Annotated in this window: 41 protein-coding genes (2 of these 41 running past the window's edge); 20 read left to right on the top strand and 21 right to left on the bottom strand. The window is 72.2% G+C overall.

The window, feature by feature from the left end; genetic code table 11:
• A protein-coding gene (locus tag AB5J87_RS11215) for a sensor histidine kinase (protein ID WP_369376262.1) crosses the window boundary here: on the bottom strand, positions 1-999 show its 5' portion. Its footprint begins 378 nt before the window's first position; the window shows 999 of its 1,377 coding nt (coding positions 1-999); its start codon is at positions 997-999; its stop codon lies beyond the left edge, outside the window.
• Entirely contained in the window at positions 996-1,703 is a 708-nt protein-coding gene (locus AB5J87_RS11210; protein WP_369376261.1) for a response regulator transcription factor, read from the bottom strand. The genes AB5J87_RS11215 and AB5J87_RS11210 overlap by 4 nt, the downstream gene beginning before the upstream one ends.
• 63 nt (positions 1,704-1,766) lie before the next feature.
• On the opposite strand from AB5J87_RS11210, the gene AB5J87_RS11205 reads away from it, so the two are divergent.
• Positions 1,767-2,924, top strand: coding sequence for a glycosyltransferase (locus tag AB5J87_RS11205; RefSeq protein WP_369376260.1), 1,158 nt, complete (start codon positions 1,767-1,769; stop codon positions 2,922-2,924).
• Complete coding sequence (locus AB5J87_RS11200; protein WP_369376259.1) at positions 2,921-3,907, top strand: GDP-mannose 4,6-dehydratase; 987 nt, start codon at positions 2,921-2,923, stop codon at positions 3,905-3,907. The genes AB5J87_RS11205 and AB5J87_RS11200 overlap by 4 nt, the downstream gene beginning before the upstream one ends.
• 46 nt (positions 3,908-3,953) lie before the next feature.
• Here the strand turns inward: AB5J87_RS11200 and AB5J87_RS11195 are convergent, their stop codons facing one another.
• Positions 3,954-4,580 (bottom strand): TetR/AcrR family transcriptional regulator, encoded by a 627-nt coding sequence (locus AB5J87_RS11195; RefSeq protein WP_369376258.1) that lies wholly within the window; start codon positions 4,578-4,580, stop codon positions 3,954-3,956.
• A gap of 296 nt (positions 4,581-4,876) precedes the next feature.
• On the opposite strand from AB5J87_RS11195, the gene AB5J87_RS11190 reads away from it, so the two are divergent.
• The 4 genes from AB5J87_RS11190 (at position 4,877) to AB5J87_RS11175 (ending at position 9,096) form a co-directional block, all read left to right on the top strand.
• Positions 4,877-5,845, top strand: a complete 969-nt coding sequence (locus tag AB5J87_RS11190; RefSeq protein ID WP_369376256.1) for a tetratricopeptide repeat protein — start codon at positions 4,877-4,879, stop codon at positions 5,843-5,845.
• A 573-nt stretch (positions 5,846-6,418) separates the two neighbouring features.
• Entirely contained in the window at positions 6,419-7,096 is a 678-nt protein-coding gene (locus AB5J87_RS11185; RefSeq protein ID WP_369376254.1) for a DUF6230 family protein, read from the top strand.
• A 97-nt stretch (positions 7,097-7,193) separates the two neighbouring features.
• The gene (locus tag AB5J87_RS11180; protein ID WP_369376253.1) at positions 7,194-7,748 is read left to right on the top strand and encodes a DUF6114 domain-containing protein; all 555 of its coding nucleotides are present in this window, start codon (positions 7,194-7,196) and stop codon (positions 7,746-7,748) included.
• Entirely contained in the window at positions 7,738-9,096 is a 1,359-nt protein-coding gene (locus AB5J87_RS11175; RefSeq protein WP_369383473.1) for a hypothetical protein, read from the top strand. Before AB5J87_RS11180 ends, AB5J87_RS11175 begins: the two co-directional genes overlap by 11 nt.
• 107 nt (positions 9,097-9,203) lie before the next feature.
• On the opposite strand, the gene AB5J87_RS11170 is transcribed toward AB5J87_RS11175, so the two are convergent.
• From AB5J87_RS11170 to pta, 4 genes are all read right to left on the bottom strand, one after another.
• Positions 9,204-10,427: a D-alanyl-D-alanine carboxypeptidase family protein gene (locus AB5J87_RS11170; protein ID WP_369376252.1), complete on the bottom strand. Its 1,224-nt coding sequence runs from the start codon at positions 10,425-10,427 to the stop codon at positions 9,204-9,206.
• A gap of 183 nt (positions 10,428-10,610) precedes the next feature.
• Positions 10,611-12,041 carry a pyruvate kinase gene (gene pyk / locus AB5J87_RS11165; protein ID WP_369376251.1) on the bottom strand — a complete coding sequence of 477 codons (1,431 nt, stop codon included), beginning with the start codon at positions 12,039-12,041 and terminating at the stop codon, positions 10,611-10,613.
• 101 nt (positions 12,042-12,142) lie between these two features.
• Positions 12,143-13,393 carry an acetate kinase gene (locus AB5J87_RS11160; RefSeq protein ID WP_369376250.1) on the bottom strand — a complete coding sequence of 417 codons (1,251 nt, stop codon included), beginning with the start codon at positions 13,391-13,393 and terminating at the stop codon, positions 12,143-12,145.
• The gene (gene pta, locus AB5J87_RS11155; protein WP_369376249.1) at positions 13,390-15,483 is read right to left on the bottom strand and encodes a phosphate acetyltransferase; all 2,094 of its coding nucleotides are present in this window, start codon (positions 15,481-15,483) and stop codon (positions 13,390-13,392) included. Before pta ends, AB5J87_RS11160 begins: the two co-directional genes overlap by 4 nt.
• Positions 15,484-15,834: 351 nt before the next feature.
• On the opposite strand from pta, the gene AB5J87_RS11150 reads away from it, so the two are divergent.
• Positions 15,835-16,860 (top strand): ATP-dependent 6-phosphofructokinase, encoded by a 1,026-nt coding sequence (locus AB5J87_RS11150; RefSeq protein ID WP_369376247.1) that lies wholly within the window; start codon positions 15,835-15,837, stop codon positions 16,858-16,860.
• Positions 16,861-16,990: 130 nt separating this feature from the next.
• Here the strand turns inward: AB5J87_RS11150 and AB5J87_RS11145 are convergent, their stop codons facing one another.
• The 6 genes from AB5J87_RS11145 to AB5J87_RS11120 form a co-directional block, all read right to left on the bottom strand.
• Positions 16,991-17,638: a helix-turn-helix domain-containing protein gene (locus AB5J87_RS11145; protein ID WP_369383472.1), complete on the bottom strand. Its 648-nt coding sequence runs from the start codon at positions 17,636-17,638 to the stop codon at positions 16,991-16,993.
• 209 nt (positions 17,639-17,847) lie between these two features.
• Positions 17,848-18,693: a carbohydrate ABC transporter permease gene (locus AB5J87_RS11140; protein WP_369376245.1), complete on the bottom strand. Its 846-nt coding sequence runs from the start codon at positions 18,691-18,693 to the stop codon at positions 17,848-17,850.
• Positions 18,690-19,547, bottom strand: coding sequence for a carbohydrate ABC transporter permease (locus AB5J87_RS11135; RefSeq protein WP_369376244.1), 858 nt, complete (start codon positions 19,545-19,547; stop codon positions 18,690-18,692). Before AB5J87_RS11135 ends, AB5J87_RS11140 begins: the two co-directional genes overlap by 4 nt.
• Complete coding sequence (locus AB5J87_RS11130) at positions 19,544-20,902, bottom strand: extracellular solute-binding protein (protein WP_369376243.1); 1,359 nt, start codon at positions 20,900-20,902, stop codon at positions 19,544-19,546. Before AB5J87_RS11130 ends, AB5J87_RS11135 begins: the two co-directional genes overlap by 4 nt.
• Positions 20,903-21,017: 115 nt before the next feature.
• Complete coding sequence (locus AB5J87_RS11125) at positions 21,018-21,710, bottom strand: response regulator (protein WP_369376241.1); 693 nt, start codon at positions 21,708-21,710, stop codon at positions 21,018-21,020.
• A complete protein-coding gene (locus AB5J87_RS11120) occupies positions 21,707-23,299 on the bottom strand; it encodes an ATP-binding protein (RefSeq protein WP_369376240.1) in 1,593 nt (530 codons plus the stop codon). The genes AB5J87_RS11125 and AB5J87_RS11120 overlap by 4 nt, the downstream gene beginning before the upstream one ends.
• A 163-nt stretch (positions 23,300-23,462) precedes the next feature.
• Between AB5J87_RS11120 and AB5J87_RS11115 the strand changes: the two genes are divergently transcribed.
• From AB5J87_RS11115 to AB5J87_RS11105, 3 genes are all read left to right on the top strand, one after another.
• The gene (locus tag AB5J87_RS11115) at positions 23,463-24,863 is read left to right on the top strand and encodes a cation:dicarboxylase symporter family transporter (RefSeq protein WP_369376239.1); all 1,401 of its coding nucleotides are present in this window, start codon (positions 23,463-23,465) and stop codon (positions 24,861-24,863) included.
• A gap of 73 nt (positions 24,864-24,936) precedes the next feature.
• Complete coding sequence (locus tag AB5J87_RS11110; RefSeq protein WP_369376238.1) at positions 24,937-25,710, top strand: DUF2127 domain-containing protein; 774 nt, start codon at positions 24,937-24,939, stop codon at positions 25,708-25,710.
• A 14-nt stretch (positions 25,711-25,724) separates the two neighbouring features.
• On the top strand, positions 25,725-26,060 hold the full coding sequence (locus AB5J87_RS11105; RefSeq protein ID WP_369376237.1) for a hypothetical protein: 336 nt from the start codon (positions 25,725-25,727) through the stop codon (positions 26,058-26,060).
• A 12-nt stretch (positions 26,061-26,072) separates the two neighbouring features.
• Here the strand turns inward: AB5J87_RS11105 and AB5J87_RS11100 are convergent, their stop codons facing one another.
• Together AB5J87_RS11100 and AB5J87_RS11095 are read right to left on the bottom strand one after the other, a co-directional pair.
• Positions 26,073-26,954, bottom strand: coding sequence for an aldo/keto reductase (locus AB5J87_RS11100; protein ID WP_369376236.1), 882 nt, complete (start codon positions 26,952-26,954; stop codon positions 26,073-26,075).
• A 1-nt stretch (position 26,955) separates the two neighbouring features.
• Complete coding sequence (locus AB5J87_RS11095; protein ID WP_369376235.1) at positions 26,956-27,879, bottom strand: NAD-dependent epimerase/dehydratase family protein; 924 nt, start codon at positions 27,877-27,879, stop codon at positions 26,956-26,958.
• A gap of 44 nt (positions 27,880-27,923) precedes the next feature.
• On the opposite strand from AB5J87_RS11095, the gene AB5J87_RS11090 reads away from it, so the two are divergent.
• The 5 genes from AB5J87_RS11090 (at position 27,924) to AB5J87_RS11070 (ending at position 32,752) form a co-directional block, all read left to right on the top strand.
• Positions 27,924-28,439, top strand: a complete 516-nt coding sequence (locus AB5J87_RS11090; RefSeq protein WP_369376234.1) for an Lrp/AsnC family transcriptional regulator — start codon at positions 27,924-27,926, stop codon at positions 28,437-28,439.
• A gap of 184 nt (positions 28,440-28,623) precedes the next feature.
• Complete coding sequence (locus tag AB5J87_RS11085; RefSeq protein WP_369376232.1) at positions 28,624-29,487, top strand: NAD(P)-dependent oxidoreductase; 864 nt, start codon at positions 28,624-28,626, stop codon at positions 29,485-29,487.
• Positions 29,488-29,544: 57 nt separating this feature from the next.
• The gene (locus AB5J87_RS11080; protein ID WP_369376231.1) at positions 29,545-29,976 is read left to right on the top strand and encodes a MerR family transcriptional regulator; all 432 of its coding nucleotides are present in this window, start codon (positions 29,545-29,547) and stop codon (positions 29,974-29,976) included.
• Positions 29,973-30,308, top strand: a complete 336-nt coding sequence (trxA, locus tag AB5J87_RS11075; RefSeq protein ID WP_369376230.1) for a thioredoxin — start codon at positions 29,973-29,975, stop codon at positions 30,306-30,308. Before AB5J87_RS11080 ends, trxA begins: the two co-directional genes overlap by 4 nt.
• A gap of 140 nt (positions 30,309-30,448) precedes the next feature.
• Positions 30,449-32,752: a helicase gene (locus tag AB5J87_RS11070; protein ID WP_369376229.1), complete on the top strand. Its 2,304-nt coding sequence runs from the start codon at positions 30,449-30,451 to the stop codon at positions 32,750-32,752.
• Here AB5J87_RS11070 and glgB read toward each other — a convergent pair.
• From glgB to AB5J87_RS11045, 5 genes are all read right to left on the bottom strand, one after another.
• A complete protein-coding gene (glgB, locus tag AB5J87_RS11065) occupies positions 32,709-34,859 on the bottom strand; it encodes a 1,4-alpha-glucan branching enzyme (RefSeq protein WP_369383471.1) in 2,151 nt (716 codons plus the stop codon). The two genes, AB5J87_RS11070 and glgB, sit on opposite strands and share 44 nt — an antisense overlap.
• Before the next feature lie 180 nt (positions 34,860-35,039).
• Entirely contained in the window at positions 35,040-36,377 is a 1,338-nt protein-coding gene (locus AB5J87_RS11060; protein ID WP_369376228.1) for a maltokinase, read from the bottom strand.
• Between the two features lie 212 nt (positions 36,378-36,589).
• Positions 36,590-38,299 carry a maltose alpha-D-glucosyltransferase gene (gene treS, locus AB5J87_RS11055; protein ID WP_369376227.1) on the bottom strand — a complete coding sequence of 570 codons (1,710 nt, stop codon included), beginning with the start codon at positions 38,297-38,299 and terminating at the stop codon, positions 36,590-36,592.
• Positions 38,296-40,293, bottom strand: a complete 1,998-nt coding sequence (locus tag AB5J87_RS11050) for an alpha-1,4-glucan--maltose-1-phosphate maltosyltransferase (protein ID WP_369376226.1) — start codon at positions 40,291-40,293, stop codon at positions 38,296-38,298. The genes treS and AB5J87_RS11050 overlap by 4 nt, the downstream gene beginning before the upstream one ends.
• A gap of 286 nt (positions 40,294-40,579) precedes the next feature.
• A complete protein-coding gene (locus tag AB5J87_RS11045) occupies positions 40,580-41,818 on the bottom strand; it encodes a S8 family peptidase (RefSeq protein ID WP_369376224.1) in 1,239 nt (412 codons plus the stop codon).
• Positions 41,819-42,073: 255 nt separating this feature from the next.
• On the opposite strand from AB5J87_RS11045, the gene glgP reads away from it, so the two are divergent.
• From glgP to AB5J87_RS11020, 5 genes are all read left to right on the top strand, one after another.
• Positions 42,074-44,701 (top strand): alpha-glucan family phosphorylase, encoded by a 2,628-nt coding sequence (gene glgP, locus AB5J87_RS11040; protein WP_369376223.1) that lies wholly within the window; start codon positions 42,074-42,076, stop codon positions 44,699-44,701.
• Positions 44,702-44,831: 130 nt separating this feature from the next.
• On the top strand, positions 44,832-45,125 hold the full coding sequence (locus AB5J87_RS11035; protein ID WP_369376222.1) for a hypothetical protein: 294 nt from the start codon (positions 44,832-44,834) through the stop codon (positions 45,123-45,125).
• A complete protein-coding gene (locus AB5J87_RS11030; protein WP_369376220.1) occupies positions 45,122-45,754 on the top strand; it encodes a BMP family ABC transporter substrate-binding protein in 633 nt (210 codons plus the stop codon). Before AB5J87_RS11035 ends, AB5J87_RS11030 begins: the two co-directional genes overlap by 4 nt.
• 251 nt (positions 45,755-46,005) lie before the next feature.
• Entirely contained in the window at positions 46,006-56,628 is a 10,623-nt protein-coding gene (locus AB5J87_RS11025) for a LamG-like jellyroll fold domain-containing protein (RefSeq protein WP_369376219.1), read from the top strand.
• Positions 56,628-56,987, top strand: coding sequence for a hypothetical protein (locus AB5J87_RS11020; protein ID WP_369376218.1), 360 nt, complete (start codon positions 56,628-56,630; stop codon positions 56,985-56,987). The genes AB5J87_RS11025 and AB5J87_RS11020 overlap by 1 nt, the downstream gene beginning before the upstream one ends.
• Positions 56,988-57,080: 93 nt before the next feature.
• Here AB5J87_RS11020 and AB5J87_RS11015 read toward each other — a convergent pair whose 3' ends face one another.
• Positions 57,081-57,671 carry the 3' end of a M4 family metallopeptidase gene (locus AB5J87_RS11015; RefSeq protein ID WP_369376217.1) on the bottom strand. It continues 1,452 nt past the right edge of the window, so only the last 591 of its 2,043 coding nucleotides appear in the window; its start codon lies off the right edge, out of view; it ends in the stop codon at positions 57,081-57,083.

Here is a 57,671-nt window from a genome sequence, read left to right as displayed (position 1 = left end):
CCGGGCCGTGTCCACCGTGTGCGCCACCAGCGGCGCGAGCCGGACCTCCTCCAGGAGCGGGGTCGGCTCCTCGTCCCTGGCCAGGTCGATCAGGTCGTTCACCATCACCGTGACCTCCCGGATCTGCCGGCCGAGCGCCGAGGACGCGCGGATGCGCTGCGCCTCGGTCAGCCGGTCGCCGCGCGCCAGGAGTTCGGCGTTGGTGCGCAGCGCGGTGAGCGGGGTGCGCAGCTCGTGGGAGGCGTCCGCGACCAGGCGGCGCTGGGCGGTCACCGACTGCTCCAGCTCGCCCAGCATGGTGTTGAAGGACGCGGCGAGCCGGGTCACCTCGTCCTCGCGGCCGGGCGGGCCCGACGGCAGCTCGATGCGGTGGCCGGGGTCGCGGGTGGCCGCGATGTGCTCGGCGGTCGCGGTGAGCCGGGCGACGGGGGCGAGCCCGGTGCGCGAGACCCAGTAGCCGAGCCCGGCCGCGAGCAGCACCCCGGCCGCGCCCACGCCGACGAGCAGCCGGGCCGCCTGGCGCACGCCCTCCTCCACCGTGTCGGCGCGCAGCGCGACCTGGAGCGCCTCGCCGCGCGTCAGCGTGGTGGTGAGCATCCGGGCCGGGTGGCCGGAGAGCGTGATGTTGGTGAAGTAGGGGCGGCGCTGTCCGGCCGCGACCTCCCGGGCCTGCGGCGGGACGGGCAGCAGATACGGCTTGGCCGGGTCGTCCGCCGGGTTCCTGGGCACGATCTGGGCGCAGGCCGGGGCGGAGAGGAAGCGGCACTCGCCGTTGAGGACGCCGGGCGCCTCGCCCCGGCCCTGCTGGGCGGCGAGCGTGGCCGACTGGGTGAGGTTCAGGTCCAGCTGGTGGAACAGCTCGTAGCGGATCACGAAGAACGCGGCCGTGCAGACGCCGAGCGCGACCAGCGCCACCGCGGCCGAGGCGGCCACGGCCAGCCGGGTGCGCAGCGGGCGGTGCCGCCGCCAGCGCGCCCCCAGCCGGTGGCGCGCGCTCATGCCGCGTCCAGCCGGTAGCCGACCCCGTGCACGGTGTGGACGAGCCGGGACTCGCCGCCCGCCTCCAGCTTGCGTCGCAGATAACCCACGTACACCGCGAGGGAGTTGGAGTCGGGCCCGAAGTCGCGGCCCCACACCAGTTCGAGGATCATCTCGCGCGGCAGTACCTGGCGCGGGTGGCGCATCAGCAGCTCCAGCAGGGCGAACTCGGTACGGCTGAACTCCAGCGGCCGCCCGCCCCGGTGGCCGGTCCGGGTCGCCGGGTCGAGGGCCAGGTCCGCGAAGACGAGCTGCTCCGGCTCCGGCTGCTCGGGCGCGGCCCGCCGCAGCAACGCCCGTACGCGTGCGATCAGTTCGTCGAGCGCGAACGGCTTGACGAGATAGTCGTCGGCGCCCGCCTCCAGACCGTCGACGCGCTCGCTCACCGAGTCGAGAGCGGTCAGTACCAGGACCGGGGTGCGGTCGCCGACGGCCCGCAGCTGACGGCAGACCGCCAGCCCGTCCATGACCGGCATCATCACGTCGAGCACCACCGCGTCCGGCTGCCAGGAGGCGAGCTCGGCCAGCGCCGCGAGCCCGTCGGCGGCGCCGCGCACCTCGTATCCCTCGACGGTCAGACCGTCCTCGACCGCCGCCCTGACCTCGGGTTCGTCGTCGACCACGAGGATCCGGGCCGGGGGGCGCGCGTGCGTGCTGCTGCTCATGGGCAAAGAGTGCCAAACCCCGCTCTTAGAAGCCTCTTAAGCCACCCCGCGAGCCTGTGGGGCATGCGCACACCACTGTCTGTCGTGATCGGTGCGGGTGGCACCGGTGGCCACATCTATCCCGGGCTCGCGCTCGCCGAGGCACTGCGCCGGGCCGTCCCGGACGCCGTGATCTCCTTCGTCGGTACGGAACGGGGCCTGGAGGGCGAGCTGATACCCGCCGCCGGGTACCGGCTGCACACCGTCGACATGATCCCCTTCGACCCGGCGCTCGGCGCCCGCCGCTATCTGCTCCCCGCGGCCCTGCTGAAGTCCGGCGCGCAGTGCCGGGCGATCCTGCGCGAGCAGGGCGCCCAGGTCGCCGTCGGGATGGGCGGCTATCCCAGCGCCCCCGTCATCGTCGGCGCCAGGCTCGCCGGGCTGCCCAGCCTGATCCACGAGTCCAACGCGGTGCCGGGGCGGGCCAACCAGTTCGCGGCCCGGCTCACCCGGAACATCGCGGTCGCCTTCGACCGCAGCCGGGCCCATCTGGCGGGCGGCGCCGACGCCGTCACCACCGGGATGCCCATCTCCGCCGCGCTGGCCCGGCTCGACCGGACCACGCTGCGGGCCGAGGCCCGGCGGGCCCTGGACGTGCCGCCCGGGGCGCGCCTGGTGCTGGTCAACGGCGGCAGCCTGGGCGCGGCCCGGCTCACCGAGGCATCGGTCGGACTGGCCCGGCGCTGGCACGGGCGCGCGGACGTCCATCTGCTGATCAAGACCGGTCCCGCCGCCCTGGCGGAGACCCGGCGGCGGCTGGCCGGGCTGTGGGGGGCGCGGGCGGTGCCCTACCTCGACCGGATGGACCTGGCGTACGCGGCGGCCGACCTGGTGGTGTGCCGGGCCGGTTCGGCGACCGTCGCCGAGCTCGCCACCACCGGGGTGCCCGCGGTGCTCGTGCCGTATCCGCACGCGCCCGGCGACCACCAGACCCACAACGCCCGGGTCCTCTCCGACGCCGGGGCCGGGCTGCTGCTGCCGGACGGCGAGACCACCGCCGAGCGGCTCGCGGAGCTGGTCGAGCCGCTGCTGGCCGCCCCGGCCCGGCTGGCCGCGATGGCGGGCGCGGCCGACCCCGGCCCGCACGCCCGGGCCGCCGAACTGCTCGCCGCCAGGGTCCTGGAGCTGGCCGCGCACCCCGTCCCGCACTCCCTCTCGTACCACAAGGAGCACACAGCATGAACTGGCAGAACCGGACCGTCCTGGTGACCGGGGCCGAGGGCTTCATCGGCTCGACCCTGGTGGACCTGCTCCTCGAACGGGGCGCGCGGGTGCGGGCGTTCGTGCACTACAAGCCGTACGCCGAGAAGGGGCACCTGGCCCGGCTCATGGGCCATCCGGCGGTCGAGATGATCGCGGGCGACGTCCGCGACGCCGGGCGGGTCTCGGACGCGGTCGCCGGCTGCGACACCGTCTTCCACCTGGCGGCGCTGATCGGCATCCCGTACAGCTACGACTCTCCGGGCGCCTACGTCCAGACGAACGTGGTCGGCACCGAGAACATCGCCGAGGCGTGCCGCAGGCACGCGGTGCGGCGGCTGGTGCACACCTCCACCAGCGAGGTCTACGGAACCGCGCGGACCGCGCCGATCGGCGAGGACCACCCGCTCCAGCCGCAGTCGCCCTACTCGGCGTCGAAGATCGGCGCGGACATGATGGCGCTCTCGCACTGGCACGCCTTCGAGCTGCCGGTGACGGTGGTGCGGCCGTTCAACACCTATGGGCCGCGCCAGTCCGCGCGGGCGGTCATCCCCACCATCCTCGCCCAGCTGCACTCCGGCTCCCGCGAGATCCGGCTGGGTTCGCTCACCCCGACCCGCGACTTCACCTATGTCACCGACACCGCGCGCGGCTTCCTGGCGGTCGCGGAGTGCGACCGGGCGCTGGGCGAGGTCGTCAACCTCGGCTCCGGGCGCGAGATCTCCATCGGCGACCTGGCGCACGCGCTCATCGAGGCGTCCGGCCGCGAGGCCCGCGTCGTCGTCGACCCGGCCCGGCTGCGGCCCTCGGGCAGCGAGGTGGAACGGCTGCTTTCGGACAACTCCCGGGCCCGCGAGTGGGCGCACTGGCAGCCGGAGGTGCCGCTGGCGGAGGGCCTGAAGCGGACGTCCGAGTGGGTGGCGGAGAACCTGGCGCTGTTCGCGCCCGGGCGGTACGCCGTCTGAGCCGGCGCCCCGGGGGCCGACGGGGCCGGGGCGCCCGGGGAAACGTTCAGGCCGTCGCCGTCAACCCGGTGCAGATCAGGAGGGTGAAGTCGCGGGCCCATTCCCGGTCCACGGGCTCCGCGCTCACCAGCGCCCGGTGCACCACCGCCCCGGCCACCACGTCGAAGATCAGGTCGGCGTGGCGGGCGGAGGCGGCGGGGTCCTCCTCGAAGGGGAGTTCGCCGCGCACCTGGGCGCGCTCGCGGCCGATCAGTACGAGCCGTTTCTGGCGGTCGACGATCGCCGACCGGATCCGGTCGCGCAGCGCCTCGTCCCGGGTGGACTCGGCGACCACGGCCATCAGCGCCGTCTTGGTCTCGGGGCGCTGGAGGATCGAGGCGAACTGGAGCACCACGCCCTCCACGTCCGCCGCCAGGCTGCCGAGGTCGGGCAGCTCCAGCTCGTCGAAGAGGACCGCCACCGCGTCCACGACCAGTTCGTTCTTGCCCGCCCAGCGCCGGTACAGGGTCGTCTTGGCGACCCCCGCGCGGGTTGCCACGTCCCCCATCGTCAGCTTCGACCAGCCCAGCTCGACCAGCGCCTGCCTGGTCGCCAGCAGGATCGCCGCGTCGGCCGCCGTGCTGCGGGGGCGGCCGGGGCGCGCGGCTCTGCCGGGGCTGGATTCGGAACACATGACGTACGACCATACCGGCCGGTAGCCAAACCGCTGTGGGGGAGATCACGGCCCCCTCGTGAACGTCCCGGGCCCGCTCCAGTTACGCTACGACTCGTAGCGAAAGACTTGAGCGGTCTTGGAGCGACAACCACGAGCACGACCACAGGCGCCGGGTGGGGACCCGGCTGCCGACCCCGGACCGGAGCCCTTCCGGGCCGCCGCACGACCCCGCACACCGGCGGGGGGTCATGGGGTGGGCCCGGATCCTGCCACCGGTTCACCACACCCGCGCGCGGAAGGGGGAGGATGTACGCATGCAGCCTAGGAACATGTCCATGAGCGGCGTCGTCGACCTCGCCGCGGTGAAGGCGGCCGGTGAGGCCAAGGCCAAGGCGGAGCAGGCCCGCGCCGAGGCCGCCCGCCAGGGCGGGGGCACGGCGGTGCCGCCGTCGGCCCTCGTGATCGATGTCGACGAGGCCGGATTCGAGCGCGACATCATCCAGCGCTCCGCCGAGGTGCCCGTCGTCATCGACTTCTGGGCCGAGTGGTGCGAGCCGTGCAAGCAGCTCGGCCCGCTCCTGGAGCGGCTGGCCGTCGAGTACGACGGCCGCTTCCTGCTGGCCAAGATCGATGTCGACGCCAACCAGATGCTGATGCAGCAGTTCGGGATCCAGGGGATCCCGGCGGTCTTCGCGGTGGTCGCGGGCCAGGCGCTGCCCCTCTTCCAGGGCGCGGCCCCCGAGGCGCAGATCCGCGAGACCCTCGACCAGCTGATCCAGGTCGCCGAGGAGCGTTTCGGCCTCACCGGGATCGCGGTGGACGCGGACGCGGCCCCGGCGGCGGCCTCCGCCGCGGCGCCGGTCGGCCCCTATGACGCCCTGCTCGAAGCGGCCGTGCTCGCCCTGGACTCCGGCGATCTGGCCGGCGCGGTCCAGGCGTACAAGAACGTACTGGCCGACGACCCCGGCCACCCCGAGGCCAAGCTCGGCCTCGCGCAGGCCGAACTCCTGCGCCGCGTCCAGGACATGGACCCGGCCCGGGTCCGCCAGGAGGCCGCCGAGGACCCGAAGGACGTCGAGGCGCAGATCGCCGCGGCGGACCTGGACCTGGTGGGCGGTCATGTCGAGGACGCCTTCGCCCGGCTGGTCGACACCGCCCGGGTCACCGCCGGGGAGGACCGCAACGCGGTCCGGGTGCGCCTGCTCGAACTCTTCGAAGTGGTCGGCGCGGACGACCCGCGGGTGACCAAGGCGCGCGGCGCCCTGGCCCGGGTTCTTTACTGACGATTTGGCGACACGTTGACAGTGGGCGGCCGCGTTTTACCAAAACTTGGTAAACGCGGCCGCTGTTACTGCCAGTAAATTGAACTGCTTCTTACGTCCGTATTGAGACGTCTATTTCCCCTTCTGTCCCGTGACTTGGGGGCACGAAGTGTGGCGGCGCGATGCCGGGCTGTCGTGCCACGGTTATCCGTCCGTTACTGGCAAGTAACGAACCCCCTTGCGCCCCTCCTCCGAATGGACCACGATCGGCCACGCTCGGTCCATCAGCGCACCAGCCCGACAGCCACTCGGCGCAGGGCGTTTCCTGGGTCCCCACCGAGCCGGCCGGCGGCCCAGTGACGCCGACCGTGGACAGGGGGGTCTCTGCCGTACGGCGGGGCCTGTCCAGCAGGTTGTGCGTGATGCGTCAGGCGCGACCAGTGGTTGTCGCTCGGGGGTGATCGCCGGTGATTCGGACGCGGTACGCGCCTGAGACTCGGGCGCTCTCCTTCCCGAGGACGTAGCACTTCTCCCATCCCTGGACATCCTGCGAGGGTCCGTCCCGGAGATGTACGTCCGAGAAGGAGGAAAGTCATGGAGTCCCAAGTTCGTGGCGGGACCAGATGGAAGCGGTTCGCTCTGGTCATGGTGCCGAGCGTGGCCGCCACGGCGGCGATAGGCATCGGCCTCGCCCAGGGCGCACTCGCTGCGTCGTTCAGTGTTTCCGGGGTCGACTTCAAGGTGACGGCGGACCAGCTGGTCGGCCACAACATGCTGCAGTACGGCTCCATCGCCAGCGGCGCCGGCCAGAACCACCCGGTGGTCGTCTCGGGCTTCAACCACGCCGAGATCACCAACATGTGCCAGTCCGTGGTGACGCCGCTGCCGTTCGACATCCCGGGCATCGGCAAGGCCGTCACGATGAAGATCGAGGCGGGCACCCAGGCGGGCAAGCCGGTCGTGGCGGACAACATCTACCTCGATGTGTCCCAGCTCGACACCGACGCGACGTTCAAGAACATCGACATCGGTGTCGCGGCGGGCGAGGGCAAGGCCGACGCCGACGGCTCCAACGGGGTCAAGATCCAGCCCGGCAAGGCCGGTTCGCCGGGTGCCAACCCCAGCCCGTACGGCTTCGCGCAGCGCGCTGACGACGTCATTCTCGACAAGGTCGAGCAGCGTGCGTGGGCGACCACGGCGGCCAGCTTCAAGCTCAACGGCCTGAAGCTGCGGCTGTCCACCGGCGCCAACGAGTGCGAGCTGAAGAAGTAGCCCAGCGGGTGCTTCACCCGGTGGCCGGCGGGGATCCGTCGGCCACCGGGGAACTCTTTCTTTTCACAGCAACAGCGGTACCAGGGAGCTGTTTTCCATGAGCGCCGAGACCACAGGTTCCCGAGGGTTCTCCTACTGGCGGCTGCGTTACCGGGCCTGGCGGGGCAGCAGGCCGTTCTGGGCGGGGCTGTTCACCATCGCCGGCGGCGTGCCCATCATGTACTTCCCGTACGCCAACATGCACCTGGGCAACATCACCCTGGCCATGTCGACGACCGCGGGTGCGGGCTCACTGATCATCGGCGTCCTTCTGGTCACGCTCGGCCTGACCATGTGGTTCCACCACGTCGTACGGGTGTTCGCCGGTGTCGCGGCCATCCTGCTCGCCCTGATCTCGCTGCCGGTCGCCAACTTCGGCGGCTTCCTCATCGGCTTCCTGTTCGCCCTGTTCGGCGGGGCGCTCGCGGTGGCCTGGGTGCCCGCGAAGCCGAAGCGGCGCGGGCGGCAGGGCAAGGCCGCCGAGCCCTCGGGGGACGAGCCGGACGCGCTGCCGGAGGACGGCGGCGTCCCCGGCCCGCGTGAGGAGGAGCATGGAGCGGCCGTCACGGAAACGACAGTCGACGCCAATGGCGGGAGGAACAGTGCGGGGTGACGAGACGCAGCTGGACTCGACCGGAGGCGGCGACTCCCGTGAGAGAAGGGGGCCGCGCCACGCGGCCCCGAGGAAGTCGCTGCTGACGAAGCTGCACATGCCCGCGGGCAAGGCGATGGCGCTGGCGGCGATGCCGACGGCCATGTTCGTCGGGATGAGCCTCACGCCCAAGCTCGCGATGGCGGACGACAAGACGGACATCCCGTTCGCGCCCGGCCCCTGTGTGACGCGCTCCGACCAGCCGAGCGAGTCGGCGAGCCCGTCCAAGTCGCCGAGCCCGTCGGCCAGTAAGACGGACGCGCCCACGCCGGACCCGTCCTCCTCTTCCTCGGGCAAGGCCGGTTCCCCGGACAAGGCCGACGACAAGTCGGGCGACAAGGCCGGGCAGCCGGCGCCCACCACCACGCCCTCGGCCGACAAGGCCCAGCAGAAGCCGTCCGCCCCGGCGAACGCGCCGACCACCAAGCCCGCGCCCACCAAGTCCACCAACCCGCTTGACCCGCTGGGCCTCGGGGACGTACTGGGCGACATCCTCGGCATCCACCCGAGCAAGTCGGCGTCGCCGACGGCCCCGAAGCCGTCGACGAGCACCACCGCCAAGCCGTCGACGCCGACGCCTTCGACGACCTCGAAGACGACGCCGGGGCAGCAGGCCACCAAGCCGAAGGCCCCGGAGAAGAAGTCGGCGGACCAGGCGGGCAGGGCGGCGGCGGACAAGACCGCCGACGCCATCCGCGACGCCGCCGCGCGGGCGGGCCAGAAGGTCGAGGACCTGGCGGACAGCGCCAAGGGCCTGGACGCCAAGAAGGACACCGACATCCCCGCGGGTGCCAAGCAGCCCTTCCCGTGCCCGACCCCGGACCCCAAGGCGCTGGCCAACGCCAAGCTCGCCGCGGGCGTCCCGCTGCTGCCGGACCAGCCGTGGATCCTCAAGACCTCGATGCTGGCCCTGGGCGGTCTGGACTACCAGGGCATCGTCGAGGTGAAGACGGGCAGCGGGAAGACCAAGAAGGTCCTGAAGTTCACGGCGGACACGGTGGACATCGACAACCTGCACCAGCTGGTCTACGGCCCGGAGCTCAACGGCAAGCCGACCACCGCTCATGTGAAGGCGCGCGCGGGCTCCAAGTCGAAGATCCGCAACGGCACGGTGACGATGTACACGGAGGAGCTGAAGGGCAACCTCTTCGGCCTCATCCCGATCACGTTCAGCCCGCAGACCCCGCCCCCGCTGAACATCCCGTACGTCTTCTTCACCGACGCGACGGTCCATCAGGCGGGCCAGTTCGGCGGCACGCTGACGATCCCGGGCCTGCAGAACTACATCACGGAGGGCAGCCCCGAATAGCCCGTTCCGCACCAGGCCCTCGGGGCAGCGACGACAGCGTGGCCCGCACCGGATCCGGTGCGGGCCACGCTGTCGCCGTGCTCGGGCGGGCGGGGAAGCCCCCGCCCCTACACCCGGCGCCGCTTCTCCGGCCGCCGCTTCAGCACCGCGTACGCCACCCCCGCGGCCACCGCCGCGCCCGCTCCCAGGCCCGTCCAGCCCAGGATTCCCAGGCCCGAGGAGTCCGTGGTGGTCGCCGCCGAGGTCTTCGCGTGGGGGGCGGGGGAGGGCTTCGGCTGGTCCAGGGTGCCGATCGGCTGGGCCCTGCCGACCGCCGCGAAGCCCCAGTCGAGCAGGGCGGCCGTCTCGGTGTAGACCTTGTCGTGCTTGTTCTCCTGGGGGTTCATCACCGTCACCAGGATCGTGTGGCCGTCGCGGGTGGCGGCCTCCGCCAGGGTGTTGCCCGCGTGGGTCGTGTAGCCGTTCTTGCCGCCGATCAAGCCGGGGTACTTGGAGACCCCGCCGATGCCGGAGAGCATGCGGTTGGTGTTGGAGATGCCGAACGGCTTGCCCTTGGTGTTGGGCCCGCCGGGGAACTTGGCGTCCGCCGTCGCGCAGTACTCCTTGAAGTCCTTGTTGCGCAGGCCCGAGCGCAGGAACAGGGTCAGGTCGTACGCCGAGGAGACCTGGCCCTCCGCGTCGTAGCCGTCGGGGCTGCGGACGTGCGTGTCCTTGGCGCCCAGCGACTCCGCCTTGGCCTGCATGTCCGTCACGGTCTTGGGGACGCCGCCGTTCATCGAGGCGAGCACGTGCACCGCGTCGTTGCCCGAGCGCAGGAACACCCCGCGCCACAGGTCGGCGCCCTGGTAGGTCTGGCCCGGGACGATGCCGACCGCGCTGCTGCCGTCGCCCATGCCGGTCAGCTCCGCCGCCTCCACCTTGTGGCTCGCGGTACCGGGCACCACGGGCAGCACGGTGTCCGCGAAGAGCATCTTCAGGGTGGAGGCCGGCGGCAGCGGCCAGTGGGCGTTGCTGGCGGCGAGCACCTGGCCGGTGTCGGCGTCGGAGACCATCCAGGACAGCGCCGAGAGGTCCCTGGGCAGCGCGGGGGCGCCCGCACCCGTCTGGGGGCCCGGGCGGCCCAACTGCTCGCCGCCCACGGCCGACATGGACGCGGGGGGCTGCTTGGGGGAGCCGGCCCGCGGCACGCCCGGCGACGGCTTCCCGGGCGTGGGCGTGCCCGGCTTCACCGGATGGGCGGCCGCGGGGGCGACACCACAGGCCACCGCCGTCACGGTGAGGGCCACTGCCGCCAGTGGTCGGCTGAACTGCACAGTTATCGGGGCACGCATGAACGCGAACGTACCCCACTGAATATGTAGATCCTGTTGCGGGCACTCCGCGACTGGGCAACGGAACCGCTCGTGCCCCCCCGCGCGGGTGTGCGCGAGGGCGGCGCCCCGGATCCGCTCCGGTGCACCGCCCTCGTCGCGCGAAGGTCCTCCGTACGGGAACTCCCGTACGGAGCAGCCGCGTCAGCCCTGCTGGTCGCCGCCCAGGTGGTGGACCCGGACCATGTTGGTGGTGCCGGGGACGCCGGGGGGCGAGCCGGCGGTGATGACCATCGTGTCGCCCTCGTGGTACCGCTTGAGCTTCAGCAGCTCGGCGTCCACGAGGTCGACCATCGCGTCGGTGTTGTCCACGTGCGGCACGACGAACGACTCGACGCCCCAGCTCAGCGCCAGCTGGTTGCGGGTGCCGGCGTCCGTGGTGAAGGCCAGGATCGGCTGGGCGGTGCGGTAGCGGCACAGCCGGCGGGCGGTGTCACCCGACTTGGTGAACGCCACCAGCGCCTTGCCGTCCAGGAAGTCCGCGATCTCGCAGGCGGCGCGGGCCACCGAACCGCCCTGGGTGCGCGGCTTCTTGCCGGGCACCAGCGGCTGGAGGCCCTTGGAGAGGAGCTCCTCCTCGGCGGCTTCCACGATGCGGGACATCGTCTTGACCGTCTCGATCGGGTAGGCGCCGACCGAGGACTCGGCGGAGAGCATGACCGCGTCGGCGCCGTCCAGGATGGCGTTGGCCACGTCGGACGCCTCGGCGCGGGTCGGGCGCGAGTTGGTGATCATCGACTCCATCATCTGGGTCGCCACGATCACCGGCTTGGCGTTGCGGCGGCACAGCTCGATGAGCCGCTTCTGCACCATCGGTACCCGCTCCAGGGGGTACTCGACGGCGAGGTCGCCACGGGCCACCATCACACCGTCGAACGCCATGACGACGCCCTCCATGTGCTCGACGGCCTGCGGCTTCTCCACCTTGGCGATGACCGGCACCCGGCGGCCGACCTCGTCCATCACCTTGTGGACGTCCTTGACGTCGTCGGCGTCCCGGACGAAGGAGAGCGCGACCAGGTCGCAGCCCATCCTCAGAGCGAACCGCAGGTCCTCGACGTCCTTCTCGGAGAGGGCCGGGACGTTCACGGCGGCGCCGGGCAGGTTGATGCCCTTGTGGTCGGAGACCACACCGCCCTCGATGACGATGGTCCTGACCCGGGGGCCCTCGACCGAGGTCACCTTGAGCTCGACGTTGCCGTCGTTGATCAGGATCGGGTCGCCCTTGGAGACGTCGCCCGGCAGGCCCTTGTAGGTGGTGCCGCAGATCGACTTGTCGCCGGGGACGTCCTCGGTGGTGATGGTGAACTCGTCACCGCGCACCAGCTCGACCGGTCCCTCGGCGAACTTCTCCAGGCGGATCTTGGGTCCCTGGAGGTCGGCGAGCACGCCCACCGCGCGGCCGGTGTCGGCGGCGGCCCTGCGGACACGGTCGTACCGTTCCTGGTGCTCTGCCTGGGTTCCGTGGCTGAAGTTGAAGCGGGCCACGTTCATACCGGCCTCGATCAGAGCAGTCAGCTGCTCGTAGGAGTCGACGGCGGGGCCCAGTGTGCAGACGATTTTGGAACGGCGCATGAGGCGTATCCTATCGGTTTGTTTCGCTCCGGAATATTCCGTCTGGTGGAATGTACAAATGGGCGGAGGCCCGCTCAGGCGTGGCCCGCCGGACCGCTCCGTCAGGCGTCCGCACCGCCCGGCACGGCGCCCTCGGACCGGACCAGCGCGTACGCCTGGCGCGCGATCTCCAGCTCCTCGTCCGTGGGTACCACTGCCACGGCCACCCGTGCGTATTCCGGCGAGATCAGCCGCGGCGCGTCGGACCGTACGGCGTTGAGCTCGCCGTCGACCGCCAGGCCCAGCTCCTCCAGACCGCGCACCGCCGCCTCGCGCACCGGCGCCGCGTTCTCGCCCACCCCGGCGGTGAAGACCACCGCGTCGACCTTGCCCAGCACCGCGTAGTAGGCGCCGATGTACTTCTTCAGCCGGTGGATGTAGACGTCGAAGGCGAGCGCGGCCCGCTCGTCGCCCTCGTCGATGCGGCGGCGGATCTCGCGCATGTCGTTGTCGCCGCAGAGCCCGACCAGACCGCTCTTCTTGTTGAGCAGGACGTCGATCTCGTCCGTGGACATGCCCGCCACCCGCTCCAGGTGGAAGGTCACCGCCGGGTCGACGTCGCCGGAGCGGGTGCCCATGACCAGGCCCTCCAGCGGGGTGAGCCCCATCGAGGTGTCCACGCACACCCCGCCGCGCACCGCCGACGCCGAGGCGCCGTTGCCCAGGTGCAGGACGATCACGTTGACCTCGGCGGGGTCCTTGCCGAGCAGCTCGGCCGTGCGGCGCGAGACGTAGGCGTGCGAGGTGCCGTGGAAGCCGTAGCGGCGGATGCGGTGGGCGTCGGCGGTCTCCACGTCGATCGCGTACCGGGCCGCGTACTCCGGCATCGTGGTGTGGAAGGCGGTGTCGAAGACCGCCACCTGCGGCAGGTCCGGGCGCAGCCCCTGGGCGGTGCGGATGCCGGTGATGTTCGCCGGGTTGTGCAGCGGGGCGACCGGCACCAGCCGCTCGATCTCCGCCATGACCTCCTCGGTGATCACGGTCGGCGCGGTGAACCTCAGCCCGCCGTGCACCACGCGGTGGCCGATCGCGGCCAGCTCGGGGGAGTCCAGGCCCAAGCCGTCGGCCGCCAGCTCCTCGGCGAGGGCCTTCAGGGCCGCCGCGTGGTCGGCGATCGGGCCGGTGGTCTCGCGCCGCTCGCCGCCGGTCGCCAGCGGGGTGTGCGCCAGCCGGGAGGTCTCCTCGCCGATCCGCTCGACCAGGCCCACGGCCAGGCGCGAGCCGTCGCTCATGTCGAGCAGCTGGTACTTCACCGACGAGGAGCCGGAGTTGAGTACGAGGACGCGCGACGCGGTCGGGTCGGTGCTGGTCATGCGGAGGTCTCCTGCCCCTTTGCCTGCGCCTGGGCCTGGATGGCCGTGATGGCGACGGTGTTGACGATGTCCTGGACGAGGGCGCCGCGCGAGAGGTCGTTGACCGGCTTGCGCAGACCCTGGAGCACCGGGCCCACGGCCACGGCGCCGGCCGAGCGCTGCACGGCCTTGTAGGTGTTGTTGCCGGTGTTGAGGTCCGGGAAGATCAGCACGGTGGCCTGCCCGGCCACCTCCGAGTCCGGCAGCTTGGTGGCGGCCACCGACGGCTCCACCGCCGCGTCGTACTGGATCGGGCCCTCGATCCGCAGGTCCGGGCGCGCCTCGCGGACCAGCTTGGTGGCCTCGCGGACCTTGTCGACGTCGGCGCCAGAGCCGGAGGTGCCGGTCGAGTACGAGAGCATCGCGATCCGCGGGTCCACGCCGAACCGGGCGGCGGTGGCGGCGGCCTGTACGGCGATGTCGGCCAGCTGCTCGGCGTTCGGGTCCGGGTTGACCGCGCAGTCGCCGTACACCAGCACCTTGTCGGCCAGGCACATGAAGAAGACCGACGAGACGATGGAGGCTCCCGGCGTGGTCTTGATGATCTCGAACGCAGGGCGGATGGTGGCGGCGGTGGAGTGCACCGAGCCCGACACCATGCCGTCGGCCAGGCCCTCCTGGACCATCAGGGTGCCGAAGTAGTTCACATCGGCCACCACGTCGTACGCGAGCTCCACGGTGACGCCCTTGTGGGCGCGCAGCTGGGCGTAGCGCTCGGCGAAGGGCTGGCGCAGCTCCGAGGTGTGGGGGTCGATGATCTGGCACTTGGTGACGTCGATGCCGAGGTCGGCGGCCTTCTTGCGGATCGCCTCGGTGTCGCCGAGCAGCGTCAGCTCGCACACGTCCCGGCGGAGCAGGACGTCGGCGGCGCGCAGCACGCGCTCCTCGGAGCCCTCGGGCAGCACCACCCGGCGGCGGTCGGCGCGGGCCGTCTCCAGCAGCTCGTGCTCGAACATCATCGGGGTGACCCGGCCGCTGCGGGCCACCGACATCCGGGCCAGCAGGTCGGCGGTGTCGATGTGCCGCTCGAAGAGGCCGAGGGCGGTCTCCGCCTTGCGGGGGGTCGCGGCGTTCAACTTGCCTTCGAGGGCGAAGAGTTCACCGGCGGTGGGGAAGGACCCGCCGCTCACCGCGATCACCGGGGTGCCGGGCGCGAGCCGGTCGGCCAGGGTGAGGATGGCCTCGCCGGGCCGCTCGTCCAGGGTCAGCAGCACACCGGCTATCGGGGGCGTGCCGGCGCTGTGCGCGGCCAGCGAGCCGACGACCAGGTCCGCGCGGTCGCCCGGGGTCACCACCAGGCAGCCCGGGGTCAGGGCGTTGAGGAAGTTCGGCAGCATGGCGCCGCCGAAGACGAAGTCGAGGGCGTCCCGGGCGAGCCCGGCGTCGTCGCCGAGCAGCACCGTGCCGCCGAGCGCGGAGGTGATCTGGGCGACGGTCGGCGCGGCCAGCGCGGGCTCGTCGGGCAGTACGTAGCAGGGCACCGGGAGGCGGGCCGCCAGGCGCTCGGCGATGGCCGCGCGGTCCTGCGGGTTCACCCGGTTGACGACCATCGTGAGCACGTCGCAGCCCAGGGCCTGGTAGGCGCGGTGGGCGTTGCGGGCCTCGGCCCGCACCGACTCGGCCGTCTGGCCCTTGCCGCCCACCACCGGGATCACGGAGGCGCCGAACTCGTTGGCGAGCCGGGCGTTGAGCGCCAGTTCGTCCGGGAGCTGGGTGGCGGCGAAGTCGGTGCCGAGGACCAGGACCACCTCGTAGTCGCGGGCGACCTTGTGGAAGCGCTCGACGAGCTGGGAGACCAGCTCGTCGGTGCCGCGCTCGGCCTGGAGCGCGGACGCCTCGTGGTAGTCCATCCCGTACACCGTCGCCGGGTCCTGGGAGAGCCGGTAGCGGGCCCGGAGCAGATCGAAGAGGCGGTCCGGCCCGTCGTGCACCAGGGGGCGGAAGACGCCCACCCGGTCCACCTGGCGGGTCAGGAGCTCCATGACTCCCAGCTCGATGACCTGGCGGCCGTCTCCCCGGTCGATCCCGGTCACGTACACGCTGCGCGTCACGCGTGCTCTCCCGTTCTGTCTGTCCTCGCCCAGGCGGCCGGGCTCCGGCGGTCGGAAAAAATGCAGATAGGCCAAGGATGCCCCCTTGACAATACCTCCGTGGGTAGTTAAAGCGCCCGCCGGACCGAGGTCCGCCGGAGGTGGGGCCGAAGGGCCCGGCGGTACGGGCCGAAGGGCCCCGGGGCCCAGGGGCGGAGGGCCCCGGACCCCACGGGCGGAGGGCCCGCGGGGTGCGCGGCGCGCCCGCGCCGGAAAGGCGGGGCCCGCGTTGCGCGTGTGACAATCGGGTCGTCGGCCCGGTCCCCGGTGTGCCGGCACAGCACGGCACCGAAGAGCAGGAGACTGAGCACGATGCGCATCGGAGTACTCACCGCGGGCGGCGACTGCCCAGGGCTGAACGCAGTGATCCGGTCGGTCGTGCACCGGTCCCTCACCGGCCACGGCGACGAGGTCATCGGCTTCGAGGACGGCTTCAAGGGCCTGCTCGACGGCCACTTCCGCAAGCTCGACCTCGACTCGGTCAGCGGCATCCTGGCGCGCGGCGGCACCATCCTCGGCTCGGCCCGCCTGGAGCGCGACCGGCTGCGCGAGGCCGCCGAGAACTGCGCGGAGCTGGCCCTCCGCTACGGCCTCGACGCGCTCATCCCGATCGGCGGCGAGGGCACGCTGACCGCGGCCCGGATGCTGTCGGACGCCGGGATGCCGGTCGTGGGCGTGCCCAAGACCATCGACAACGACATCTCCGCCACCGACCGCACCTTCGGCTTCGACACCGCCGTGACGGTCGCCACCGAGGCCATCGACCGGCTGAAGACCACCGCCGAGTCGCACCAGCGCGTGATGGTCGTCGAGGTCATGGGGCGCCACGCGGGCTGGATCGCGCTGGAGTCCGGGATGGCGGGCGGCGCCCACGGCATCTGTCTGCCGGAGCGGCCCTTCGAGGTCGACGACCTGGTCAAGATGGTCGAGGAGCGGTTCGCGCGCGGCAAGAAGTTCGCGGTGATCTGCGTCGCGGAGGGCGCGCACCCGGCCGAGGGCGCGATGCCGTACGAGAAGGGCGCGATCGACCAGTACGGGCACGAGCGGTTCGCGGGCATCGGCAACCGGCTCGCCAACGAGCTGGAGCGGCGCCTGGGCAAGGAGGCCCGGCCGGTCATCCTCGGGCACGTCCAGCGCGGCGGCGTGCCGACCGCCTACGACCGGGTGCTCGCGACCCGGTTCGGGTGGCACGCGGTGGAGGCGGTGCACCGGGGGGACTTCGGCAACATGACGGCCCTGCGCGGGACGGACATCGTGATGGCGCCGCTGGCGTCGGCGGTGACGGAGCTCAAGACCGTGCCGGCGGACCGGATGTTCGAGGCGGAGTCGGTCTTCTGACGGGCGCTCCCCGAGTCCCCGGGCAGCCGGGGACGCGGGGAACCGCGCGGCCGGAACCGCGCGACCGGACGCGCGGTCCGCGGAGGGCCCCCGGCCCGCGGACGGGTCCCGGGCCGCGCCCGGTCCGTGCCTACACCCGTGCCACCGCCCAGAAGTGGTCGACTATGCGGTCCAGGAAGTCGCGGCCCGCGTCGCCCGCCGTCGACTCCGCCGCGCCGCTCGTCCCCCAGCTCATGGTGGACACCATCCGGCCCTGGTAGTCGGTGTGCAGCTGCTCCAGCACGTCCTCCAGATGGTGGCGCGGCAGCGCGAGCAGTTTGGCGGCCGGGCGCACGTACGCCTGCCAGCGGGTGGTGACCGCGCCGCGCAGCAGCTCCGCCAGGTCCTCCTCCTGGCCGGTCGCCGTCACGTAGTCGCGCAGCGACAGGCCCAGCACCCCGGCGAGCGCCTCGGACTGGCGCTCGTTGCCGCGCCAGCGGCCCGACTCCTCCATCCGGACGTACGCCCCGGCGTCGAGCCCGACCCGGCGCGCCAGCTCCTGCGGGCTCAGCCCGCGCGCCATCCGGTGTTCGCGCAGGGTGGCGGCGGCGGCCATCAGGTCGCCGGGCGAGCACCAGAGCACTCCGGCGAGGGCGGTCAGCTCCCGGGAGTCGGGGGTTTGCAGGCCCCGTTCCCAGGAGGCCACGGTGTCGGGGGAGACCCGCAGTCCGTACTGGGCGTACAGACCGTAGGCGACATGGCCGGGCGCCATGCCCAGCGCCTCGCGCAGTCGGCGCATGGCAGCGGCGTTGAAGGGCGGGGTGGGGTGCACGCGCACACCGTAGGTGCACAGGGTGACGGCTGACCACGGTGTGTTCGCCCAAACATGGCAGATCGTAGGAAGGTACGTCTCCGCTTATCGGTGAGACGTTCGCACCGGACCGCCCGCCGGACCGCTCACCGGCCCGTCCACCGGCCCCTTCGCCGCACCGCGCGCGGGGCCCGCCCTCATCCCTTCACCGCGCCGCCCAGCGCGAAACCTCCGCCGAGCCGTTTCGCGATCAGTACGTAGAGGAGCAGCACCGGGGTCGAGTACAGGATGGAGAACGCGGCCAGCTGGCCGTAGACCACCGAGCCGTAGTTGCCGAAGAAGGTGAAGATCGAGACCGAGGCGGGCAGTTTGTCGGGGGAGAGCAGCAGCATGAAGGGGACGAAGAAGTTCCCCCACAGCATGATGAAGGTGTAGATCGTCACCACCGTCACGCCCGGCCCCATCAGCGGCAGCACCACCCGCCACAGCGTCTGCGGCATCGACGCGCCGTCCACCCACGCCGCCTCCTCCAGGATCCGGGGCACCCCGTCCATGAAGTTCTTCATCAGCCAGATCGCGAACGGCAGTTGCGAGGTGGCGAGGAAGAGCGCCGTGCCGTAGACGGTGTCGATCAGGTCGACCCGGACGAACAGCCCGTACACCGGCACCATCACGGCCGTGATCGGCAGACAGGTGGTGAACAGGACCGTCAGCAGGTACGGGCGGGTCAGGCGCGAGCGGTAGCGCGAGAGCGGGTACGCGGCGAGCACCGCGCACACCACGGTCAGCGCGGTCGCCCCGCCGCACAGGACGAGGCTGTTGAGCATCGGCGTGAAGGTGATCTCGTCCGTCCACACCGCCGAGAAGTTGTCCAGGGTCGGCGAGCTGGGGACCCTGACCCGCAGATCGGCGTCCGGGTCGAGGGAGGAGAGCAGCAGCCACACCAGCGGCAGCGCGAAGGCGGCGGCCAGCGCCGTCAGCGCGGCGTCGGCGGCCAGGCGCTCCCGGGTGCGGCGGCGCGGCCCCCGGCGCGGCGCGCTCACACCTCCACCCGCATCAGCCGCAGGTAGACCACCGAGAACAGCGCGCCCACCAGGAGCAGCAGCAGGGCGACCGCCGTGCCGTAGCCGAGCAGGCTCTTCAGGAACGCCTGGTCGTACATGAACACCGGGAGCGTCTGGCTGCGCCGCCCGGGGCCGCCCCGGGTCATCGCCCAGATCAGCCCGAACACCGAGAGCGTCTGCAGGGTGTTGAGCATCAGATTGGTGCCGATGGAGCGGCGGATCATCGGCAGCGTGATGTGCCAGAGGCGGCGCGGCCCGCTGGCGCCGTCCACCTCGGCGGCCTCGGTGATCTCCTGGGGGATCTCGGCGAGCGCGGCCGAGTAGATCAGCATCGAGAACGCGGTGCCGCGCCACACGTTGGCGAACGAGACCGCCAGGACCGGCAGCCCGAACAGCCAGTTCTGGGTGGGCAGATGGAGCCAGTGCAGGATCGCGTTCAGGGTGCCCTCGCGGCGGAAGAAGGCGTACAGCAGGAACGCGGCGACGATCTCCGGCAGCACCCAGGCGGCGATCACCAGCGTGCCGGTGAGGGTGCGCACCGGCCGCGAGGCGCGCCGCATCAGGGCGGCCAGCGCCAGGCCCAGGGTGTTCTGGCCGACGATCGAGGAGAGCACGGTGAAGACCACCGTCAGCCAGACCGCGTTGCGGAAGCCGGGGTCGGCGAAGGCCCGCCGGAAGTTGGCGAACCCGACGAAGCTGGTGCCGGACGAGCCGGTGAGCTGCATGTCGGTGAAGGAGATCCAGACGCAGTAGCCGATGGGTCCGGCGAGGAAGAGCAGCAGGAGCAGGGTGGCGGGGGCCAGCGGCAGCCAGCGGACCGGCCGGGCCCTCACCGGGCCGCCACCGCCCCTTCGGCGATCGTGCGCAGCTGCTCGTCGTAGGACCGGGCGGCCTGCCGCGGCGAGGAGTCCCCGGTGGTCACCGCCTCCATCGCCTCCCCGATCGCGGACGAGACCTGCGGATAGACCGGCAGGGCCGGGCGGTAGTGGGTGTACTGGACGAGTCCGGTGAAGAAGTCGATGCCGGGCATGGACTTCAGATACGCCGGGTCCTTCGCCACGTCGTCGCGCACCGCGATCTGCGCGTCCGCCACGTCCCACCGCACGGCGTTGGCCGGGGTCTGCATCGCCTTCAGGAACTCCCAGGCGAGCTCCGGGTTCCCGGCCTTGCGGGGGATCGCCCAGGTCCAGCCGCCGGAGAGGGAGACCCGGCCGGGCGCGCGGCTGTCCTGGGTGGGCATCGCGGCCCGGCCGAGCGCGGTGGGCCACTGCGGCCACTCCTTCGCGCCCCTGGGGCCCCAGAACTGGCCGAGCCACGACCCGTCCAGCGCGATCGCCAGCTTCCCCTCGGGCAGCCACTCGGTGGCGACCCGGGTGTTCACATTGGGGTCGAGCGCGTCCGAGACGTCCGGGCCGAGCTTCTCGCCGTACACCGTCCGTACGAAGGCGAGGGCGTCCTGGAAGCCCTGGGAGCCGGTGATCCACTTCTTGGCGGCGGGGTCGTAGAGGGGGTTCTCGCCGGTGCCGTACAGCAGCATCTCGAAGCCCTGCATCACCGCCGCCTCGCCGACGGCCTTGCCGGTCAGGACGTTGAGCGGGATGACGCCGGGGACCTTCGCCTTGATGGTGCGGGCGGCGGTCAGGATGTCCGCCCAGTTCCTCGGCTGCCAGTCGGCGGGCAGGCCCGCCCTGGTGAGGATCTGCTTGTTGAACCACAGGCCCCGGGTGTCGGTGCCGTCCGGGACGCCGTAGGTCTTGCCGTCCTCGGCCCTGGCGGCGGCCTTCGCCGTGGGGACGAAGCGGCTCCAGGAGTCCCAGGAGGCCAGTCTGTCGTCGAGGGGGCTCAAGTACCCGGCCTTGATGTCGGAGTTGATGCGGAAGGTGTCCTCGTAGACCAGGTCCGGCGCGGTCTTCGCGGAGCGCATCATCTGCTGCGCCTTGGTGGCGTAGTCGTTGTCCGGGGCCTGGATCGGCACGAGCTTGATCTTCTTGCCGGGGTGGTCCTGCTCGAACTGCCGCTTCACCGACTCCAGGAAGTCGTCCTTGAAGCGCACCTTGTTGTCGGTCGAGCGGTTGTAGGCGACCTTGACGGTGTCCCGGTCGCCGCCGGATCCGGAGTCGCAGGCGGCGAGCGAACCGGCGGTGAGCGCGGTGGCGAGGATGAGCGGGGCAAGGGCGGTGGGGCGCACGGCACGACCTCCTCGGGCCACGAATGGCTGCCCGGTGAACGTAAAGCCGCCCCGGAGCATGGTCAATGGGGCGGTGGCGCGCCCCAGCGATGCTGACGGTCCGTCATGTCACGTGTCAGCGGCGGGAGTCGAGCCAGCGGTACTGGAGTTCCGGGCGGCCGATCTGCCCGTACTGCGGGGTGCGCCCGGCCCGGCCCGTGGTCACCAGGTGCTCCAGATAGCGGCGGGCGGTGATCCGCGAGATGCCGACCGCCTCGGCCGCCTCGGTCGCGGTCACCCCGGCCGCGGAGGCCCGCAGGGTGCGGGTGACGGCCTGGAGCGTGGGCGCGCTCAGCCCCTTCGGCAGGGCCGCGGGCTGCGGGGCGCGCAGGGCCGACAGGGCCCGGTCCACCTCCTCCTGCCCGCTGGCCTCCCCGGCCGTGGCGCGGAACTCGGCGTACCGTACGAGCCGGTCGCGCAGGGTGGCGAAGGTGAACGGCTTCAGCACGTACTGGACCACCCCCAGCGATACGCCCTCGCGCACCATCGTCAGATCGCGCGCCGAGGTCACCGCGATCACATCGGCGCCGTGCCCGGCGGCCCGCAGCGAGCGCACCAGCTGGAGGCCGTGCCCGTCCGGCAGGTACAGGTCGAGCAGGAGCAGATCGATCCCGACGCGGTCCAGCAGGCGCAGCGCCTCGGCCCGCGAGTGGGCGACCCCGGCGACCGCGAAGCCCGGCACCCGGCCCACGTACAGCTGGTGCGCGTCGGCGGCGACCGGATCGTCCTCGATCACGAGCACTCTGATGGGGGAGGCGGCGTCGCTCATACCGGCACGGCCTCACTGCGCAGCGGCAGCCGTACGGTGAACTCGGCGCCCCCGTACGGCCCCTGGGCCAGTGCCACGCTGCCGCCGTGCCGGGCCGCCGTCAGCCGCACCAGCGCGAGACCGATGCCGCGCCCCGGGCTCTTGGTGGACCAGCCGCGCTCGAAGACCGCGTCGGCGGCGGCCGGGGCGACGCCGGAGCCGCTGTCCGCGACCCGGACCAGCAGCGCGTCGCCCTCGGTGGTGAGGGTGACCGCGACCCGGGCGCGCGGGCTGCCCTGGGCCGCGTCCACCGCGTTGTCCACCAGATTGCCCAGCACGGTGACCAGGTCGCGGGGCGGCAGCGTGGGTCCGAGCAGCCCGTCCTCGATGGCGCTGCCCTCGGTCAGCGCCAGCTCCACGCCGTGCTCATGGGCCTGCGCGGCCTTGCCGAGCAGCAGCGCGGCCAGCACCGGCTCGCCCACCGCCGTCACCACCTGGTCGGTCAGCGCCTGGGCGAGCTCCAGCTCGGCGGTGGCGAACTCGACGGCCTCCGCCGCCCGGCCCAGCTCGATCAGCGAGACCACCGCGTGCAGCCGGTTCGCCGCCTCGTGCGCCTGCGCCCGCAGCGCCTGGGTGAAGCCCCGCTCGGAGTCCAGCTCGCCCGAGAGCGCCTGGAGTTCGGTGTGGTCGCGCAGGGTCACCACGGTGCCCCGGCGGCCCCCGCTGGAGACCGGCCGGGTGTTCACCACCACGATCCGGTCGGCCGTCATGTGCAGCTCGTCCGCCCGGGGCTCGCTCGCCAGCAGCGCCCCCGCCAGCGGCGCGGGCAGCCCCAGCTCGGCCACCGAGCGGCCCACCGCGTCCTCGCCGAGCCCCAGCAGCTCCCGGCCGCCGTCGTTGATCAGCGCGATCCTGCGCCGCCCGTCCAGCATCAGCAGCCCTTCGCGCACCGCGTGCAGCGCCGCCTGGTGGTAGTCGTGCATCCGGCTCAGCTCGGCCGCGTTCATCCCGTGGGTGTGCCGCCGCAGCCGTGCGTTGATCACGTACGTGCCGAGGCCGCCGAACGCCAGCACCCCCGAGGCGACCAGGAGCAGCGCCGCCACCTGCCTGCGCACCTGCTCGCTGATCCTGTCGATGGTGATGCCCGCGCTGACCAGGGCGGTGATCCGGCCGTGGTCGCGGACCGGGGAGACGACCCGCACGGAGGGGCCGAGCACCCCCATGTGCGTCTCGCTGAAGGTCTCGCCGCGCAGCGCGGGCGCGATGTCGCCCAGGTACGGGCGGCCGATCTCGCCGGGCACCGGATGCGTCCAGCGGGTCCCGTCCGGCGCGAGGACCACCACGAAGTCCACCCCCGAGGTGTGCCGCAGGCTCTCCGCGTACGGCTGGAGGACCGCCGTCGGGTCGGGCGAGCGGACCGCGTCGACGACGGCCGGCGAGGTGGCCACGGCCGTCGCGATCGCGGTGGTCTGGCGCCGGGCGGTCTCCTCGGCCTGGGCCCGGTCCTGGACGTAGGAGTACAGCGCGCAGCCCGCCACGATCGCGGCGACCAGCACCACCTGCATGGCGAAGAGCTGGCCCGCGAGGCTGCGGGGACGGGGTATGCGCATGCCGGACAGTGTGCACCCGCGCACATCACCGTGGGGACAGGCCGTGTGAACGAAATGCACGCAAGGGTGACCGGCGTCACAGCCTGGTGGATAGTCGCGGGGATCCATCGGGACATGGACGCACGTACGCGGGACGCGTACGGAAGCAGGAGGAGGCACCCCCGTGACCGCAGCAGCCGCCAGGCGCGACCCCGCGAACCATCTCTATCTCGCGGTGATCGCCGCCGTGCTGATCGGCATCACCGTCGGTTTCGCCGCCCCCGGGGTGGCCGTCGAGCTGAAGCCCATCGGCACCGGCTTCGTGAACCTGATCAAGATGCTGATCTCGCCGATCATCTTCTGCACGATCGTGCTCGGCATCGGATCGGTGCGCAAGGCCGCCAAGGTCGGCGTCGTCGGCGGTCTGGCGCTGGGCTACTTCCTGGTGATGTCGACGGTGGCGCTCGCCATCGGCCTCGTCGTCGGCAACATCCTGGAGCCCGGCTCCGGCCTCCACCTCACCGACGCGACCCGGCACGCGGGCGCCAAGCAGGCGGCCGGTGCCAGCGAGTCCACCGCCGACTTCCTGCTCGGGATCATCCCCAAGACGATGGTCTCCGCCTTCACCGAGGGCCAGGTGCTCCAGACCCTGCTGATCGCCCTGCTCGTCGGCTTCGCGCTGCAGGCCATGGGCTCCGCCGGGGAGCCGGTGCTGCGCGGTGTCGGACACATCCAGAAGCTGGTCTTCCGGATCCTGTCGATGGTGATGTGGGCGGCGCCGGTCGGCGCGTTCGGCGCCATCGCGGCGGTGGTCGGCGAGACCGGCACGGACGCGCTGAAGTCGCTGGCCGTGATCATGGTCGGCTTCTACCTCACCTGCGCGCTCTTCGTCCTCCTGGTCCTCGGCACCCTGCTGCGGCTGCTGGCCGGGGTGAACATCTTCCGGCTGCTGAAGTACCTGGGCCGCGAGTTCCTGCTGATCCTCTCCACCTCCTCCTCCGAGACCGCGCTGCCCCGGCTGATCGCCAAGATGGAGCACCTGGGCGTCAGCCGGGCCGTGGCGGGCATCACCGTGCCCACCGGCTACTCCTTCAACCTGGACGGCACCGCGATCTACCTCACGATGTCCTCGCTCTTCATCGCCAACGCCATGGGCGACCCGCTGAGCGCCGGACAGCAGATCTCGCTGCTGCTGTTCATGATCGTGGCCTCCAAGGGCGCGGCCGGGGTCACCGGCGCGGGCCTGGCCACCCTGGCCGGCGGCCTCCAGTCGCACCGCCCCGAACTGGTCGACGGCGTCGGCCTGATCGTCGGCATCGACCGGTTCATGAGCGAGGCGCGGGCGCTGACCAACTTCGCGGGCAACGCGGTGGCCACCGTCCTGGTGGGCACCTGGACCAAGGAGATCGACAAGGCGCGGGTCGAGGAGGTCCTCGCGGGCCGGGTCCCGTTCGACGAGGCCGGATTCGCCGCGAGCGACCCGCACGGGCCGGTGGAGAAGGCGCCGGAGAACGCGCCGGAAGCCGCCGGTCGCGCCCCCGGCCACGGTGACGTTCCCGAGGCCAGGGAACCCGCGACCCCCTGAGCGCGTCCGGACAGATGTCCACTACGGTGCGGGGCGTCCGTCCGGAAGCGGGTGACGGGGAGAGCGAGAGAGCATGAAGATCGACTGGGACCGGCGCACCTGCGCCCGGCGCGGTCATGTGACGTACGAGCCGAGCGAGACGGTGTTCCGGGAGCGGCTGCGCGCCGACACCGGGCTGGGCGAGGCGTGGCGCTGTCTGCGCTGCGGCGACTTCGCCCTGGGCGCCCCGCACGGCGCGGGCCCCGCCGACGACGCCCCGCTGGTGCCGCGCGGCAAGGTGCTGCGGGACCTGTTCATCCTGCGCTTCCTCGCCGTGGAGCGGCTGGTGCGCGGGGTGTTCATCGTCCTGGTGGCCGCCGCCGTGTGGAAGTTCAGCAACAGCCAGGACTCGGTGCGCCGCCTCTTCGACGAGAACCTGGACGTCTTCCGCCCGGTCTTCCAGCACTTCCACTACGACCTGGACCACTCGCCGGTCGTGGACACCATCCAGAAGTCGTTCGGCTACAAGCACTCCACCCTGGTGGCCGTGGCGGTGGCGCTGCTGGTGTACGCGCTGATCGAGATCGTCGAGGCCGTCGGGCTGTGGCGGGCCGAGCGCTGGGCGGAGTACCTGACCGTGGTGGCCACGGCGGCGTTCCTGCCGCTGGAGATCTACGAGCTGACCGAGAAGATCAGCTACTTCAAGATCGCCACGCTGGGGCTCAATGTGCTGGCCGTGCTCTACATCCTGCTCTCCAAGCGCCTGTTCGGCCTGCGCGGCGGGCGGGCAGCCTTTGAGGCGGAGCGGCACAGCGCCTCGCTGATGGAAGTCGAGGCGAGCGCCGGTCTCGCGGTGGGGACGACGTGAAGGGAACCGGAACGATGAGCAAGAAGTTCGCAGTGGTACTCGCCCTGCTCCTGGGCACCGCCCTGGTGGCCCCGGCGGCTGCCGAGGCCGCGCCGAGCGCGGTGGTGCGCACGGTGGCGGCGCAGCCCGCCTCGGACGCCCCGGCCCCCGCCGCCGCACCGGCGGCGGCGCACCGGACGTCCGGCCATGCCTCCCATGTGACGCTGGCCAAGCCCAAGAAGAAGAAAAAGAAGAGCTTCCTCAAGAAGCTGGGCATCTTCCTGCTGGTGATCTTCCTGCTCTTCGTGGCCTTCATCGCCTTGGTGATCTGGCTGATCGTGCGCAGGTTCCGCCGCCGGCGCACCGGCTGACGCCCGCGCCCCTCACGGCAGCAGCGCCCGCTCCTGCTCGGTGAGGACCAGATCGGCCGCCGCCGCCGAGTCCCGTACGGACTCGGGGCGGCTGCCGCCCGGTATGGGCACGACGTGCGGCCCGAGCGCCAGCAGCCAGGCCAGCGCGATCCGCTGCGGACTGACCCCGCGCGCCCGCGCCACCTGGTGGAAGGCCGCGTACGCGGGATCGGCGGCCACGGCCGAGGCGCCGTCGAGCGAGCTGCGGGAGATGCCGCCGAGCGGACTCCACGGCAGGAACGCCAGCCCCAGCTCCCCGGTCAGCCGCAGCGCGGCTTCGGCCTCCGCGTCCCGCACGGCGGGCGAGTAGCGGTTCTGCACCGAGACGAGCCGGTCGCCCAGGACCTCCCGGGCCTGCCGGATCTGCCCGGCACCGGCGTTGGAGATCCCGGCGAGGCGGACGGTGCCGTCGTCGAGCAGCTCGCGCAGCGCGCCCAGCGACTCCGCGTACGGCACGGCCGGGTCCGGCTTGTGCAGCTGGTAGAGGCCGATCGCCTCGGTGCCGAGCCTTCGCAGCGACTCCTTCGCGGCGCGCTTGAGGTGCTCCGGCCGCCCGTCGACGCTCCAGTCGCCGTCCTGGGTGCGCCCGCGCCCGCCCTTGGTGGCGACCAGGACGTGGTCGGTGGGGCCGCCGTAGCGGGCGAGCGCGCGGGCGAGCAGGAGTTCGTTGTGGCCGGGCTCGCCGCCGGGGGCGTAGTACGAGTCGGCCGTGTCGAGCAGTGTCACCCCCGCGTCGAGGGCGGCGTGGACGGTGGCGAGGGCGCGGGGCCCGTCGGGCCGCCCCTCGATGGACAGCGGCATGGCGCCGTATCCGATGGCGCCGACCCGGACGTCGCCAAGTGCGCGGTACCGCATGTCAGTTGTCCCCCTCGGTGGCCGGGAGCGTCTGCGCCACGGCGTCGTCGAGCCAGTCGCGGGTGTGCGAGAAGGCGAACCCGAGCCGTTCGGCGCGGGTGCTGTCCATGCCGTAGGAGCGGCGGAAGGAGAACGGGGAGACCTCCCCGACCTCCACGGTCCGGTAGCGGGCGGGCCCGGCGCCGATCGCGGCCACGATGTCCTCGGTGGTGAGCGGGCCGTGCGCGGCGGCGTTCACCGGCCCGGTGAAGTCCTGCCCGCCGGTCCAGAAGAGGAAGTCGGCGATCTCGTCGACGCCGATGTAGGTGGCGGGGCGGTTGGGGGCGGGCACCGCGATCGGCTCACCGGCGCGCAGCCGGTCCGCGTAGTGGGCGAGGCGTCCGGTGAAGTCGTCGGCGCCGCCGAGGACATGGGCGACGCGCACCCCGACGTACGGGAAGTCGCCCCCGGCCGCGAACACCGCCTCGGCCTGCCGCTTGCCCTCGCCGTAGTGCCGTGCCGCGAACTCGCCGTCCTGCCAGGGGAGTTCGAGGTCGACGGCGACCGTGAGCGGGTCGACGGCGGACTCGGCGACCGGCTCGGCCGCGTCCTCGTACTCGTACACCTCGACCGTCGACGTCATCACATAGCGGCGGGTGCGGCGGGCGAAGACGCGGCGGGCGGTGGCGGCCTGGCGCGGGGTGTAGCAGACCTGGTCGAAGACGACGTCGAACGTCCGCTCCCCGAGGGCGGCTTCGAGGGCCGCCCCGTCGTCGCGGTCGGCGACGAGGTGCTCGACGCCGGGCGGTGGTGGCGCGGACCCCCGGTTCAGCACGGTGACGCGGTCACCGGCGGTGACGAGACGGGTGATCAGCCGCTTGCCGAAGTAGCGGTTGCCGCCGATGACCAGCACGTTCCGGGGGGTGGGGGACGGGGTGAATGTCATGCACACAGTGTTACGTTGACGGCCGGGATCATGAAGGGGGAAACATGGGAGAACTGGCGGCCGTACCGAAGGAACCACGGAGTTCACGGGCTTCGGCCCACGATTCCTCAGCGGCCTTCGACCAGGTGGACCGGCAGCTCCTCGCACTGGTCCAGGCGGAGGGCCGGATCAAGCTGAGCGAGCTGGGCCGGCGGGTACGGCTGAGCCCGGCGGCGGTCACCGAACGGCTGCGGCGCCTGGAGGCGGGCGGGGTGGTCACGGGGTACGGGGCACGGGTCGACGCGGCCCGACTGGGCTACGGCATCCAGGCGTTCATCCGGGTCAACCCGCACGGCGGCTACACCCTCAAGCATCCGAGGACCCTGGAGCTGATGGAGCGCGAGGAGGTCCGGGAGGTGCACCACGTGGTGGGGGAGGACTGCTGGATCATCAAGGTGGCGGTGACGGACACGGTCCATCTGGAGGAGGTCCTGTCGCAGGTCTCGGTGCTGGGGCGCACGACGACGTCGATCGTGCTGTCCTCGCCGGTGAGCGGAAAGCCGCTGCTGCCGCCGGAGTGAGGCAGGGGAGCGGGGAGCGGGCTGAGCTGCATGCTTACCCGGGGGTGGGTATCTGACAAAAAGGTCCGTACTTGTGGGGAGTTGGAGGGCGACGAAGGATCACCCCATGACGCATACGACTTCCTCCTCCACTTCTTCCGTTCCTTCCGTTCCTTCCCCCGCCACTCCTTCTTCCGCCACTTCCGTGACGGTTCTCGGGCTCGGCAACATGGGGCGCGCGCTGGCCGGCGCGTTCCTGGCGGCCGGGCATCCGGCCACCGTCTGGAACCGCAGCGCCGGGCGCGCGGACGAGCTCGTGGCGCGGGGCGCGGCCCTCGCCGCGAGCGCCGAGGAGGCGGTCCGCGCGAGCGACCTGACGGTGGTCTCGCTGGTGGACTACGACGCGGCCGAGGCGGTCCTCGGGCCGCTCGCGGAGGCCGGGGCCTTCGACGGCGGCCGGGTCCTGGTGAACCTCACCTCGGACACCCCCGAGCGCTCGCGGACGGCCGCCGCGTGGGCTGCCGGGCACGGCATCTCCTACCTGGACGGTTCGGTGCTGGTCCCGACCACCGTGGTCGGGACGCCCGAGGCGCTGGTGCTCTACAGCGGTGACCGGGCGGTGTTCTCGGCGCACGAGGGCGTGCTCGGGGCGCTCGGCGGCCGGGCGGTGTTCCTGGGCGAGGACCCGGGGACCGCGGCGGTGTACGACCTGGCGATGCTGGACTTCTTCTTCACCGCGATGTCGGGGCTGATCCACGCGTTCGCGCTGGCGGGCGCGGAAGGGGTGAAGGCGGCCGAGCTCGCACCCCATCTGGACACGATCTCCTCGATCCTGCCGCCGCTGGCGGGGGCGATGGCCGGGCACGTGGACGCGGGGGAGCACCCCGGGGTGCTGGGCAATCTGACGATGGAGACGGCGAACCTGGACCACATCCTGCACCTGGCGCGGGCGCGCGGCCTCGACGTCTCGGTACTGGAGGCGGTACGGGCGATCGCCGGCCGCTCCCTGGCGAAGGGCCACGGGGGCGACGACTGGTCGCGGACGGTGGACGAGGTCCGGGCGGGGTGAGGCCGGGCCGCGGGTGGCCCTTGCCTTGACCTCGGCGTCAAGGATTACCGTCAACCCATGCGAATCGGCGAACTGGCCGCGCGGGCGGGCACCACCACTCGCGCGCTGCGCTACTACGAGTCGCGCGGTCTGCTGACCGCGCGCCGCTCGGAGAACGGGTACCGCACGTACGACGAGGACGACCTCCGGCTGCTCCGGCAGATCCGGACGCTCCAGGACTTCGGGTTCGAGCTGGAGGAGACCCGGCCGTTCGTGGAGTGCCTGCGGGCCGGTCACGAGGCCGGGGACACCTGCCCGGCCTCGCTCGCCGTGTACCGCCGCAAGCTGGCGGAGCTGGACGGCCTGATCGGCCAGCTCCAGTCGGTGCGCGACCAGGTCGGCGCGCAGCTGGCCCGGGCGGAGACGGCGCGCGCGGAGCTGGAGGCCGGTTCGCTGGTGCCCGGGGTCCCCGGGTGCGAACTGACGGGTGTGACGGAGGGGTTGGCATGACGGTACGAGCGGCGGGCGTGGACGTGGTGACGGACGCGACCTTCGAGGCGGAGGTGCTGGCGGCGGAGCTGCCGGTGCTGGTGGAGTTCACCGCCGAGTGGTGCGGCCCGTGCCGTCAGCTGGCGCCGGTGCTGAGCCGGATCGCGGCCGAGGAGGGCGAGCGGCTCAAGGTGGTCCAGCTGGACGTGGACCGGGACCCGGAGACGACCCTCAGATACGGGGTGCTCTCGATGCCGACGCTGATGGTCTTCCGCGCGGGCGAGCCGGTGAAGTCCCTGGTGGGCGCGCGCCCGCAGCGCCGGCTGATGCAGGAGCTCGAAGACGTCCTCTAGAGCGCCCGGAAAATCAAAAAGCCCCGGTCCGATATTGCGGCCGGGGTTTTTCGCTGTCTATAGTGGATTCTTCGTGTCTTCATGAAGGTGAATGCACGAAAAGCCCTTACAGAAAGCACTGTATCGCGTCAGGAGCGGAATTGTCAACCGAGGAAATTCGGAAAGAACAGCAATTCATCGACGGGCTCTACGCACGCCTGGACGTTCTGCGTACCGAGGCCGAGGCGGCGGTGCGCGGCGCGCTCGCGCAGGCCGGTACGGGTCTTCAGGCGCGGCTCGAGCGCGATGTGCTGGTGGCCGAGCAGTCCGGGCTGCTCAGCGCCTACGACGCGGGGGAGAACGGGCTGTGCTTCGGCCGTCTCGACTTCTCCGACGCGAGCAGCCACCACATCGGCCGCATCGGAATCCGCCGCGACGACGAGCGGCGCACCCCGCTGGTCGTCGACTGGCGGGCCGATGTCGCGCGCCCCTTCTACCTCGCCACCGGCCACACCCCGATGGGGCTGCGCCGCAGGCGTCACATCACCCTCGAAGGCCGCGAGGTCGCCGCGCTCCACGACGAACTGCTCGACCTCGCCGACGCGGCCCGCACCGGCCACGAGGGCGCGGACGCCGACGAGGTGCTGCTGGCGGCGCTCGACGCGGCCCGCACCGGCCGCATGCACGACATCGTGCGGACCATCCAGGCCGAGCAGGACCGGATCATCCGCGCCCCGCGGCGCGGGGTGCTGGTCGTCGAGGGCGGGCCGGGCACCGGCAAGACGGCGGTCGCGCTGCACCGGGCCGCCTACCTGCTGTACGCGCACCGCGAGCAGCTGGCCCGGCGGGCGGTGCTGATCGTCGGCCCCAACCCCGCCTTCCTCGGGTACATCGGCGAGGTGCTGCCCGCGCTGGGCGAGACCGGCGTGCTGCTGGCCACCATGGGCGAACTCTTCCCGGGCGTACGGGCCGAGGGCACCGACACCCCGGCCGCCGCCGAGGTCAAGGGCCGGCCCGCGATGGCCGAGGTGCTCGCCAGGGCCGTCCGCGACCGGCAGACCGTGCCGCACACGGCCGTCGAGATCGACCACGAGGGCTACGGCACGCTCAGCCTGGACCGGGCCATGGCCGAGGACGCCCGCTGGCGCGCCCGGGAGAGCGGTCTGCCGCACAACCTGGCCCGCCCGCACTTCGCCTTCCACGTCATCGACGCGCTCACCGCGCAGCTGGCGGAGCGGATCGGCGCCGACCTTTCCCCAAGCTCTCAACTTCGTTCGAGCGGGGGAGGCCCCGTTGGCGGCGAGAACCTGCTGGGCCCCGACGACCTCGCCCAGCTCGGCAAGGAGATCGCCACCAGCCGCGAGGTGCACGCCGCCATCGACGCGTTCTGGCCCGCGCTCACCCCCGAGGAGTTCCTCGCCGACTTCCTGGCCGATCCGGTCCATCTGGACGACGCCGACGCCGAGCTGATCCGGCGCACCGGCGGCCGGTGGACCGAGGCCGACGTGCCGCTGCTCGACGAGGCCGCCGAACTGCTCGGCGAGGACGACTCGGCCGCCCGCGCCGCCGCCGAGGCCGCGCGCCAGGACCGGATCGCCTACGCGCAGGGCGTGCTGGACCTCTCGGCGGGCTCGGAGAGCTTCGAGTTCGAGGACGAGGAGTCGGAGGTGCTCGCGGCGCACGACATCATCGACGCCGAGCGGTTCGCCGACCGGCACGAGGAGGCCGACCACCGCAGCGCCGCCGAGCGCGCCGCCGCCGACCGCACCTGGGCGTTCGGCCACATCGTCGTGGACGAGGCGCAGGAGCTGTCCGCGATGGCCTGGCGGCTGCTTATGCGCCGCTGCCCGACCCGCTCGCTGACCCTGGTCGGCGACCCGGCGCAGACCGCCGAGGCGGCCGGCGTCGGCTCCTGGCAGCGGATCCTGCGGCCGTACGTCGAGGACCGCTGGGAGCACGTGCGGCTCGGGGTCAACTACCGTACGCCCGCCGAGATCATGGAGGTCGCGGCGCGGGTCTGCCGTGCGGTCGACCCCGCCTTCGAGCCGCCGAGCTCGGTGCGGGCGACCGGGGTGCGGCCCTGGGCGCGCCGGGCGGCGCCGGAGGGTCTCGCGGACGCGGTCGCCGGGGCGGTGCGGGAGCACGCGCCGAAGGCGGGACGGCTCGCGGTGATCGCCCCGCGGGCGCTGCACCCGGCGCTGCACACCGCGCTGCCGGACGTCCCGCCGGGCGAGCCCGATCTGACCCGCCCGGTGGTCCTGCTGGATCCGCGTCAGGCCAAGGGATTGGAGTTCGACACGGTCCTGGTGGTGGAGCCCGCCCGGTACGGGGTGAGCGATCTGTACGTGGCGCTGACCCGGGCCACCCAGCGGCTCGGCGTGCTGCACGCGGAGCCGCTCCCGGCCGCGCTGGCGGACGCGCTCACGCCGGCCGCAGCCACACCGTCGCCAGCGGCGGCAGGGTGAGGGTCAGGCTGGCGGGCCGCCCGTGGCTCGGGACGGTCTCCGGCTTGAGGGCGTCCTCGTTGCGGAGGTCGCCGCCGCCGTAGCGCGCGGCATCCGTGTTGAGGACCTCCGTCCAGGCGGGGACGGAGTCGGGGACGCCCAGGCGGTAGTCGTGGCGCACCACCGGGGAGAAGTGGGAGACGGCGAGCAGCGGGGCGCCGTCCGCGTCGTGGCGCAGGAAGGCGAAGACGTTGTCCTCCGCCGCGTCGCCCGCGATCCAGGCGAAGCCCGCCGGGTCGGTGTCGCGCTGCCACAGCGGCGGGGCGTCGCGGTAGACGGTGTTGAGGTCGCGGACCAGGTCCCGCACGCCCCGGTGGTCGGGCTCGGCCGAGTACGACGGGTCGAGCAGCCACCAGTCGGGCCCGTGGGTCTCCGACCACTCCGCGCCCTGCGCGAACTCCTGCCCCATGAAGAGGAGTTGCTTGCCGGGGTGGGCCCACATGAAGCCCAGATAGGCGCGGTGGGTGGCGCGCTGCTGCCACCAGTCGCCGGGCATCTTGGTGACCAGGGCGCGCTTGCCGTGGACGACCTCGTCGTGGGAGATGGGCAGGACGTAGTTCTCGCTGTACGCGTACACCATCGAGAACGTCATCTCGTGGTGGTGGTACTTGCGGTGCACCGGCTCGTGGGCGGCGTAGCCCAGCGAGTCGTGCATCCAGCCCATGTTCCACTTCAGGCCGAAGCCCAGTCCGCCGAAGCCGCCGGGCCCGACGTGGTGGGTCGCGCGGGTCACGCCGTCCCACGCCGTGGACTCCTCGGCGATGGTGATCACGCCGGGGCAGCGGCGGTAGACCGTGGCGTTCATCTCCTGGAGGAAGGCCACCGCGTCCAGGTTCTCCCGGCCGCCGTGCTCGTTGGGCGACCACTGGCCCTCCTCGCGGGAGTAGTCCAGGTAGAGCATCGAGGCGACCGCGTCCACCCGCAGCCCGTCGACGTGGAACTCCTCGCACCAGTACGTGGCGTTGGCCACCAGGAAGTTGCGGACCTCCGTGCGGCCGTAGTCGAACTCCAGGGTGCCCCAGTCGGGGTGCTCGGAGCGGGCCGGGTCCTCGTGCTCGTACAGCGTGCGCCCGTCGAAGGAGGCCAGCGCCCAGTCGTCCTTGGGGAAGTGCGCGGGCACCCAGTCGACGATCACCCCGATCCCGGCCCGGTGCAGCGCGTCCACCAGGAAGCGGAAGTCGTCCGGGGTGCCCATCCGGGCGGTGGGGGCGTAGAAGCCGGTCACCTGGTAGCCCCAGGAGCCCCCGAAGGGGTGCTCGGCCACCGGCAGGAACTCCACATGGGTGAAGCCCAGGTCGCGGACGTACGCCGGGAGCTGCTCGGCCAGTTGACGGTACGTCAGGCGCGGGCGCCAGGACGGCAGGTGCACCTCGTACACCGAGAACGGGGACTCGTGGACCGGCCGGTCGCCGCGCGCCGCCATCCACAGCTCGTCCCGCCACTCGTGGTGCGACTCGGTGACGATGGAGGCGGTGGCGGGCGGCACCTCGGTGCGCCGGGCCATCGGGTCGGCCCGCAGGGTGTGCGTGCCGTCGGGGCGGGTGATGTCGAACTTGTAGAGCGCGCCGTCGCCCACGCCCGGCAGGAACAGCTCCCACACCCCGGTGGAGCCGAGCGAGCGCATCGGGTACGCGGTGCCGTCCCAGTAGCAGAAGTCGCCGGTGACCCGGACGCCGAGGGCGTTGGGGGCCCAGACGGTGAAGCGGGTGCCGGTGACGCCCTGGTGGGTCATCGGGCGCGCGCCCAGCGCCGTCCACAGCTCCTCGTGGCGGCCCTCGCCGATCAGGTGCAGATCGAGCTCGCCGAGCGCGGGCAGGAAGCGGTAGGGGTCCTCGGTCGCCAGCTCGCCGTCCTCGTAGCCGACGAGCAGGGAGTACGCGGGGACCTCCGGCAGCGGCAGCACCCCCGCGAACAGCCCGTCGCCCTCGTCCTTCAGCGCGGCGCGCAGGCCCTCGGCCAGCACGGTCACGGTCCGTGCGTACGGGCGCAGCACGCGGAAGGAGACGCCGCCGCGCACCTGGTGGGCGCCCAGCAGCGCGTGCGGGTCGTGGTGGGCCCCGGCGAGCAGCCGGGCGCGGTCCTCGGCGGCGAGCGGTCGCGCGGCCCGGACGCCGCCGCTCCCGCCGCGCTGCGGCTTCGCCGTCGCCTCCGGCGCCGCGGGCGCCCTGGATCGGCCGGGCCGGGAGGGGGTGGGGTTCTGCGGGCGGGCGGTCACGGGTACGGCCTCCTCGGGCGGTGCGGATCGGGGTCAGTGCTGGGCCAGCCGGCGGACCGCCGCCATCGGGACGGCGAGCCAGTCGGGGCGGTGGCGGGCCTCGTAGAGCACCTCGTACACCGCCTTGTCGGTCTCGTAGGCGCGCAGCAGTTCGGGCTCGTCGCGCGGGTCGGTGCCGGCCGCCGCCGCGTACCCCGAGCAGTAGGCGTCCCGGCAGGACTCGGCCCACTCGGGGCGCCAGGGCAGCTGGGTGCGGGCCGCGTAGTCGAAGGAGCGCAGCATTCCGGCGACGTCGCGGACCGGCGGCTGCGGACGGCGGCGCTCGGCCAGCGGCCGGGCGGGCTCGCCCTCGAAGTCGATGACCGCCCACTCGCCCTTCGCGGTCCGCAGGGTCTGGCCCAGGTGCAGATCGCCGTGGACGCGCTGGGCGGGCCGGGGTCCGGCCACCCGCGTCACCGCGTCGAAGGCGGCCCGCAGCCCCGGCACGTGCGGCAGCAGCGTCGGCACCGCCTGGGCCGCGGCCTCCAGGCGCTCGTGCATGGCGGCGGCCAGCGCCTCGGTCTGCGCCCGGCCGAGCGTGACCACCGGCAGCGCGTCGGCGAGCGCGGTGTGCACCTCGGCGGTGGCCCGGCCCAGCGCGTGCGCCTCCCGGGTGAAGTCGCGCCGGTCGGCGAGCGCGCCGAGCGCCAGCTCCCATCCGTCCCGCGAGCCGCTCAGGAACGGCTGGAGCACGGCGAGGGTGGCGTTCTCGGGCCGCTCGGTCTGGAGCCAGGCGGCGGGCGCGGGCACCCGGGCGCACCCGTGGCGGGCCAGGACCAGCGGAAGTTCCAGATCGGGGTTGACCCCGAAGTGGATCCGGCGGAATACCTTGAGGATGAACGTATCTCCGTACACCAGCGAGGAGTTGGACTGCTCGGCGGCGAGCAGCCGGGGGGCGAGCCCGGCCGGTACGGGGGCGCCCGCGGCGCGGCCGAAGCGCAGCGGGCCGAGCCGGCCCGGGGTGCGCAGCCGCTCCAGGAGCAGCGCGGCGACCTGGGGGTCCTGGAGGGCGTCGTAGACGGTGAGCCCGGTCAGCGGCCCGTCGGTGGCGTGGCCGACCAGCGCGGGGGCGAGCGGCGGCGGCAGCACCTTCCGCACGCCGAGCAGCAGCTGGTAGACGTCGGCGGGCTCGGGGGCGGGGCCGGTCTGCTCGGCCCGGACCAGCAGGTGCAGGGTGCCGGGGAGCAGTTCGGTGACCGAGGCGAGCGAGAAGCCGGTGACCGGTCGCCCCTTGCCCGCGAACCAGCGCTGCCGGGGGAGCCACTCGTGGAGCAGCGGCGCCAGCGAGGGCAGCAGTGCGACGGGAGTCAGGGTGGGTGCGGCCTTGGGCATGGCAGCGCGTCCTTTCCCCGGGCTCACAGCAGGATGTGCGCAGAGTGTCCCGGATTGCGGCATTGGCTGTCCGGCGGCGCGCGGGGCCTCCGGTGTGCCGGTGAAAGCGGTCCGGAGCGTCGCAGTGGAGAGTGCCCCGGGCGGGCCGGAGGAAACCGGCCCGCCCGGGGCGGGCCGCGGGGCGCCCGAAAGCGGCCCCGGGCCCGCTGGGTTCAGCCGATCACGACGCAGTCCTTGCGCAGCCGGAACCAGTAGAAGCCGTGCCCCGCGAGGGTGAGCAGGTACGGCCACTGGCCGATGGCCGGGAAGCGCACCCCGCCGATCAGCTCCACCGGATGGCGGCCCGCGAAGTCCCGCAGGTCCAGCTCGGTCGGCTGGGCGAACCGCGAGAAGTTGTTGACGCAGAGCACGAGGTCGTCGTTGTGCTCGCGCAGGAACGCCAGGACCGCCGGGTTGGAGGAGGGGAGCTCGGTGTACGAGCCGAGACCGAAAGCGGGGTTCTGCTTGCGGATCTCGATCATCCGGCGGGTCCAGTGCAGCAGGGACGAGGGCGAGGCCATCGCGGCCTCGACGTTGGTCACCTGGTAGCCGTAGACCGGGTCCATGATCGTGGGAAGGAAGAGGCGTCCCGGATCGCAGGACGAGAAGCCCGCGTTGCGGTCGGGCGTCCACTGCATGGGGGTCCGTACGGCGTCCCGGTCGCCCAGCCAGATGTTGTCGCCCATCCCGATCTCGTCCCCGTAGTAGAGGATCGGCGAGCCGGGCAGGGAGAGCAGCAGGGCGGTGAACAGCTCGATCTGGTTGCGGTCGTTGTCCAGCAGCGAGGCCAGGCGCCGCCGGATGCCGATGTTGGCGCGCATCCGGGGGTCCTTGGCGTACTCCGCGTACATGTAGTCGCGCTCTTCGTCCGTGACCATTTCGAGGGTCAGCTCGTCGTGGTTGCGCAGGAAGATGCCCCACTGGCAGGTCTTGGGGATGGCCGGGGTCTTGGCGAGCACCTCGGAGACCGGGTAGCGGCTCTCCCGGCGCACGGCCATGAAGATCCGCGGCATCACGGGGAAGTGGAACGCCATGTGGCACTCGTCCCCGCCCGCCGCGTAGTCGCCGAAGTAGTCGACGACGTCCTCCGGCCACTGGTTGGCCTCGGCGAGCAGCACCGTGTCCGGGTAGCCCGCGTCGATCTCGGCCCGGACCCGCTTGAGGAAGTCGTGGGTCGCGGGCAGGTTCTCGCAGTTGGTGCCCTCCTCCTGGTAGAGGTACGGGACGGCGTCCAGGCGGAAGCCGTCGATCCCCAGGTCCAGCCAGAACCGCAGCGCGGCCAGGATCTCGTCCTGGACGGCCGGGTTCTCGTAGTTGAGGTCCGGCTGGTGGGAGAAGAAGCGGTGCCAGTAGTACTGCTTGCGGACGGGGTCGAAGGTCCAGTTGGAGGTCTCGGTGTCGACGAAGATGATCCGGGCGTCCTGGAACTGCTTGTCGTTGTCGGCCCAGACGTAGTAGTCGCCGTAGGGCCCCGAAGGGTCCTTGCGCGACTCCTGGAACCACGGGTGCTGGTCGCTGGTGTGGTTCATCACGAAGTCGATGATCACGCGCATGCCGCGCTGGTGGGCGGCGTCCACGAACTCCACGAAGTCGGCGAGGTCGCCGAACTCCGGGAGCACCGCGGTGTAGTCCGAGACGTCGTAACCGCCGTCCCGCAGCGGGGACTTGAAGAAGGGCGGCAGCCAGAGGCAGTCCACCCCCAGCCACTGCAGGTAGTCGAGTTTGGCGGTGATGCCCTTGAGATCCCCTACGCCGTCGCCGTTGCTGTCCTGGAAGGACCGCACGAGCACCTCGTAGAAGACGGCCCGCTTGAACCACTCGGGATCGCGGTCCTTGGCGGGAGTGTCCTCGAAGGTGTCGTGGACGGGCTCGTTGACGATCATGGTGTGGGTGACCCTCCGATCGGCGGGGACGGTCGCAGCGCCAGGACGTGCGCGGGAGCGCGGCCCGGCTCCAGACGCACGTAGTTGGCCCTGCCCCAGTGGTAGGTCTCACCGGTGAGCTCGTCGCGCACCGGGACGGACTCGTGCCACGAGAGGCCGAGTTCCGGCATGTCCAACGAGACCGTGGCCTCCTGGGTGTGGTGGGGGTCGAGGTTGGCGACCACCAGAACGGTGTTCGACCCCGAGCGCTTGCTGTACGCGAGCACCGCGTCGTTGTCGGTGTGGTGGAAGCGCAGCGAGCGCAGTTGGCGCAGCGCCGGGTGGCGCCGCCGGATCCGGTTGAGCGTGGTCAGCAGCGGGGCGAGGGACCGGCCCTCGCGCTCCGCCGCCTCCCAGTCGCGGGGCCGCAGCTCGTACTTCTCCGAGTTCAGGTACTCCTCGCTGCCGTCGTGCAGCGCGTTGTTCTCGCACAGCTCGTAGCCCGCGTACACGCCCCAGCTCGGGGCGAGCGTCGCGGCGAGCACCGCGCGCACCTCGAAGGCGGGCCGGCCGCCGTGCTGGAGGTAGGCGTGCAGGATGTCGGGCGTGTTCACGAAGAAGTTGGGCCGCATGTACGCGGCCGTCTCACCGGAGAGCTCGGTGAGGTAGTCGGTCAGCTCCTGCTTGCCGTTGCGCCAGGTGAAGTACGTGTACGACTGCTGGAAGCCGACCCTGGCCAGGGTGTGCATCATCGCGGGGCGGGTGAACGCCTCGGCCAGGAAGACCACGTCCGGGTCGCCGCCGTTGACCTCGGCCAGCACCCGTTCCCAGAACACCACCGGCTTGGTGTGCGGATTGTCGACCCGGAAGATCCGCACCCCGTGGTCCATCCAGAACCGCAGGATCCGCACGGTCTCCTCGACCAGGCCGGGCAGGTCCCGGTCGAAGGCGATCGGATAGATGTCCTGGTACTTCTTGGGCGGGTTCTCGGCGTACGCGATCGTCCCGTCGGCCCGGTGGTGGAACCACTCGGGGTGCTTCTCCACCCACGGGTGGTCCGGCGAGCACTGGAGCGCGAAGTCGAGGGCGACCTCCATGCGCAGGTCGCGGGCGGTGCGCACGAAGTGGTCGAAGTCGTCGAGGGTGCCGAGGTCGGGGTGGACCGCGTCGTGCCCGCCGTCCGGCGAGCCGATCGCCCAGGGCACGCCCACGTCGCCGGGCGCCGCCGACAGGCTGTTGTTGGGGCCCTTGCGGAAGGTGGTGCCGATGGGGTGCACGGGCGGCAGGTAGACGACGTCGAAGCCCATCGCGGCGACCGCCGGGAGCCGCTCGGCGGCGGTCCGGAACGTGCCGCTCACCGGGGGTCGGCCCGCCTCGACCACCGCGCCCTCGGAGCGCGGGAACAGCTCGTACCACGAGCCGTACAGCGCCCGCTCGCGCTCCACGACGAGCGTCAACGGCTCGCTGGAGCTGACCAGTTCGCGCAGCGGATGGCGGCCGAGCGCCGCGTCCGCCTCGGGGGTGAGGGCCGCGGCGAGCCGGGCGGCGGCCGGGCGCGCGGTGTCGCGCAGCGCGTCCACGGCGGCCAGCACCGCCTCCCGGCCCTTGGTCTTCGGCACCCCGCGCGCGGCCCGCTCGTACAGCGCGGCGCCCTCCGCCAGGACCAGCTCGGTGTCCTGGCCCGCCGGGATCTTGATCGAGGCGTGCCGGCGCCAGGTGGCCACCGGGTCGCTCCACGCCTCCACCACGTACGACCAGCGGCCCTCGGCGGTGGGGGTGACGTCGGCGCCCCAGCGGTCGGTGCCCGGCCCCAGCTCGCGCATCGGGGTCCACGGGCCGGGCCGCCCGCGCGGGTCGCGCAGGACCACGTTGGCGGCGACCGCGTCATGGCCTTCGCGGAAGACGGTGGCGCTGACCTGGAACGTCTCGCCCACCACCGCCTTCGCCGGGCGTCTGCCGCAGTCGACGGCGGGGCGTACGTCCAGGACGGGGATACGACCGATGGGCAGATTCACGGGCTCACCTGGTGGCTGGTGGGTGCGGGGCGTGGTGGGGTCTGCTCTTTGTAACTGCTTCAACCGCTCCGTCGGCGTTCCACGGGCGTCGGGCATGGCCGCTCCTGTCCGCGTTCACTCGGGTGGCGGGTGGCGCGTTGCACGGACGGCGTCCTACCGGAGGAGCCTTCCACGGGTGGCGAGTGGGCATTCCGGTGGTTTGTTAACTACCTGCGCGTAACGGATCGGGCAACGAGGCGGCCCCGCCTTTCGGCGGGACCGGGCCAGAATTTGCCTACCCGCAAGTTCAGTTGGCGGACGGATCGACTCCGGTCCGCAGCAGCCGATCGGGCGATCCCGGGCCCGCGCCGGTGATCTTCCCGGCGGACGCGCCGGCGCTCAGCGCCGCCGCCACCCGCGCCGGGTCCGCCGCCGGGTGCGCCCCCAGGTACAGCGCCGCCGCGCCCGCGGCGTGCGGCGCGGCCATCGAGGTGCCCGACAGGGTGCGGGTCGCGGTGTCGTCGGTGTTCCACGCGGAGGTGATGGCGACCCCGGGGGCGAAGAGGTCGAGGGCCGGGCCCCAGTTGGAGAACGGGGCGCGGGCGTCGCCGCGGTCGCTCGCCCCCACCGTGATCGCCTCCGGGACCCGGGCCGGCGAGTACCGCTCGGCCGGGGCGCCGTCGTTCCCGGCCGCGACCGTGAACGTCACCCCGGCCGCGACCGCCCCCCGCACCGCCCGGTCCAGCCCCGGACTGGGGGCGCCGCCCAGGCTCAGATTGGCGACGGCCGGGCGGTGCGCGTTGCGGGTGACCCAGTCGATCCCGGCGATCACCTGGGCGGTGGTGCCCGCGCCCCGGTCGTCCAGGACGCGCACCGCCACCACGTCCGCCCGCTTGGCCACCCCGTGGTCCGCGCCCGCGAGGATCGCCGCCACATGGGTGCCGTGCCCGTTTCCGTCCTGCGCGTCCGCGTCGTCGTCCACGAAGTCCCAGCCGCTGCGCGCCCGCCCGCCGAACTCCCGGTGCGTGGTGCGCACCCCGGTGTCCAGGACGTACGCGGTGACGCCCGCGCCCCCGCCGGCGGGCCAGGAGTAGACCCCGTCCAGCGGCAGATCGCGCTGGTCGATCCGGTCCAGGCCCCAGTTCGGGGGTCCCTCCTGACGCCGGCCCGGGGGAGCGTCCCGGTGGTCGTCGAGCAGCACCGCGCTGTCCTGCGCCACCGACGCCACGTCCGGATCGGCCGCCAGCAGCCGGGCCCGCCCGGCGTCCACGCGCACCGCGTACCCGTTCAGGGCGGTCGTGTACGTCCGGCGGATCCGCGCCCCGTACCGGGCCGCGAGCTCACGGCCCGCCGCGGAGCGGGCACCGGTGGAGTCCTTGAGCGTGACGATGTAGCTGTCGCCGACCGCGCCCGGCGCGCCCGCCCCCAGCACCCGGCCCTCGGGCGGCGCGGCGCGGGCGGGCAGCGCGAGGGACAGCGCGGCCACCGTGGCCAGCGCGGTCAGTGCCGCGGCCGTGCGCGGCCGGGCGGTACGTGGTGCTCCCATGCCGTGGTTCCCCTCCTCGACCACCGGTCCGGCCCGCGCCGCGCCCGGCCCCCCGGCCGTCCCCCGTACGCACCGCACGCCCCCCGCGAGCGTCCCCCCGTCGGCCACGTGGTCACAAGGGCGCACGCCGGGGGCGGTCGCCTCCGTGCGCCGTGGTGGTGCGGGGCGCCGCCCCACTACCTTCGAGGGTGAAGGCCAGTCGAACAGAGCTGTACGTCCACCCGGTTGCGTACCTCCCCTGCGAAGGTGGAACACGTGAAGGCAATCCGTCGGTTCACCGTCCGCCCCGTCCTCCCCGAGCCCCTGCGGCCGCTGAGCGAGCTGGCCCGCAATCTGCGCTGGTCCTGGCATCCCGAGACCCGCGACCTCTTCCAGTCCGTCGATCCCGAGCAGTGGCGGGCCGCCGGAGAGGACCCGGTGCGCCTGCTCGGGTCGGTCTCCGCCGCCCGGCTCGCCGCGCTCGCCGGGGACCGCCGCTTCCTGCGCGCGCTCACCGCCTGCGCCGACGACCTCGCCGACTACCTGGGCGGGCGGCGGTGGTACCAGCAGCAGCCCGAGGGGCTGCCCGGCGCCGTCGCCTACTTCTCGCCGGAGTTCGGCATCACCGCCGCGCTGCCCCAGTACTCGGGCGGCCTCGGCATCCTGGCCGGCGACCACCTGAAGTCCGCCAGCGACCTCGGCGTGCCCCTGATCGGCGTGGGGCTCCTCTACAGACACGGCTACTTCCGCCAGTCGCTCTCCCGGGACGGCTGGCAGCAGGAGACCTATCCCGTCCTCGACCCCAACGAACTGCCGCTCACGCTGCTGAGGGAGGCCGACGGCGAGCCCGCCCGGGTCTCGCTGCGGCTGCCCGGCGGCCGGGCGCTGCACGCGGTGGTGTGGATCGCCGAGGTCGGCCGGGTCCCGCTGCTGATGCTCGACTCCGACGTGGAGGAGAACGGACCGGGCGAACGCGACGTCACCGACCGGCTGTACGGGGGCGGCAGCGAGCACCGGCTGCTCCAGGAGATGCTGCTCGGCATCGGCGGGGTGCGGGCCGTGCGGGCGTACTGCCGGATCACCGGGCACCCGGCGCCGGAGGTCTTCCACACCAACGAGGGCCACGCCGGCTTCCTCGGCCTGGAGCGCATCCGCGAACTCGCGGGCGACGGGCTGGACTTCGAGGCGGCGCTGGAGGCGGTGCGGGCCGGGACCGTCTTCACCACCCACACCCCGGTGCCGGCCGGGATCGACCGCTTCGACCGCGAGCTGGTCGCCCGCCACCTGGGCGAGGACGGCGAACTGCCGGGCGTGGACGTGGAGAAGATCCTGGGCCTGGGCATGGAGACCTATCCGGGCGGCGAGGCGAACCTCTTCAACATGGCCGTGATGGGCCTGCGGCTGGCCCAGCGCGCCAACGGCGTCTCCGTGCTGCACGGCCAGGTCAGCCGGGAGATGTTCGCCGGGCTCTGGCCCGGCTTCGACCCCTCGGAGGTGCCCATCACCTCCGTCACCAACGGGGTGCACGCGCCGACCTGGGTGGCGCCCGAGGTGTTCCGGCTGGGCGCGCGCCAGATCGGCGCCGGGCGCGCCGAGGACGCGCTGACCGTGGGCGGCTCACCGCGCTGGGACGCGGTCGCCGACATCCCCGGCACCGAGATCTGGGAGCTCCGGCGCGAGCTGCGCGAGCAGCTGGTGGCCGAGGTGCGCGAGCGGCTGCGCGCCTCGTGGCGGCTGCGCGGCGCGGGCACGGCGGAGCTCGGCTGGGTGGACGGGGTGCTCGACCCGGGCATCCTCACCATCGGCTTCGCCCGGCGCGTCCCCTCGTACAAGCGGCTCACGCTGATGCTGCGCGACCGGGACCGGCTGATGGAGCTGCTGCTGCACCCCACGCGGCCGGTGCAGATCGTGGTGGCGGGCAAGGCGCACCCGGCCGACGACAGCGGCAAGCGGCTGGTGCAGGAGCTGGTCCGGTTCGCCGACGACCCCCGGGTGCGCCACCGCATCGTCTTCCTGCCCGACTACGGGATGGCGATGGCCAAGAAGCTCTACCCGGGCTGCGACGTCTGGCTCAACAACCCGCTGCGGCCCCTGGAGGCGTGCGGCACCAGCGGGATGAAGGCCGCGCTCAACGGCTGTCTCAACCTCTCGGTCCTGGACGGCTGGTGGGACGAGTGGTACGAGCCGGACTTCGGCTGGGCCATCCCGACCGCCGACGGCTCCGCGACCGACGAGGACCGCCGCGACCAGCTGGAGGCGACCGCGCTCTACGACCTGATCGAGGACCGGGTCGCGCCGCGCTTCTACGACAGGGGGCCGGACGGGCTGCCGGGCCGCTGGATCGAGATGGTCCGCGAGACCCTCTCCTCGCTCGGCCCGAAGGTGCTGGCGGGCCGGATGGTGCGCGAGTACGTGGAGCGGCTCTACGCCCCGGCCGCCCGCGCCCACCGCTCGCTGGACGCCCCGGCCGCCCGGGAGCTCGCCGAGTGGAAGGCGCGGGTGCGGGCGGCCTGGCCGCACGTCACCGTCGACCACGTGGAGGCGCTGGCGGCGACCGCGGTCAACGGCCACGCCGAGCTCGGCTCCACGCTCTCCCTGCGGGTGCGCACCGGCCTCGGCGGGCTCCAGCCGGACGAGGTGGAGGTGCAGGCGGTCGCGGGCCGGGTGGACGCCGCGGACGCCATCGCGGACGCCCAGACGGTGGCGCTCAAGCCCGCGGGCGGCCCGGACCTGGAGGGCCGCTGGCTCTACGAGGGGCCCCTCGCCCTGGACCGGACCGGCCCGTACGGCTACACGGTCCGGGTGCTGCCCGCCCACCGGCTGCTGGCCGGCGGCGCCGATCTCGGCCTGGTCGCGCTGCCGACCGAGGCGACGGGGGAGGGCGCGGGGGTGCTGATGCGCTGAGTCCGCGCGGGCTGTACCGTACGTCGGCCATGGCCATGCACCGCGTACGGAACTGCGAGGTCCGATTGTGAATCCTGCCGAGAATGCCGCTTCGCGTCCGATACGCCCGTATCGGACGCTGGCGGCGCGGGTGGGTCTCGCGCTGCTGCCCTTCGTCACGCTCGGGCTGCTGTGCCCGGTGCCGTCGCTGGTCGTCGCCGTCAAGCGGCACCGGGCCGCCGACTGGGTCGCCTTCGCGATCTTCTGCGCGGTGTGGGTGTCCTGGGTGGTCCAGCTGGCGACCACCCCGGACGACACCCACGGCACCCGGTTCGCCGCCGACGTGCTGCTGATCGGGCTGTCGACGGCGGGCGCGGCCGTACACGGCTGGCTGGCATGGCCGACGGCACGGAATGTGGCACGAGAGAGCGGCGCGGGCGAGTGAAGCAGGTCAAGCAGGTACGTCAGGCCCAGGCGGCGAAGGCCGCCCGGGAGGAGCAGGACAAGCGGGACGGGTACGCCCGGCAGCGGGTGCGGTTCGGGCGGGCCGCCGCGTTCGTCCGGCGGCACCGGCGCCGCGTCTGGACCGCGGCGGGCGTGGCCGCGGCCGTGGCCGCCGGGGCCCTCGCGGTCTCGCTGCTCGGCGACGACGACAAGCCGGGGCCGCCGGATCCGCGGGCCCGCCAGTACCGCGACGTGGACGCCTGTCTGCTGACCGGGCCGCAGGGCGTCACCGAGGGGACCCCCGGCGCGCCGGTGTGGGCGGGGCTCCAGGACGCCTCGGCGGCCACGCGCGCGCGGGTCAACTTCGTCCCGGTGACGGGCGAGCAGACGGCGGGCAACGCCACGCCGTTCGTGAACGGTCTGATCCAGCGGTCCTGCGATGTGGTGGTGGCGGTCGGCGGGGCGCCGGTGGCGGCGGCCGAGGCGGCGGCGAAGGACCACCCCAAGGTCCGGTTCGTCCTGGTCGGCGGGAAGTCGACGGCCGCGAACGCGACGGTGGTCGCCCCGGGCGACCAGGTGCGGGCCGAGGTGGCGCGCGCCGTCGAGCGCGGCGTCAATACACCCTCTTAGTCCGGAATTCAGTATTCCGAACCGCATGGACATGGCAAAGAAAGATCAAAGGATCATGGTCCGGAGGCAACCAAAGTAAAACCGTGAGGCACGATCGCCAGGCTTTGTCCCCTGTAAGCCGCGCGTGAGTAAAGGCTGCCTCAATGCGTTTTCGATGGGCACGAACGTCCCGTCTGCTGTTCCCACCCGGTCGGACCGGGCGCCGCAGGGCCAGGAGAACCGCCCTCCTGGTCCTGCTGTGTTTCTCCTTCATGCTGACCACGGAGACGGCGGAGGCGACCGGCGCCACACTGCCCCGGCTGTCCATGCCCAAGTGGTCGCCGGCGGGGCTGTGGGAGTGGGCGAACAAGTCCCCGCTGGACACCCCCGACCAGCAGAGCGGCACCGCGCGCGGCAAGAGCCACAGTGCCTCCGCCCAGCAGACCCGGGCCAAGGGCGGCAACGGCCGCCGACCCGGCAGGGGCAAGGGCGAACTCGGCGCGTACGAGAGACCCGAGGACCGGGCGAAGCCGGCGAAGACCGGCAAGGCCGCCGGGAACGCCAAGAGCTTCGACGCCCGCACCAGCAGGCGGGACGCCAAGAAGTCCAATGCCACCTCGGACTTCTTCACCAACGCCGACGGCTCCACGACCGTGCGCCACTACACCGGCCGCAGCAACTTCAAGGCGGCCGACGGCAGCTGGAAGCCGATCGACACCAGGCTGCGCGAGGAGAAGGGCGGCGAGCTGGTCGAGAACGCCAACTCGCTCGCGGTGACCTTCGCGCCCGACGCGGCCACCCCCGACCTCGCCTCGGTCGACTTCGGCTCCGGGCGTTCGCTGGCGTACGGGCTGAGCGGCGCCGCCAGGAGCGAGCCGGTGGTCGACGGCGACTCCACCGCCACCTACCCGGACGTCCTGAAGGACACCGACCTCAAGCTGTCGCCGCTGGCCGAGGGCTTCAAGGAGCGGATCGTCCTCAAGTCCAAGGACGCGCCGAACTCCTGGCTCTTCCCGCTGAAGGCCAAGGGCCTCACGCCCGCGATCGGGGCCGACGGCGACGTGGTGCTCACCGGCGCCGACGGCAAGGTGGCGGCGACGGTCCCGCACGCCTTCATGGAGGACTCGAAGATCGACCCGCGCTCGGGCGACGCCGCCCAGTCGCGGGCGGTCACCTATGAGCTCACCACCGCGAACGGCGCGCCCGCGCTGCGGATGACCGCCGACCGCACCTGGCTGGACGACCCGAAGCGGGTCTTCCCGGTCACGGTCGACCCGACGGTGGCGGCCGGCAACTCGACGTACACCCAGAACACGATCGGCGGGGACCACTCCACCGAGAACATGATCAAGGTGGGGTCCTACGACTCGGGCGCCAACAAGGCGAACTCGTTCCTCCAGTTCTCCTCGCTGGGCACCACGCTGGCGGGCCAGAAGGTCACCGCCGCGACCCTGAACGTCTACGCGATCTGGTCCTCGACCTGCACCCCCGAGCCGTTCAACGTCCACCCGGTCACCAAGGCGTGGACGCCCTCCACGGTCACCGGCTACCCCGGCCCGTCCTACGGCGCGGCCATCGGTTCGGCGACCGTGGCGCCCGGCGCGTCCTGCTCCAACTCCTCCAGCTCCACGGGTGTCGGCGTGAAGATGCCGGTGCCGCTGAACACCAGCTGGTTCAACGGTGTCGCGGGCGGCGGTGCCAACTACGGCCTCGCGATGACCGCGATCACCAGCGACATGCTGCACTGGAAGAAGTTCCACTCGGACAACTCCACCACCGCGGGCTTCCGCCCGGCGCTCGACCTCACCTACACCGCCAACGCGGCCCCGCAGGTCAACGCCCAGTACCCGCCGGAGAACTTCCAGGCCAACACCCTGAGCCCGGAGCTCACGGTGTACGCGAGCGACGCCGACCACGGGCCGAGCCCGCTCTCGTACGCCTTCGACGTCTTCGACGCCGACTCCACCAGCCAGACCGCGGTGGTCAGCTCCGGCGCGCTCACCAAGGGTGCCTGGCAGGTCCCGGCCGGGAAGCTGAAGTGGAGCCGGAACTACCTCTGGTTCGCGACGGTCAGCGACGGGACCAACTCGGTCTCCTACGACAGCCGGTTCACCACCGCGGTGCCGCAGCCGCCGGTGACCTCGGGGCTGACCCAGAACACCGACGGCCATGAGTTCGACCCCAGCGACGGCAACTACACCACCGACGACACCGACGCGGACGTCCAGGTCAGCGGGCCCTCGCTCTCCATCGAGCGCTCCTACAACAGCCTCGACCCGCGCCAGGACGGCGCGTTCGGCGCGGGCTGGGCGACCATCGCGGACATGAAGGCCGCCGAGGTCAAGGACGGCACCGGCGCCCTCAGCAACGTCGTCATCACCTACCCGGGCGGCGAGCAGGTCGCCTACGGCCGCAACAGCGACGGCACCTTCGTCCCGCCGCTCGGCCGCTACGCCCGCTTCCAGGCGGTCAGCGGCGGATACACGCTGGTCGACAAGGACTTCACCACCTACACCTTCACCCAGCCGACCGGGAAGGCCGGTGTCTACGCGATCTCGTCCATCAAGGACTTCGCGGGCCGCACCGAGACCTTCGCCTACACCGGCAACCAGCTGACGAAGATCACGAACACCACCTCGGGGCGTTCGCTGACCCTCGCCTGGCAGACGCCCGCCGGGGCGAGCGCCGCACACGTCGCCACGGTCGCCACCGACCCGTCCGACCCGAAGGACGCGAACACCGCGCAGACCTGGCAGTACGACTACACCGGTGACCAGCTCACCAAGGTCTGCCCGCCCGCCGACTGGACCAAGTGCACCGGCTACGGCTACGCCACCGGCAACCACTACCGCACCACGGTCCTGGACGAGGACCCGTTCGCGTACTGGCGGCTCGGTGAGGCGGCCGGGGAGGGCGTCGCCAAGGACGCCGTCGACCTCAACCAGGGCAAGTACAACGGCATCTACCACAACGTGACCACCGGCGGCGCGAGCGTGCTGGCCGGATCCACCCAGCCCACGGCGTCGTTCAACGGCACCAGCAGCTACGTGGAGATACCCAGCGCGCCGGGCGCGACCCCCTCGTACGCCTCGGTGTCGCTGTGGTTCAAGACCGCGCAGGCGGGCGGTGTCCTCTTCTACTACGGCGACAAGCCGCTGAGCGACCCCGACCCGGTGGGCACCACCACCCACAACACCCCCGCGGTCTACGTCGGCACCGACGGCAAGCTGCACGGCTGCTTCGCCTCCTCGCCCGGCTGCAACACCACGATCGCCTCCACCGCCGCCGTCAACGACAACAAGTGGCACCAGGCCGTCCTCACCGGCGCCGCCACCACCATGTCGCTCTATCTGGACGGCACGCTCCAGGGCAGCAAGACCGGCACCATCAACGACTGGGCCCAGCCCTGTCTGACGCTCGGCGCCGGGGTGAACACCGACGGCTGGCCGAACATGAACGCGGCCGACCCGCTCGGCCACTTCAGCGGCCAGCTCGCCGAGGCGGCGATCTACTCCGAGCCGCTCGCCCAGGACGTCATCACCGCCCAGTACCGGGCCGCGACCCGTCCCGCCGGACTGCTCAACAAGATCACCACGCCGAACGGCAAGGTCCAGAGCTCCGTCACCTACTCCACCGCCGACGACATGGTCACCCAGGCCGTGGACGGCGACGGCGGCACCTGGAAGCTCAACCCGGCCACCGTCACCGGCTCCTCGCAGGTCTACCGCTCGGCCGTGATGGGCGACGCCCCCGCCGGATACTGGCGGCTCGGCGACACCCAGGGCGCGCCGCAGGCCGCCAACGAGGTCAACACCGGCTTCGGCACGTACAACTCGGCGACCCAGGGCGCCGAGGGACCGTTCGGCCCGGACGACAGCACCGCCGTCGACTTCGACGGCGCGGCCTCCTACGCCGAGCTGCCCTACGCGCCCCTGCACCGCTCCGGCAACCGGGCGGTCGAGCTGTGGTTCCGCACCGCCAAGCCGGGCGTGATCGCGGCCGACCAGGCCCGTGACCCCGACGACCCGGCCGGTGTCGGCGGCGCCTACGCGCCGCTGCTCTACGTCGGGGCCGACGGCAAGCTGCGCGGCCACTGGTGGAGCTCCGGCTCCGACGGCGCCAAGGACTTCGGCTCGACGCCCACGGTGACCGACAACGCCTGGCACCACGCGGTCCTCACGGCCTCCGGCACCACCCAGACGCTGTACCTGGACGGGGCCAAGCAGGCCGACTTCACCGGCGCCCCCGGCACCCAGGCGACCGGCCGCACCTTCATCGGCGGCGGCTTCGCCAAGGGCTGGTTCAGCGCGCCCTCCGACGCGAGCCACTTCGACGGCTCGATCGCCGAGGTCGCCTTCCACGCGGGCGCCCTGACCGACGCGGACGTGGCCCGGCACTACTCGGCCGGCAGGTCCGCCACCGGCACCGCCCCGGTCCGCACGGTCAAGCTGACCGACCCGACCGACAAGACGCTCACCTACGTCTACGACGCGGAGCTCGGCAACCGCCTGCTCGCGGCGGTCGACACCAACGGGCAGCGCGCCACCTACGGCTACGACACCTCGGGCTTCCTGCACACGGTGACGGACGCCAACGGCAACCGCTCGGTGACCGGCCACGACGTGCGCGGCAACACGGTCTCCACGACCACCTGCCAGAACACCGCGGCCAACGTCTGCGCCACCGAGTACTACACGTACTACCCGGACGCGACCACGCTGTTCCCGGCGATGGACCCGCGCAACGACCTGATGCTCACCGAGCGCGACGGCCGTTCCTCCGGGCCCACCGACAACACCTATCTCACCAGCTACACCTATGACACCGGAGGAAACGTCACTTCGGTGACCACGCCGCCGGTGCCGGGCTCACCGGCGGGCCGTACCGCCACCACGGCGTACACCACCGCGACCACGGTCGCGGCCGAGGGCGGCACCAATTACGCCCCGGCCGGACTCGTCGCCTCGGTGCGCACGCCCGGCGGGCGCACCACCTCGTACACCTACTTCAAGAACGGCGACCTGGCGCAGGCCACCGACGCCAACGGCGCCTCGGTGAAGTACACGTACGACAACCTGGGCCGCCAGGTCACCAGGACCGAGGTCTCCGACTCCTATCCGGCGGGTCTGACGACCACGCTCGGCTACGACAAGGACGACCAGGTCGTCTCGGAGCTCAGCCCCAAGGTCACCAACCGGGTCACCGGCGCCGTCCACCAGGCGAAGTCGACGACCGTCTACGACCCGGACGGCAACGTCCAGTCCCAGACGGTCGCGGACGCCTCGGGCGGTGACGCCTCCCGGACGACCGCGATGACGTACGACGCGTACAACCGGGTCGCCACCCGGACGGATCCGGGCGGCGACGTCACGGCGTTCGAGTACGACGTCTACGGCAACAAGGTCAAGGAGACGGACCCGGTCGGGAACGTCAACGAGTACACCTTCGACGCCGAGGGCAAGCCGCTCACCACGAGCCTGCTCAACTACACCGGCGACCCCAACAGCCCGTCGTCCCCGACGAAGCTGGTGCAGGAGTCGCGGGCGTACGACCCGGCGGGGCGGCTCGCGTCGATCACCGACGCCATGGGCTGGGTCACCGCGTACACCTACACCGACGACGGCCTCTCGGCCACGGTGGTGCGCAGCGACCCGCAGAACGGCAAGGCGTTCACCGAGCAGGCGAACACCTATGACGCGGCCGGGAACCTGGTCAAGCAGGTCACCAACGACGGCACCACGACCACCTCGTTCACGGTGGACGCCGCCGACCGCACCACGTCGACCACCATGGACCCGGGCGGCCTCGCCCGGACCAACAAGGTCTCCTACGACCCGGACGACAACGTCGTCTCCGAGACGGACTACGACCCCACCGGCGACACCAGCACCACCGACACGCGCTACGACGCGCTCGGCAACGTCACCGGCAACACCGTCCACGACGGCACCACCGCCCCCATCGGCCGCTGGAAGCTGAACGAGACCAGCGGGACCAACGCGGCGGACTCCTCCGGCGGCAACAACAAGGTCACCTTCGGCTCCGGCGTGACCCGCTCCACCGAGCAGGGCGGCAGCGCGGTCTTCGACGGCACCGCGAACGCCTACGGCCAGGGCGCCGGCCCCGCGGTCAACACCAACGGCGGCTTCACCGTCTCCACCTGGGTGAAGCTGGCCGACACCACCGCCAACCACACGTTCGTCTCGCAGGACGGCAAGGCCGACCACGGCTTCCAGCTGTACTACTCGACGGCGTACGGCTGGTCCTTCAACCGCACCTCCGGCGACCAGGCCAACCCGACCCTGGCCCGTGCCACCTCCGGCACGGCGGCGGTGACGGCCAACACCTGGACGCATCTGACCGGTGTCTACGACGCGGCGGCCGGGGAGATCCGGCTGTACGTCAACGGCGCGCTCAAGGCGACCACCCCCTACAGCGGCTCCTGGGAGGCCACCGGCCCGCTCCAGATCGGCCGCCGCATGTCGGGCGGCACGCAGGGCGAGTTCCACAAGGGTTCCCTCGCCGACGTCCAGGTCTACGGCGAGGCGCTCACCGCGACCCAGGTCTCGGGCGTCTACGGCAAGACGCTGCCCGCCGCGGGCAGTTCGGTGCGCACCACCAGCTGGAAGCTGGACCAGCGCGGCATGCCGCTCGCGGTGACCGACGCCAACGGCAACACGACGGACTACGGCTACGACGAGTCGGGCCAGCAGACCAGCGTGACCGAGCCGGCCGTGAACGCCGAGCAGAACGGCGGCACCCCCTCGTCGGTCCGCCCGGTCTCGCTCACCGGCTACAACACCTTCGGCGAGCAGACCGAGTCCTCGGACCCGCTCGGCAACGTCACGGTGACCGCCTACGACGGCGAGGGCCAGGAGGCGTCCACGACGCTCCCCGACTACACCGCGCCGGGCGCCCCGGCACCGGTCAAGTCGGTGTCCTGGAACGAGTACAACCACCTCGGCCAGGTCTCCGCGGAGGTCGACGCGCTGGGCAACCGCACCGAGTACACCTACACCCAGCTGGGCGATCTGGCCGCGGTGAAGGAGCCGGGCGGCGACACCACCAGGTACACCTACGACACCAACGGCGACCAGCTCTCGGCGACCCGGCCCAACGGGGCGCGCCAGGAGTCGACCTACGACTACCTGGGCCGCGAGCTCACCAGCACGGACATCGTGCGCCAGCCCACCCGGCGCGCCTACACGGCGATCAACTCCTACGACGCGCCCGGGCAGCAGCTGTCCCAGCACGTCAGCCCCGCCGGGGTGAGCGAGTCCTACGGGTACAACGCGCTCGGCGAGGTCACCTCCACCACGGACGGGGTCGGCAACACCACGCGGTTCACGTACGACCAGGACGGGCAGCTGCTGACGTCCACGGACCCGGACGGGACCTCGACCCGGAACACCTACAACGGCTACGGCGAGCTGGCCTCCATCAGCGACCTGGACGCGGGCGGCGCGGTGCTGCGCACCACCGGCGCGACCTACGACCGGATGGGCAACGCGGTCTCGACGACCGACTTCCGCGGGCACACCACCAACTTCACGGTGGACCCCACGGGTCTGGTCACCAAGGCCGTGCAGCCGGTCTCCGCGACCGAGTCGATCACCACGACCTTCGGGTACGACATCGGCGGCCACCGCACCCGCACCACCGACGGCCGGGGCAACCCGTTCCTGACCACGTACAACTCCTGGGGTCTGGAGGAGTCCTCGATCGAGCCCGCCACCCCGGCCCACCCGGACGCGGCCGACCGCACCTTCACCCAGGTCTACGACGCCAACGGCCAGGTCCGCGAGCAGCGTTCACCGGGCGGTGTGAAGGTCGTCAGCGAGTACGACGCGAAGGGCCGCCTCACCCGGCAGACCGGCACCGGCGCCGAGGCCGCCACCGCCGACCACACCTACACCTATGACCCGGACGACCGGATCACCTCGGTGACCGGCACCGACTCCGACACCGGGAAGGACACCTTCGGCTACGACGACCGCGGTCAGCTGCTGTCGACCACCGGCCCGTCCGGCACCTCCTCCTTCGCCTACGACGGCGACGGCGGGATGACCTCGCGGACGGACGCCGCGGGCACGTCGACCTACGGCTACGACACCGACGGCCGTCTCTCCACGGTCAACGACGGCGCCACCGGCTCCACGCTGACCTACGGCTACGACGTCAACAGCAACGTCAAGTCGATCGACTACGGCACCGGCAAGGCCAAGCGCGCCTTCGGCTACGACGCCCTGGAGCAGCTCAAGTCGGACACCCTGACCTCCCCGGCCGGCAAGACGCTGGCCTCGGTGAGCTACGGCTACGACGCGAACGGCAACGAGACGTCGAAGACCACCACCGGGGTGGCCGGGGCCTCCGCCAACACCTACACCTACGACTGGGCCGACCGCCTGTCCTCCTGGAACAACGGGACGGCGACGGAGAGCTACGGCTACGACGCCTCCGGCAACCGGACGCGCGTGGGCGGCGACACGTACACCTACGACGCCCGCAACGAGCTCACCTCGGACGGGCACAACAGCTACACCTACACCGCCCGCGGCACGATGAGCACGCTCACCGACGAGGCGGGCAAGCAGACCGCGATGAAGTCGGACGCCTTCAACCGCGTGATCAACGAGGGCGACCGGACCTACACCTACGACGGTCTGGACCGGGTCCTGTCGGCCAACGACCCCGGCATGGTGGCGGTGTTCCGGTTCGCCTACAGCGGCACCGGCAACGACGTGGCCTCCGACGGTTCGGCGACCTACAGCCGCAACGCCGACAGCTCGCTGGTCGGTGTGAAGGACGGCACGAGCTCCGCGCTGGTGCTGACCGATCTCCACGACGACGTGATCGGCCAGTTCACGGCGGGCGGCGAGGCGCTCAGCGGCTCGACCACCTACTCGCCGTTCGGAAAGGTCCAGCAGTCCAGCACCATGCTGGGCCGCCTGGGCTACCAGTCGGGCTGGACCGACCCGGAGACCGCCAAGGTCAACATGGCGGCGCGCTGGTACTCGCCGCAGACCGGCCGGTTCGGCGACCGCGACACCGCGGACGTCTCGGACGACGCGGCCTCCATCGGCGCCAACAGGTTCGCCTACGGCGACGACAACCCGATGACCATGACCGACCCCACCGGTCACTGGAGCTTCGGCGGCGCCTGGAAGAAGTTCAAGAAGAAGGTCAAGCACGTCGCCAAGTCGGCCTGGCACAAGACCAAGAAGGCCGTCAAGCACGTCGCCAAGGCCGTCAAGAAGGCAGCGAAGAAGATCAAGAAGGCCGTCAAGAAGGCGGTCCACCGGATCAAGCACGCGGTCCGCAAGGCCGTGCACTACGTCCATGACGCCGTCAAGAAGGTCAAGAGATACGTCAAGCGGACGTACAAGCGGGTCAAGCACTACGTCCACAAGGTCGCCAAGGCCGTCAAGCACGCGGTCAAGCGGGTCGCCAAGGCGGTCAAACACGTCGCCCACAAGGTGGTCAAGGCCGCCAAGAAGGTCGGCAGAGCCGTCAAGAAGGCGGTGAAGGCGACCGCCAACTACGTCAAGCAGCACGCCTCGACCATCGTGCCGATGGTGGTCGGCATCGCCGGCGCGGTCGCCTGTACCGCACTGACCGCCGGAGTCGGCGCGGTCGCCTGCGCCGCCGCCGCCGGAGCGCTGGCCAACGCGGTCGGCTACGCGATGAGCGACGGCCCCCACACCCTGGGCGGCTTCCTCGGCGCGGCGGCGATCGGCGCCGGCACCGGCCTGATCGGCATGGGCGCGGGCGCGGCGGTCGGCCGGGCCCTGGCGGGCAGCGCGCTGGGCGCGGTGGCGCGCGGCGCGGCGTCCGGCATCGCGGCCGGCGCGGCCGAGAGCGGCTCCTACTACGGGGCCACCTGTGCGGGCAGCGAGGACGGGTGCAGCGTCAGCGGCGCCGTCAAGGCGACCGCGGCGGGCGCGGCGCTCGGCGGCATCTTCGGTGCCGTGGGCGGCAAGGTCCGCGGCGGGTGCCACAGCTTCAGCGGGCAGACCTCGGTGGTGCTCGCCGGCGGGGCCGCCCGGCCCATCAGCCAGGTCAAGGTCGGCGACCTCGTCCTGACCGCCGAGCCGGGCAAGGACAAGAAGGAGGTCCACAAGGTCACCGAGGTCCATGTGACCAAGCACGACCGGGACTTCGTGGACCTGACCGTCGCCACCAAGGAGGGCCCCGAGCCGCTCCACACCACGGCGCTGCACCAGATCTACGAGACCACCGCCAAGACGTGGACGCGGGCGAAGGACCTGCACCCGGGCCAGCGGATCCAGACCCTCGACGGAGCCACCGCCGAGGTCCTGAACACCCGCGCCTTCTCCAGCGCCACGACCGTCACCTACGACCTGACCGTCGACGGACTGCACACCTACTTCGTCACGGTCGGCGACGAGTCGCTGCTCGTCCACAACTGCAACGCCCCGGCCAACGTGGACGCCACGATCTCGGCGAAGACCCGGGGGCACGTCCTGAACGGCGACGTCAACGACAAGGGCGCCTTCGGCGGGTGGCACCTGCACCCCAAGCAGTCCGGCGGCATCCCGGCGAACCGCTACATCAACGGCGAGATGCACACCAACGCCGACGGCTCCGTGACCGTCCGCGGCGCCAACGGAGAGGGCAACGGCAAGGTCGGCGCCATCCGCGACGACGGCACCCAGCTGGAGAAACAGGGCTCGGCGGGCCAGACCTTCTTCCCGCAGGACTGGACGGCCGATGACATCATGGAGGCCGGGGCCAAGCTGTTCTGCTCCGGCAAGTACAAGTACGGCAACACCCGGGTGACGGGCACGCACAGAGGAGTGAAGATGCAGGGCTTCCTGGAGAAGGGGGAGGACGGCACCTACCGGCCCTCGACCTTCTTCCCGAAGGGCAAGTGATGGGCCGGCCCCTCACTCCGGCCGTGTGGACGTTCGCCCTGGACGAGGACGAGGACTGGGTCCCGTCCAGGGAGCCCGCCGCGGACGAGAACCTGCGGCGGGCGGTGGAGACGCTCCTGCTGGGGATCGCCTCGGCGGGCGCCGCCGAGACGTACCTGGCGGCCTGGCGCGCCGACTCGGCGCGGTGGGGGTCGGGGTTCACCCTCTCCACCGCGAGCGCCGGGGCCGAGCGCGTCTCGGCCGGCACCGTGCGGCTGACCGACCTGTACGGGCAGTTCGAGGACTGTGACATCGCGGCGGACGAGTTCGAGGCGATGCTCCGGGACTACGTGACGGCCGCCCGGGCCGCCGGGGACTAGCCCCCGGCACCCGGCCGGAGCCGGAAACGAGTGGTGCCCGGACCCCTTGTGGGGGTCCGGGCACCTTTCACGTTCCGGTCAGCCGCCTGACCGTCAGAACGTGAGCTTGAAGTCGTCGATGTAGCCCGTGTCGTACCGCGCCTTGTCCTGGACCTTCAGCTTCCAGGTGCCGTTGGCGACCTCCGAGGAGGCGTTCACGGTGTACGTGGCGTCGATGTTGTGGGTCGAGCCGCCGGTGCCCGTGGCCTTCAGCGGGTAGACCGTGCCGTCGGGGGCCACCAGGTCGACCTGGAGGTCGCCGATGTAGGTGTGGACGATCTTCACACCGACCTTGAGGGCGCTCGGCGCGTTGCCCGTGATCCCGGTGACGTTGACCGACGAGGTGACCGCCGCTCCCGGGGAGTCCGGGATGTTGACGTTGGTGTCGTTGTCGAAGACCTTGCCGCCCGGGTCGCCGCCGCCGCCGTGGCGGGCGCCGACGTTGATGGCCGCCCAGGCGTCGGTGATGTTGTTGACCTCGGCGCTGCCCGCACCGTACAGCTCGGTCGCCGCGGCGATGGTGCCCGCGCGGGCGCCCGCGTAGTCGGTGCTGGAGTTGAACTTGGTGGTCAGCGCCTTGTACCAGATCAGCTGGGCCTTGTCGCGGCCGATGCCGGTGACCGGCAGGCCGTCGGAGGTCGGCGA

Source organism: Streptomyces sp. cg36, from assembly GCF_041080675.1.
Taxonomy (GTDB): Bacteria; Actinomycetota; Actinomycetes; order Streptomycetales; family Streptomycetaceae; genus Streptomyces.
This window is presented reverse-complemented; position numbering and strand designations above follow the sequence as displayed.

What these genes read in the sequence shown, in the direction of transcription:
- AB5J87_RS11210 (WP_369376261.1), bottom strand. Translation starts at nt 1,703, where the DNA reads ATGAGCAGCAGCACGCACGCGCGCCCCCCGGCCCGGATCCTCGTGGTC.
- AB5J87_RS11205 (WP_369376260.1), top strand. Translation starts at nt 1,767, where the DNA reads ATGCGCACACCACTGTCTGTCGTGATCGGTGCGGGTGGCACCGGTGGC.
- AB5J87_RS11200 (WP_369376259.1), top strand. Translation starts at nt 2,921, where the DNA reads ATGAACTGGCAGAACCGGACCGTCCTGGTGACCGGGGCCGAGGGCTTC.
- AB5J87_RS11195 (WP_369376258.1), bottom strand. Translation starts at nt 4,580, where the DNA reads ATGTGTTCCGAATCCAGCCCCGGCAGAGCCGCGCGCCCCGGCCGCCCC.
- AB5J87_RS11190 (WP_369376256.1), top strand. Translation starts at nt 4,877, where the DNA reads ATGCAGCCTAGGAACATGTCCATGAGCGGCGTCGTCGACCTCGCCGCG.
- AB5J87_RS11185 (WP_369376254.1), top strand. Translation starts at nt 6,419, where the DNA reads ATGGAGTCCCAAGTTCGTGGCGGGACCAGATGGAAGCGGTTCGCTCTG.
- AB5J87_RS11180 (WP_369376253.1), top strand. Translation starts at nt 7,194, where the DNA reads ATGAGCGCCGAGACCACAGGTTCCCGAGGGTTCTCCTACTGGCGGCTG.
- AB5J87_RS11170 (WP_369376252.1), bottom strand. Translation starts at nt 10,427, where the DNA reads ATGCGTGCCCCGATAACTGTGCAGTTCAGCCGACCACTGGCGGCAGTG.
- pyk (WP_369376251.1), bottom strand. Translation starts at nt 12,041, where the DNA reads ATGCGCCGTTCCAAAATCGTCTGCACACTGGGCCCCGCCGTCGACTCC.
- AB5J87_RS11160 (WP_369376250.1), bottom strand. Translation starts at nt 13,393, where the DNA reads ATGACCAGCACCGACCCGACCGCGTCGCGCGTCCTCGTACTCAACTCC.
- AB5J87_RS11150 (WP_369376247.1), top strand. Translation starts at nt 15,835, where the DNA reads ATGCGCATCGGAGTACTCACCGCGGGCGGCGACTGCCCAGGGCTGAAC.
- AB5J87_RS11145 (WP_369383472.1), bottom strand. Translation starts at nt 17,638, where the DNA reads ATGCGCCGACTGCGCGAGGCGCTGGGCATGGCGCCCGGCCATGTCGCC.
- AB5J87_RS11125 (WP_369376241.1), bottom strand. Translation starts at nt 21,710, where the DNA reads ATGAGCGACGCCGCCTCCCCCATCAGAGTGCTCGTGATCGAGGACGAT.
- AB5J87_RS11120 (WP_369376240.1), bottom strand. Translation starts at nt 23,299, where the DNA reads ATGCGCATACCCCGTCCCCGCAGCCTCGCGGGCCAGCTCTTCGCCATG.
- AB5J87_RS11110 (WP_369376238.1), top strand. Translation starts at nt 24,937, where the DNA reads ATGAAGATCGACTGGGACCGGCGCACCTGCGCCCGGCGCGGTCATGTG.
- AB5J87_RS11105 (WP_369376237.1), top strand. Translation starts at nt 25,725, where the DNA reads ATGAGCAAGAAGTTCGCAGTGGTACTCGCCCTGCTCCTGGGCACCGCC.
- AB5J87_RS11100 (WP_369376236.1), bottom strand. Translation starts at nt 26,954, where the DNA reads ATGCGGTACCGCGCACTTGGCGACGTCCGGGTCGGCGCCATCGGATAC.
- AB5J87_RS11095 (WP_369376235.1), bottom strand. Translation starts at nt 27,879, where the DNA reads ATGACATTCACCCCGTCCCCCACCCCCCGGAACGTGCTGGTCATCGGC.
- AB5J87_RS11090 (WP_369376234.1), top strand. Translation starts at nt 27,924, where the DNA reads ATGGGAGAACTGGCGGCCGTACCGAAGGAACCACGGAGTTCACGGGCT.
- AB5J87_RS11080 (WP_369376231.1), top strand. Translation starts at nt 29,545, where the DNA reads ATGCGAATCGGCGAACTGGCCGCGCGGGCGGGCACCACCACTCGCGCG.
- trxA (WP_369376230.1), top strand. Translation starts at nt 29,973, where the DNA reads ATGACGGTACGAGCGGCGGGCGTGGACGTGGTGACGGACGCGACCTTC.
- AB5J87_RS11060 (WP_369376228.1), bottom strand. Translation starts at nt 36,377, where the DNA reads ATGCCCAAGGCCGCACCCACCCTGACTCCCGTCGCACTGCTGCCCTCG.
- treS (WP_369376227.1), bottom strand. Translation starts at nt 38,299, where the DNA reads ATGATCGTCAACGAGCCCGTCCACGACACCTTCGAGGACACTCCCGCC.
- AB5J87_RS11045 (WP_369376224.1), bottom strand. Translation starts at nt 41,818, where the DNA reads ATGGGAGCACCACGTACCGCCCGGCCGCGCACGGCCGCGGCACTGACC.
- AB5J87_RS11025 (WP_369376219.1), top strand. Translation starts at nt 46,006, where the DNA reads ATGCTGACCACGGAGACGGCGGAGGCGACCGGCGCCACACTGCCCCGG.
- AB5J87_RS11020 (WP_369376218.1), top strand. Translation starts at nt 56,628, where the DNA reads ATGGGCCGGCCCCTCACTCCGGCCGTGTGGACGTTCGCCCTGGACGAG.